Here is a 56972-nt window from a genome sequence, read left to right on the forward strand (position 1 = left end):
GGAGCAGACGGCGACGACGACGGAGATGAACCGCAACGTCTCCGAGGCCGCCACCGGCTCGGGCGAGATCGCCGCCAGCATCACCGGCGTGGCGACCGCCGCCCAGGTCACCACCGAGGGCGTCGGCCAGTCGCAGCAGGCCGTGGGCGAGCTCGCCCGCATGTCGAGCGAGCTGCAGGCCCTGGTGGGGCGCTTCCGCTACTGAGGTGGGCCGCTCCCTCCGCGTGTCGACCACGTGGAGCACGCGTACGGGTGCCGGCCCAGGCGAACGAGCCCGGGCCGGCACCCGTTCGCCGTGCCCGGGACGTATCCGCGGCCGCCGCGCGTACCTCACCCGGGTGGACGCCGACGGCCGGCGTCCCGCGCCGGAGGAGGCACGCCATGGCGGACCAGCAGACCCTGAGGACCTCGAGCACCCCGTCGTCGGCGAAGGCGTGGTTCGCCGCCGTCACGGCCGCGCTCATCGCCCTCTGCTCCTCGCTCGCGACCGCGCTCGGCGGTACGGACGCCGGCTGGGACAGCATCACCGCCGGCCAGTGGCTCACCGCCGTGATCGCGGCGCTCACAGCGCTGGGCATCACCGGCGGCGGCACCTGGCAGATCGCCAACAAGCCCCACTGAGGTCGCCGGGGCCGCGGGCGCCGCTAGCCTGGCGGGGGTGCTCGCACCCGCCGGGCCTCTAGCTCAACCGGCAGAGCAGCGGACTTTTAATCCGCGGGTTGTGGGTTCGATCCCCACGGGGCCCACCCCTGCTGACCTGCGGCGATGCCGTACGAGCGGTCGGATCGACCTTCATCTGGGCCTCCTGAGGGCTGCTCTGATAACCGACTGCTAACGGGGCCGTGCTGGACGCACGACGGGGGACGAGCCCGGCGACCGCTTCCGCGGCCGCGTGGGCGACGGCCGGGAGCACACTCGTGTAGGTGTCGGCGGTGATCGACACGGAGCTGTGGCCGAGCTGCTCGCTGACGACCTTGAGCGGTACGCCGGCCTGCAGCGCGAGGCTCGCGGCCGTGTGCCGCAGGTCGTGTAGCCGGATCGGCGGCAGTTCGGCGCGTCGGACGATGCGCTGGAAGCTGTCGGTCACGAGGTCGGGGTGCACCTGGGCGCCGTCCTCGCGCGTGAAGACGAGGCCGGTCTCTTGCCAGGCGGGGCCCCACGAATGGCGCTCGCGGTCCTGCTGGTGCCGCCACCGGCGCAAGGTGTCGGTGGTGAAGCTGTCCAGCGGCACCGTGCGTGACCCGCTGTCCGTCTTGGGCTCCCCGACCTGCGTCGCCCAGCCGAGCTGCACCACCTGCTGCGACACGCGCAGCGCCGCCGCCTCGAGGTCGATGTCCTGCCAGCGGAGGCCCACGGCTTCGCCGCGGCGCAGCCCGCGGAAGGCGACCAGGTGGAACAGGGGGTAGAGCCGCTCGTGCTGGGCTTCATCGAGGAACGCGCCGGCTTGCTCTGCGGTCCAGACCGCGACGGTCGGTCGCCAGCCGGTCCGCTGCCACTCCGCCACGCGGTCAGCTGTCCACACGACGGCTCGGGGACGTCGTCCGGACGCGAGCTCGACGTGTGCGGCCGGGTTGGCGACCAGCAGGCGGCGGCGGACAGCCGAGTTGAGGGCGGACATGAGCGTGGCGTGCACGCGGCGCACCCTGGCGTCACTCAGTGGCCGGGCGTGGTCCGGGTCAGTGCGAACCTCGAGGAGGCGCTGCAGTTCGAGGTCGTCGCGCTCGGGATCAGTGCCGAGCCGCCGCATCGCTGAGTAGAGGCGTTCGACGTGAGGGGCACGCAGGTCGAGGAGGCGCAGGTGGCCGAGGCCGGGCCGGAGGTAGAGGTGGACGTGCTCCGTGTACGAGCGTCGGGTCGAGGCGCGCAGGCTCCCCTTGCCGGCTAGCCATTGGTCGAGGTAGTCGCCGACGCGCATGCGCGACGGCTCGCTAGCGACTCCACCTTGCAGGTCCGCAAGCGCCCGGTTGAGCGCGGCTCGTGCCTCCCGTTCCGTGGCGAACCCTCCTCGGACTCGCTGCCGGCGACGCCCGTCGGCCGCGCGAGGCAGGTCCAGGACGAAGTACCAGGACCCGTGACGCTTGCCGCAGTTGATGCGCCGGCCGGCAGCATCGCGCAGGGTGCCGCAGGGGCAGCGCTTGTGGGTGTGACCTCGCACGCGCTCAGCCTGCCGCGCGCTGGCCCAGGCCGAGGAGCTCGAGCAGGGGCGCTGTCGGGATGCGGATGAGCCGGCCGAGGCGGAAGACAGGGGTGGGCCACTGCCCGACCCGGATCAGCTCGTAGGCGGCGGTGCGGCTCAGCCCGAGGAGCCGGGCGGCGGTGGGGACGTCGACGACGGCTGGTAGGTCGTCGAGCTCCTGGCGGTTCACAGCGCACTTCCGCGAGGCGTCGGCGGTCGGGGCATGTCAGTCCTCCAGGGAGACGTGGACGTGGTCGTAGTGCCCGCCGGTGGGTTCGCTGGCGTCGTAGACCCCGCCGCCGGAGTAGGCGCGCCAGCCCTCGTCGTCGCGGCTGCTGGACCAGATGCGCCCCTGCCAGATGACGTAGCTGACGTGCAGGGCCTCCGCGTTGGCCTCGAACCAATGAGCCAGCAACCATCCTCGGGCCGTGTCGGCGGGCCCGGGGAAGTCGCCCAGACGTCCGAAGGTGACGTCGCAGCCCTTGCCGCGGGGGTGGTCGCTGGTGGGGTTCCAGGCGTGGGCGTCCCAGCAGCTCGTGGGCAGCTGCCCGAAGGCGTGGTCGACTTGCCCGAGCATCCATGCGGTGGCTCCGGTGACGCAGCCGCCCGTGCCCGTCGGGTCGGGGAGGGCGCAGCCGGTCGACGGACCTTCGTACGGCACCGCGGGAGCCGGCACGTCAGTCGGGTAGGGCCGGGAGGCTGTCGGAGACACCGCACCTGTCGCCTCGGTGGAGCTCATCGCGCCCCCGACCAGGATGACCAGGCCCAGGGGGGCTGCCGCTGCCCAAGCGCCGGTCCTCATGCCGCGGCCTGGGGGCGCCGGAACGGGAGGGGGTGTTGCCGGCACTGGACCGGACGGTCCGGCATGTGGACCACCTCCCCTTCACCTGAGTTGATGAACTGAGACGTAGCATAAGCGGCCGTGACGACAGGTCAAGGTCGCTGTGCACCAGCGCGTCGTACGCCCTCACGAGCGGGCACCGCTTCGATAGCGTGGCGCCTCGACGTGCCCGGCGGGACCGGGCGTGGGGGGCGAGAGGGGACGCGCGCATGCCGGAGGGTGGCTCCCCTGCGCGCAGGAGCTTGGCCGAGAAGATCGACCACCTGTTCGCCACGGTTCGATCACCGCGCGGCACGGAGTACACCTTCGAGGAGGTCGCCGGTGCCCTCCGTGACGCCGGCGGTCCGACTATCTCCGCGACCTACGTCTGGCAGCTGCGCAAGGGACTGCGGGACAACCCGACGAAGCGGCACCTCGAGGCGCTGGCTGGGTTCTTCGGCGTGCCCCCGAGCTACTTCTTCGACGACGAGGCCGCAGAGCGCATCGAGGCGGAGCTCGAGCTCCTGTCTGCGCTGCGAGACCAGTCCGTCCGTGCTGTCGCGCTCCGCGCCGTCGGGCTGTCCCCGAGCAGCCTCGAGACCATCCAGGCGGTCATCGACAACGCCCGCCGGCTCGAGGGCCTCCCGGAGCGGCCGGAGGACCCACAGCCCTGAGTGGAGTGCGACGAGCCGGTTGCATAGTGTCGTGACGAGCGTCGACGGCCTGACGACCTGGCCGTCCTCGTCCGGTCGGGAGGGGCTGTGAGTCTGCGAGCGGTGCGCCGGCGGTGCGAGCGCCTGCTCGACGCCCTCGAACTGCCCGCGGACGCGGACCTCGAGCAGCTGGTGCAGCGACTGGCCGAGGTCCGAGGTCGCAGGCTGGTCCTGCAAGCCAGGCCGATGCTGGACGGACCGTGCGGCATCTGGGTGGCCATGCCTGAGGCCGACTACGTGTTCTACGAGGAGCAGACGAACGCGCTGCACCGCGAGCACATCGTCCTGCACGAGCTGGGGCACGTGGCCGCGGACCACGCCCCGCCCGGCCGCATCCCGGTCGACGTCGCGCTGGCGCTCATGCCGAGCCTCGACCCGGCGCTCGTCCGTCGGATGCTCGGTCGTACCAGCTACAGCAGCGAGGAAGAGCGAGAGGCCGAGCTGTTCGCCTCCGTCTTCCGGGAGCGTCGGTCGGTAGCCCTGCCAGCGGGCAAGACGAGCCAGAGCGACGTCGTCCACCGCGTGGGGGCGACGCTGAGGGGTCGTGAACTGCCATGAGAGACGGTGTCCTGACGGGCCTCGTCGTGGGCATGGCGATCGTCCTCGCCTTCCTCGGCCGGACAGCGTGGCAGACCCGCAACCAGGCCCTACGGGCGATGTGGCTGTCCTTCTCCTGCCTCACGGCGACCCTGGTGCTCTACCACCCGGACTTCTACGGCTGGCTCGACTCCGCCAGCGGCGTCCCGAACGTGCGCGAGCCGCTTGGACGGACGACCATCCTGCTGGCGGGCTACTTCTCTCAGGTGATGCTCGTGCTGCTCGTGCGCGAGCGGGGGCAGCGCCCCGGGTCCGTGCGACGCCGGCAGGCGGCGCTGGTCTGCTCCGTCGCGGTCCTGCTGGGCGCCTTCGTGGCGGGCCCTCAGCCGGAGGTCGAAAACTTCACCGCGGCCATCGGCACGGGACCCGCTGGACTCTTGTACATGGGCGCCTTCTCGGCGTTCATGACCTACGCGCTGGTCGACGTCATCCTGCTCTGCCGGCGCTACGCGCAGGAGGCTGAGCCGCTGCTCGCCCTCGGTCTCCGGCTGATCGCCGCCGGCTGCGTGCTCGGCGCGACCTATGTGGCGCTCAAGATGGCGTACGTGCTTGCGCGGGCGCTCGGGCTGCAGCCGTACGCCGTCCTCGAGGGGGCCGTCGCACACGTGCTCAGCCTCACGGGCCTCGTCCTCGTCGTCCTGGGTGCGACGCTCCCGTACTTCGGCCCGGCCGTCAGCGCCGACCGCGCCGTCGCCCGTCTGACGGCGTACGCACACACCCGCCGCCTGTACCGCCTCTGGTACGAGCTGCAGTCCCGGGTCCCGGACATCGCGCTCGAGCCGGCTCTCAGCGCGCTAGGTGATGCAGCACGCCTCACCGACCCGGAGTTCCGCCTGTACCGCAGGGTCATCGAGATCAACGACGCGCTGCTCGTGCTGCGCCGTCCTGAGCACGCGGAGTGGCTCCCGGATCCGCTTCGCAGCGGCAGTGCCGACGAGCAGCCCGACGACCTCTCGCACCCGTCGACGAGCGACGTGCTGGAGGAAGCGCGCAAGCTTGAGGCTGCTGCGCCGAGCCTCCTTCGCGCGCTGCGCGGCCGCAGCGTCGGTACCCCGACGACCGTGAGGATGCCTCGCAGTGGTTGACCTTGCACCTGTAGAGAGGAGAGGTCGCCGCGAGCGTGTCGCCGTCGTTGTCGGCGAGCTGACCTCGCCCCCCTACCTCGCCTTCGGCTTGCTGCTCCTGGTCACGGTTCGCAATGCTGAGTCCTGGCAGCAGGCGCTGACGTGGGGTGCGGTGGCGGCGCTGTTCGCTTCTCTCCTGCCGCTCGTGGTGCTCCTGCACCGGGTCCGACGTGGGGTTGTCGCCGACCGCGACGTGCGGCGCCGGGAGCAGCGGCCGGCGCTGCTGGTCATGGCGACGGTGTCGGTGCTCGTCGGAGTCGGGCTGCTCGTCGCCCTAGACGCTCCACGCGAACTCCTCGCGCTTCTCGGTGCCATGACCGCGGGCCTGCTCGTGGCCCTGGGAATCTCGATGGTCTGGAAGATCAGCATCCACGTCGCGGTAGCTGCCGGCACCGTCGCGATCCTCGCTCTGCTGTACGGTCCCCTGCTGCTGTTGGGGCTCCTCGTCGTCGTGCTCGTTGCCTGGTCCCGTCTGGTGCTCACCCACCACACGCGTGCACAGGTCATCGTGGGAGCCCTCGTCGGCCTCCTCGTCGCCGGGGGTGTGTACCCCGCCTTGTTGGGAGGCGCAACCAGCTGACGAAGACGGCTCATGCGGCGGCACCGGAGCAAGTCACGACATTGTGGGCAACGAAGATTGGAAGCGCGAGGGCAAGCTCTCGACGCAGGAGAGAGCGCGGCAGCACCGCCACCTACGAAACCGCGACCTGCGGCGCAACTCGTCCTCGACGAAGGGACAGCGGTTGGCTGCCGTGGAGGCTCATGGCGAGCGGCGTCCCCGGGCGCTAGGTCGGGGCTACCGGACGCGTTTACGTCGCTAGAGATTGGCGGCTGCAGTCGTTGATAGCGCTCGAACCTGCGCGAGCAGGTGGGTGCAGGTGAGCCCGGCCATGGGTGAGCTTTGGGCGCGGTTAACGGCTACGAGCTCGAATCGGTCAGGCCCTTGTTGCTGTCGCCGGTGCGGGTGGCCTCGTAGACTTCGGGCTTCCTCGCCAAGACCTCCCCAGCGCGCCGCGTGCCTGACCCTGCCGAACCGCGTCGGCGACGTCTTGGGGGTGCTCGTGCGCGACGCCAGCAAGGACGCCGAGCGCACAACGAGCAGGCCGCTACGCCAGACGGGTAGTCCCTCCAGTCAGGGGACCCAGACCGGCGCACAACGCCCCGTCCGCTGAGTAGCCTCAGTTCACGAGACCATCGGGGAGCGGGGGTGCGTTGCAGCTCAAGATGACGAAGCCGGTGGTCGCCTACGCGCTACTCGGCGCAGCGTTTGGCGCGTTCGCAGGGTCCTTCATCGACGTCTTCGAGGGTGAGGGCTCGCGCGTCGACTGGTTCGTGGTGGCCCTGTACCCGGTGCTTCTGCTCACGGGCGTCTTGGCGGGGCTGCTCAAGTACCGGGCCAACAAGCGCAAGCGGCGGCGTGGCGAAGGCTCCTAGACCCCGGCTCTGGGGCAACCACACCTGGCGGTGGTTCACCGCCGTCGTCGCCTGCCTGCTAATCGCGCTCGGCGCGGCCGGCTGGATCAGTGGAGATGGCCGCTGGGACGGCACGGTCTGCCTGTTCCTTGCGCTCGTCATCCTGCGTGAACTACACGTGACGCGCCCCTGAGCCAAGCGCAGCAACACGCCAGCAGGGTCACCCGCTTGCGGCTCCAGCCGAACCTCTGTCAGCACTGCCTGCTGCCGGGTGGCGGAGGTGTCTTCGCTCGCGACTACGAAGCCCGCCAGCGTCCCGTCGCTCGGGGGACTTCGTCGGACATTGAGGCTCGCCGCCGACCAACCGCAGGCTCAAGTTGATGGCGGCACGAAGGCCGATCGGCTGCTTCACTGCCACCGCAGGGCGCTGCTGGAGCTAAGCCGCGAGGAGGTTGGCTCGTCGCCGAAGGAGACGTTGCAGTTGCTGGGGCGCCGCACTCGACCTTGACCCAGCGCGAGGGGCTCCAACCGCCGCGGGCGCGTCAAGCATGATGACCTGCCAGCACCTCGCGCGGGAGGACCGTCGTGGCTCGTTTGTCCGTCTGAAGGCCTGCGGCTACGACATGGCCGTCGAGGCCCGGTCGTGTTGCGCGCGCCGGCGGCCGCGGTGGGTGCGGCCGACGCGTGGGAGGCCGGAGCTCGCGCGGTGCCCCGGCCGGCCCCCTCAGCGCAAGCTCTGTCAGCCGCCGGTTGACCACGGGTGGAGCCAGAACCGGGCGAGCGTAGCCGCCCTCAGCGGCAGGAGAGTGACAGGCTCGCTTTATGCATGCGGCGCCTGTTGACCCTCGCGACACCTGCTGGGAGGTCGACTCGCCAGCCTTCCGTGTCTACTTCTGGCAGCAGCCGACCCCGGTTTCCCAGGCTTCGGCGCCGGAGCTTGCCGGGTGGTCGTTGGAGGAGTGGCGCCTCACTGGACCTCGTGACGTGAACGAGGTGATCGCGTGGGCCGAGCTGCACCGTGGTGACCGGTCGTACACCCTGCATGTCGAAGTAGACGAACAAGGAGGTCTGGGCCTCGTCACGCTGGCCGGCACGGATCCTACGAGTAGCTAGGCGCCCTGACGGCGGCAGAAGGGACCGCCCAGCGGCCCCGGGACTGGCCTCGTTCGCGGCGCGATGGGTGGGTCAGCAATCGAACCTGTAGCTTGGGCATCTGTACCCGCAGCTGCTGCTGGTGGGGTGGTTGTGGCCCAGCGCGTCCGGTTCCGGGAACGTGAAGCTTGGGCATCCGTAGCCGCAGCTGCTGCTGGTGGGGTGGTTGTGGCCCAGCGCGCCCGATTCCCAACGAGCGAAGTTGGCGTAAGGGTCTTCGGCGACGTCGTGAGGGAAGCAAGGGTCGCCGCCGTGCCATCGGCCGCAGAAGCCGCAGTGCTGCAGATCGTCGACCGGTTCCGAACGCCTCCAGCTCGAAGATGCCGCCGCCGTCCAATGGGCATTGCCGCAGGTTGGGCAGCGGCACGGCACGTCTGCGTCCGGGCCCCCGGCTCTCGAGGTGAAGTCGCCCATGCCCAACGATATGTCGGATGAGCTTGGACGCGCCAGGACCTGCTGTGACGAGTCACTAGCCATGCGGTGTGGGACGCCTCAGGTTCGACGGCGCTGACCCGGCGGGCGCGTGACTCCACATTCGAGCGGCCGGCCCCGCGGCAGGACCGGGCAAGTAGCCGCCGTCACCACGGCATGAGGGTGCGTCGTCCGCCCGCTGCGTCAGCGGCCTGACGCTCAGGTGCCGAAGCATGGCCGGATCTCAGCCGCAGCGCTCAGCCGGCTCGGGACGCCGGGGGGACCGAAACCGGCCCACCACCGTTCGCGCACCCAAGTCTGGGCACCATGGCAGTCATGTCACCGTCGGCACTCCGCAGCGTGTCCGAACTCCGACCCTGCGGCGACCGGCACCTCGCCGACTACCTCGATCCCACCGGCGGCCGGGCGTATTGGACGTACGACCAGCCGAGCGAGCCTGACACGTTGACGCCGCTCGACTGCTTGGCGCCGACGCTCCTGTCTCTACGCCTGACCTTCGACAACGTCGTCCCGCTCTTCCAGCCCGCTGGGCCGCACGCCGAGCTGCGCCGGTGTATGCAGGCGGTGCTCGGTCTCCCGCCGGTCAGTTTTCTCGAACTCGACCTCGCTGACCCCGCCAGGCCATGGGCGACGGTGCGTCGAGCGATGATCGCCTCGGAGCACGTGCCTTGGTGGACTGCTGTGTCAGTTAGCAAGGTGCTGCATCGAAAGCGCCCCGACCTCGTGCCCGTCTACGACAGTCAGGTCTTCGCGTTCTACTTCGGTTGCCCGCACAGCGGGCGGGGGGCGCCCGGACGGTTCTGGCCCCGGCTTCAGTCGGATCTTAGGGAACAGTGGGCTCTCGTCGATGCGTGGCGGCACCGTCACCAGCCGCCCGAAGGCCCGCGGCTCACCCTCCTACGTGTCGCAGACATCGTTATCTGGGAGCACCAGGTGACGGGCTGCTCGGCGGCTTAGGACGACCCCAGGGCGAAGGTGCCGCGATCGGTCCGCGGCATGATCGGACGTTCAGGCACTCGCACGCGCCGGCCACGTGGGACGCCTGGTGACGCCAACTGGCCCCAGCGCCGTCGGCTAACGGTCCGATCACGTTGATCAGTCGCTGGTGTCGACCTTGGTTCGACGCCAGAGGAAGGCGCCTGACTCGCTGACCTTGTAGCCGAGCGGGCGCAGGACCTTGCCTGCCTTCTCCTCGCCGATGGCTGCCACGACGGCTTTGCCGAGGGAGTCCTTGGTTCCGGACGGTTGGGTCTTGGCAAGCCTCGGGAGGTAGTCAATCCCGAGGTCAATCGATGCGTTAGAGGCCGGACCGTCGTCCGTCGCGAACAGCGGGATAAGGAGCTTCTCGAACAGGAGCTTGCGGGCCGGCTCAGACTCGATGCCTGCGTTTTCCCACGCCTGCATGAGGTGCCTGCGCCGGGTGCTGTTGCTCGTGCCATTGTTGTCGACTCGAGCCGCGAGGATGCGGGCGACATCGATGTCCGGCACGAGCCTCGCGCCTGCTGTCCCGGCGGCGCGAAGGATGTCCTTGGTGGGTGCCGGCCGGTCGGGGTCGTCGAGCAGGCCGTGGAGGACCTCGATGCGTTCCTTGACCGGGTACCGGGCCACAGCCTTGCTGATCGCGCTGAGCAGGCGGTCGCTAGGGGTTACCTCCTGAAGGGCGATGTCGGTGGCCGTCAGGAGCGCTGCAGCGTCGGGCTCGGCCAGGGCGATCCAGGCAGCGACGGTGTCGTCGAGCGCGTGCCCGTGCTCCCCGCGCAGGTCGTTGATGGCGTCGGCGTTGGGCAGCGCGGGCAGGGCGTCGCTCGTCTCGGTGAGCATGCGTCCGAGCAGCCGCAGGCGGGTGGCGTGGGGCTCGGCGAGCCAGGAGCTGTCGTGAAGCGCCTGGACGAGGTCCGCCCGCGCGTCCGCAGCAGCCGGTCCGGCGGGGACGCCAGGGCGCGGGAAGCCCCGCAGGGCGTCCTCGACGGTACTGACGACGTACTGCACCACCGGGTCGTCGAACTCCGCGACGGTCAGGTCGGCGCGGAGTGTCGAGGCGAGGTCCTGCGTCTCCTGCGCGGCGAGCACCGAAGGGTCTAAGGCTCCTGCGAGCAGCAGGGGCTCCGCAGCCGCAAGCAGCCGACGTCGCTCGTTCGCGGTGTCGTCGTCCTCGACGGGAGTGCCGAGGCTTTGCCGGACGACGTTGTCCATGCCGGGGCGCTGCGCGGACGTCCGCTGGTCGAGCAGCGCGACGACGGCAGTAGCGGCGGCGCGCGCCGTGGCAGAAGGGGCCGGCGACTCGGTGCTCGTGGCGTAGTGCCAGAGCTGGTTGACCAGGCGCTGGACGGCGTCGTCGGTCTCAACCGTGGCGGCCGCGGTCGGGCTGACGGCAGCCAGCCATGCCTGCCATGCCCTGAGGGGCCGCATGGAGCAGGCGGAGATGAGTAGGGCTGCCAGGGCCGGATCGTCGACCGGGGCGAGCCCCGCCACGCAGGACTCGACGAGTTCGCGCAGCGCGCGGCGGTTGCTCTTGAGCAGTGCCCGCATGAGCGTCTGAGCCGGACCGCCGGTAGCGCCGTCGAGCTGGTCGAGCAGCGCTGCCAGCGCGGCCTTCAGGGGGTCGTCGAGCCCGGGCTCGTCGTTGGTGCCGCCGGACGCTGGCGGGGCCGGTGCGGGGCGGCCAGGGGTGGCGGCACGGGCGGCGGGCGGCTCGGGAGGCGCAAGTCGTCCCCGCAGGACGCTGGCCATGCGGCTCTCGGCGGCGTCGAACAGCCGCGCCGCCTGATGCGGCTGCATGGCGAGCAGCACTTTGGCCGTGGCGGCTGCGGCGTCGCCGTCCTCGGCGAGCAGGTGGGCGACCAGGATATCGGCCGTCGTGGCTGGGTCGACGGCGATGGCCGCGTCGGAGTCGCCCAGGACCATCATCGCGATGTCGGGGTCGTCGGCGTTCTCGGCTGCGTAGCGGAGGACGATCTCGCGGAGCCGTCCGGCGGTCGGCCTGTCGCTGTGCAGTCCGAGGCGCCAGGCGCCGTGCAGGCCGCCTTCCGCCACGAGGTCCGGCCGGTCGTTGAGCGGGGCGGCAATGGCGTCGGCGAGCGCGTCGGCGCGGCTGGCGACGTCGAGCTCCGGGATCGCGGCCAGCGCGAGCAGCGACAGCGCGACGTTCTGCGCCTGCAGGCCGACGCCTCCGAGGGACTGCCCGATGAGTAGCGTCACCGCGGCGCCGCGGCCCTGCTCGTCGAGGGCCCGTACGGCGGTCCTGAGCGACTCGATCGACGCGTTCTCCGCGTCCTCCTCCAGCCGCTCGGCGAGCTGGCCGTCCAGGCCGACGGCGCTGCCGGTGCTCTGCATGAACAGCAGGTCCCTGCCCGGCCCGGGGACGGACCTGGTCCGGGACAGGTAGTCGAGGAACTGCCTGCCGTGCTGCTCCGAGACGTCCTGCGGAGCGTCGTCACCCGCGGCGTCGGCCCCCGTCGCGTGCTCGTCGTCCTGCTCGTCCTCGTCGTCCCGTTCGGCGCGGTCCTCGTCGGACAGCAGGGTGGCGACGGGCAGCTCGCGGTGGGCGAAACCTCGGGCGATGGCCCGGGCCTGCGGGGTGGCGTGCGGGTGGTCGTTCCACACCTGGTCCTCGGTCTCGCCCTTGTGGAGGCGCAAGACGTACTCGGGCAGCCGGGCGTCCAGGACGAGGTCGCGGGCGAACAGCGGAAACTCGACCCGCAGGCACACCATTCGGGCGATCTCGTCAGAGCGCAGCGCCATGTCGCCGTGGAGCCGGCCGTCCTTCTGCCGGGCCTCGGCCAGCCGGTAGGTCAGCACGAACGCGTTGAGGAGGCTCTTGACCCGCCGGGGGCTGCGGACGTGCGACGGCACAAGGATGGAGACGGTGAGATCGAGCCTGTCGCCGAGCTCCTTCCACACCCCCGGCCGGTCCTTGACCAGCTCGACGGCGTAGCGGGTGATGCTCGCCTGCAGGAGCGGCGGGACGAGGATCTGGTACTGGAAGACCTTGTCGAGGTAGGCACTGCCGGAGCTGTAGTACGGGTTCACCGGGTCGGCCGGAGTCGCCTGCTTGAGCTCCTTGTTCAGCGCCTCCTCGACGGCCTGCCGGTCGGCGGCGATGACGAACACGCACCGGTCGGCGCCAAGGAAGGTGCGGACCGCGTCGAGCGTGCCGACGACATCGCTGGGAGCGCACCGGTCGAGCTCGTCGACGAAGACGACGATCCTGTCCTTACCCGCGTCCTTCACGAGCTCCTTGAACAGGTCCTCGAACTGCTCGCTGCTTTCGGCCTTGTCAGTCTTGTGCTCGACCCCAAGGGACTTGCCCGCGAGCACGATGAGCGCGGACAGCAGGGCGGCGGGAGTGAACGAGGCGACGACGACCTGCTTCACGAGCGGTTGGAAATCCTCCCACCATCCGCCCTGCTGAAAGCCGGCGGCCGCTGCCGCGATGAGCAGAAGGCCGGTGAAGATCACGAACAGCAGCCCGACGTAGATGCCCGCGAGCCGTAGGAGCGCCGTGCGCGGGACGTCGAAGGTGGTCGTGGTCGTCCCGGCGTACAGGTCGGCGTGGTACTTCGACTTCTCGACCTTGAGGTCGGTGGCGACGGCGCTGATGAAGTCGCGCCTGAGCGGGTTCTCGGCGTATTTGAAGGCGTCGAAGCGGGCGTAGCCGAGCTTCTTGTCGGCCTCCACGTACTGCCGGAGCAGGTTGCCGATGCCGCTCTTCCCGGACCCCCACGGGCCGTAAAGCGCGATGTTCGAACGTTCGGGAACGGTCGCCGCGAGCTGGGCGAGCTGCTGAGCGATCTGCTTGTGGCCGAGCTCGTCCGGCTGCGTGACGAGCGGGTCGCGCTTCTTGGTGTCGGCCGCGACCTCTCGGTCCGGGATGAGCTCGCCGGGCACGGCCAGCACGGGGGTGTCGGGCATGGTCACGCGCTGCCTCCTCCGGCGTAGGTGCCGCTGCGCACGTTAGGGCTTGGGGACGACACTTTGTCGGTGTTGGGCGGAACCCTCTCGCTCGGCGAGCGGCGTGTGGAGGACTGGCACACGACGCCGACGTCCCAGGCTCGGCGCCCACCGGCCGCGGTGATGGCGCCTGACACGCACGGCAGACCAGCCACTTCCACCTGACGCGGCGGTAGCCGGACTTCCGCTCATCGGCAGATGAGTGCAGCGAAGGGTCAGGCGGGCGTGAACTCGTCGGCCTCGGGCCACTTCTCGAGGAGCAGGACGCGCGATCGCTGTGCATGGCGTAAGCCACCCGTCCTTCCCAGAGGCCTGTACGAGGACTGCGTCGCCATGCAATGAGCAGGCCGGGATGAACTTGGCCCTGGCCGCGCATCTTGACCCAGACGTGTCGCAGGGCGGGCCTCTCGGTACCCGACGTGGTTGTGGCGGCGCGAACCATCCCAGCCCTGATCGAGGTCGACGTCGGCAACTGCCGCTCGGGAATCATGCCGCCAGCCACGCGAGCAGGATGACATAAGGGCTCGAACAAGCGTTCGACGACTGCTGGCGCGGGGAAGGGATTCAGGGCATCCTGTCTGCTGTGTCTGGCCGACCTGGGCGAGAGGTGTCGCGGGCGCCGTACCCTGCGCCGGCTCGGTGCGCTTCGAAGACCGCAGAGCCGCGTCAGGCGGCGGGTTGTCTAGCCTTGGACCTGGCCGCGGGCTGGTGGGCGCTTGAACGCCGGGCAGTGGGCAGTGGGCAGACTCCCGTCGATGCTCTCCTCGTCGGTCCGGCGGGCGTCGTGCTGATTACTCGCCGGGCTGCGGTAGGCGTACGGGTGGGGCTGACCGGCGAGCCCGAGGCATCAGGGGTACCGCTCGCAGCCGAGCGCGACCTGGCGAACTGGCTCACGCAGCAGGTGGTCGACGAGGCGAGGATGCGCCTTGGCGTCGAGTGGGAGCTCTGCGGGTTCCCGGTCCTGCTGCTCGAGGGAGTCGCTGACTTCCCGCCGTGGCGGCCCGACCTGTCTCCACCGGCCTCGCTGCTCCTGCCCGCTCAGCTCTCGTGGTTCCTGGCCAGCCTTCGGCCCGGCCTTCATGACCTGGCAGTACGAGACCTGCTCATGGCCGTCGAGGGAGCTTGCCCGCCCCTGTGATCGACTAAGTGCAGATCAGCGTGGAGCGCGACGCCGGCTGGGCGTGACGAGCACCGCCGGGTGCGCGCTGCCCGCCGGGGTCGGCGGGCGGACAGGCGACGCTGGGCGGCTCAGTTCGAGCCTAGCGAGCGGCGTTCCGAGCGCGAGCCCTTCCTGAGCCTCGAGCTTCGCCGCCGACGTCAGCGCGCGGCAGGCCTGGTTGAGGCCGACGAGGAAGGGTCGCGCGTGCGCATCCGCGGAGGAGACGCTGCACCAGAGCCGGTGCGGAGACCTGCGTGCCTGCCCGTCGTTCGGCGAGGAGTAGAACCGGCCAGCCTCCGCCGCCGATCGTGCGGCCGATCGCGCCGCCTGCAGGAGCACGAGCAGCTGGCGCGCCGCGGGCTGGGCAGTGGGGTCGTCGACCTGCCTGCTTGAGTGCCGGAGCTGTGTCGCGAGTTCGGTGCTGAGGGCCTGGACGCGAAGGTCCCGTGGTCCAAGGGTCGCCAGGCGATCGGTGAGCACTGCTTGCAGGCCGCGGGCGACCTGTGCCTGCGCCGAGTGAGGCAGTGCGTCCGCGACGAGGGGGAGTGCGAGGGCAGCCACCCGGACCGTGGCCCTGAGGTCGAGTGCGCTGAAATCGGGGCCGACCCGGTCGAGAACCGCCGCGAGCCGGCTGAGCCCTTCGGGAACGTCCTTGAGTGCGCGGAGCAGGGTGACGTGCGGGGGAGCGGTGGACCGTTCTCTGAGTCCTGCACGCTCCGGCAGGCCGTCCGTCTGGTCGGCGAGCTCGAGAGCCGCCACGCGCAGCAGGCGATGGGGTGCGCCGCAGCGGAGCGACCGTTCAGCGCTGACCAGCTGCGGCGGTAGGCGTACCGCGAGGTCCTCGTCGAGGACTCCGATCGTCCGTGCGAGGGCTGCGACGTCCCGCAGGACGCGCCACGCTCCGCTGGCCGGCAGTCGCCGCACGCCGTCCAGGTGGAGCTCGAGCTCGGCGGATGCTCGGGCGCACCGCGACCAGGCGTCTTCCGCGGCGAACAGCTCGCTGGGCGGGCGAGCGGGTACCGCGCCCCGTGGCAGCGAGCACAGCGCGTCGTGCACGACGTGGGCCGGGTTGCTCACGACGTGCTGAGCGGTGAGACGGGCGACCGACTGCCGGCGGACCCCGATGGCGGCCGCGGCGAGCTCGCGTGTCGCACCGACGAGGGCGTCCCTGGCCATGAGGTGGTGTGCCGCCTCTCCGACACGCAGCGGTCGGCGCGGAGGCGTCGCGCCGGCGACCAGCAGGTCGTTGACCGCGGCCGCGAGCCGACCGGTCGTCTCCTCGTACGTCATGGCTGCGCCGGCTCGAGCTCGCGGACGGCACTGACCAGCTCGCGCGCTGCGTGGGCATAGCGCGCACTCTCGCTGAGCGACCGCGCATGCAACGCAGCGTCGCGACAGCGCTCGTAGAGGTCCTCGACGCGTACGGCGAGCGGCAGGTCCACCGGAGTCGTAGTCGGCGCGAGTGGCAGCGCCTCGGGGTCCGTCAGCGCGTCGGCGGCTGCGGACAGCGCCACGGCCGCCAGCAGGGGCACGGCGCTTCCGTGGTCCTCGAGCAAGGCCAGGAGCTCACTCGCCTCGGGTCTGCGCTTGTCCACAGCTCACTCCTGCGACTCGTCCCCAGTTGCTGTTGACCTCGACGCTATCAACTGATGTACGGTCCGTCACGACCTGCCGCCAACTGAGATGTAGAGGTTCGCGATGGCTCCTGCAGTGCCGGCTCACGACGGGCCCGCGGCGCTGGTCGTGCGATGTGTTGGCGGATCGGGGGCTACGACGCTGACCACCGCGCTGGTCCGTGTCGGCGTCCTGGCCGTCGAGAGAGAGGTCCACCACGGCGCCGCCCGTGACGTCGTGCTGGTCACGCGCTCGACCGCGGCAGGACTGCACCGTGCGGTCCTGCGGACGCAGGCGCTCCTGCGAGAGCCCGCTGTGCGCGTGCACCTGGCGGTCGTCGCCGACGGCGTCGGCCCGATGCCGCTGGCAGCTCGGGCTCGTCTGCGGAGCCTGCGGCCCCACATGGCCAGCGTCACGACCGTGCCCTACGTCGCGCGCTGGCGCTACGTCGACGAGGACACCAACAGGCCGCTGCCCGCGGACTACGAACGGGCTCTGCACCGCATCGCGGCGGCCCTCGACCACCCCCGCGACTCACCCGGCGCGGCCCGTTCCTCCGGGTCCGGCGCCCAACCCGCACGAGAGGACGTCCCGGCATGAAGTCCCGCCTGCTCGCTGCTGTACCCAACCCCGCGCCGCAGGCGCCCCCCGGTCTCGGCGACGCCGCCGACACGCTCCTCGGGTGGATGAAGTGGGGCGGGCTCGTCGCCGGCGTCGCCGGCCTCATCATCTGCGCCATCATGATGATGGTCGGGCGCCGCAACCGTTCGTCCACGGCGGCCGACGGCGCTGCGGGCATCCCCTGGGTGCTGGCCGGGCTCACCGTCATCGCCTTCTCCGCCGGCCTCGTCGGCGCCGTCGCCGGCTGACCTGAACATGGCCACCAACTCGACAGCCAAGCGCCGGGCGCTGGCCCTGAGCGGGGTCGTCGCACTCGTCGCGGGCGCCAGTCTCGTCCTGCAGCGCGGCGACGCGCAGCAGCGGAGTGGCAATCCCTCGCCTCGGACGTCGGCTAGTGCTGCAGCGCCTGCGCCGTCCGCAGCTGACGTGGCATGGGTCGACTACCTGGGCGTGCAGCTGCCCGTGTCGCGGATGGCAGGACCCGCCATCCTGCAGCGCGGACGCGCCGCCGGGTTCGCTCCGACTGACCTCGGCGCGGCGCTGGCCGCCGTGCACTTGCTGGTCCGCGCGTCACCGAGCCCTGGGCCGGCCGTGTTCGGACCGACCCTCGTGGAGCAGGTGGTGGGCCCGGACAGCCAGGCGCTTGTCAAGTCCGTCGAGCGCGACTACGCGACCGTCCTGCAGCAGTCGGCGTTGCCCGCTGGCGCCGCGGTCCAGGGCGGCCGGCTCGAGCTCCTGGGCTACCGCATCGCCGGCGGCTCGTCAGGCGTTCGCCAGGTCACGCTCGTCGAGCGGGCTCCTGACGCCAACGGCGTGGGGCAGACGTACGAGGTCGCGGTCGACGTCCAGTGGGTCGACGGCGACTGGCGCCTCGTCGCCCCCCGGGACGGCAGGTGGGAAAACGCCTTCACATGGCTGGACGTCGCCCCTCAGCCGTACCTCGTCTTCGGCGGTGCCTGATGCCGTGCATCCCCACGATCCCGGCGACGTGCGCCGTCGCCGACGACCTCATCGGCGCTGCTGCGGGCGCCGCGGCCGGCGCCGCCGGTGACGCCGCCGCCGACACCCTCGGCAACTCCTTCGCCGACGCGATGCGCGAGGGCGCGGCGTGGGTCATCCGCACCACGATCGGCTGGTGGATCGACGTCCCTGCCGTGGACCTCACCGAGACACCGGTCGACGACATCCGCGGCTACCTGTGGTGGCTGGCCCTCGCTGTCGCCGCCGCCGGGGTCGCCTGGCAGGGCCTGCGCATGGCGATCAGCCGCAAGCCCGACCCTCTCGTCGACATCGGCCGCGGCCTCGTGACGCTGGCCCTGTGGGCCGGCATCGGCGTGGCCGGGCCGGCAGCCGCCCTGCGTGCCGGCGACGCCTTCTCGTCCTGGGTCCTCGAGGAGGCCTCGCGCGGCCAGGTCGCAGACCGGCTCGTCCGGCTCGCCGGGCTCGGCGGCGTCGACTCCGCCGGCGCCGTCATCCTCTTCGGGCTGGTCATGATGGTCGCCGGGATCGTGCAGGCCGTCATCATGGTCTTCCGCGAGGGCGCTGTGGTGATCCTCGCCGGCGTCGTGGTCCTGGCCGCGGCCGGCAACTTCACCGCCTACGGGCGTCCCTGGCTGATGAAGGTCCTCACCTGGATGGTGGCCCTCATCGCCTACAAGCCGGTCGCCGCACTCGTCTACGCCACCGCGCTGACCCTCGCTGGCGAGGGTGAGGACCCGCGCACCGTCGTCGTCGGCCTCACGATGATGGCGCTGAGCATCGTCGCGCTCCCCGCTCTCATGAAGTTCTTCACCTGGGCGGGTGGCACCGCGAGCGGCATCGGCGGTGCGGCGGCCCTGGTCGGTATCACCGCGGCCGGGATCCAGACCGCGGCCGCCATCAAGGGCGGCATGGTCGGGGGCGCTGCGGGCGCCCAAGCCGCGCAGCTGCGGCAGGACCTCGGCCCCGCTGCGGGCCCCGCAGGCTCCACAGGCGCTGGCCCGAGCGGTGCCGGTGGCTACTCCGGCCCGGCCATGGTCGTCGCGGCCCCTCCCGCTGCTTCAGCCACTACCGCGGCAAGCAGCGGCCCGGAGTCAGCGTCCGCTCGCACCGCCGCCGCCAGTCGTGGTGCCGCTCGTTCGACCGAGAAGGGGCACCAGCAGTGAGCGCGAGCAGCCTGCAGTCCTCGATCCCCGTGCGCACGTACGGCGGCTGGCGCCGCACCCGCGGCATCGGCCTCTTCGGCCTCGGCGCCGGCACCAGCGTCGTCGTCATGGGATGCGTCGTCGTGCCGCTCATCGCCGTCGGCTTCTCCCTGTCCGCCGGACTCGCGACCGCCGCACCAGCGCTCGTCGTCGCGGGCCTCACCCTCGCGCGCTGGGACGGCGTCCCCCTCGCGCACGTCGTCCAACGCCGCCTGCACTGGTGGTGGGCATCCGCACGCGGCTGGACCACGCTGCGCGCCAGCACCGTCGTCGACCACTCGGGCGCCTGGACACTACCAGGCCCGCTCGCCGCGACCCGCCTCCTCGAGGTCGAGGACGGACGCGGCGGCACCTTCGGCGTCGTGCACGACCAGCGGGCGGGCCACCTGACGGCGACGCTGCGGTGCGCCGCGACGTCCACGTGGCTCGTCGACGGCTCCGACGCCGACGGATGGGTGTCGAACTGGCACGCCTGGCTCGCCTCCCGCGGGTTCGACCCACTCGTCGCTTGGGTCGGCGTCACCGTCGAGACCGCTCCCGAGCCCGGCTCCACCCTCGTCGGAAACGTGCACCGCCGCCTCGAGCCCAGCGCGCCGCCCGACGTGCGCCGGCTCATGGACGAGCTGGTCTCCCGCTCCCCGGCGGCCGCCGCCGACGTCGACACCCGCGTCTCGGTGACCTTTGACCCGGCCCGTGCCGCTGAGCGGCTGCCCGACCTCGCCGACCAGGCCGCCGAGGTGTCCCGCGCCCTCAACGGCATGGAGTCCGCCCTCGGCGAGTGCGGCGTCTCGGTCCTCGGCCGCGCCAGGGCCCACGAGCTCGCCGGCGTCCTGCGCACCGCCTACGACCCGCGCAGCCGCGGCGAGGTGAACCGCATCGTCGAGGACACCGCCGACCCGCAGACCCTGCTGCAGTGGACCGAGGCCGGCCCGGTGGCCGCCGACGAGGGCTGGGACACCTACCGGCACGACTCCGGGCTGTCGGTGTCCTGGGCCTGGCACGAGGCGCCGCGCCAGCAGGTCACCTCCGACGTCATGACCCGACTGCTCGCACCGGGACGACACCCGAAGCGGGTCACGATGCTCTACCGGCCGCTGCCCGCCGGTCAGGCCGCGCGACTGCTCGAGGACCAGGTCAACGCCGCCGCGTTCCGCGAGGCGTACCGGCGCACCCAGGGCCGCGACGCCACCGCCCGGGACCAAGCCGACCGCGACCAGGCCGTCGCCGCGGCCCGTGAGGAGGCGATGGGCGCCGGGGTCGTCCTCATGAGCCTGTACGTCACCGTCACGGTCACCGACCCCGACGAGCTTCCCGCCGCGGTCGCCGACGTCGAGGCCCGCGCCGACCAGTCCAAGATCCGGCTGCGCCGCCTGTACGGCTCGCAGGCCGCCGGCTTCGCCGCCACCCTCCCGGCCGGCGTGCACCCCCAGCACCTCGCCGACCGCGGCCTCCGCTGATCTCCGGGAGCCACTCATGCGTACCCGCACACCGCTCATCGCCCCACCTTGGGGCTGGCGCCGCGCTGGTGGCGGCCGGCTCGCCCACGTCTCCCGCGCCCCCGAGTACCAGGCCACCACGGTGCAGGCCTGCGGGCTCTACCCGTTCGTCGCCGGCTCCGGCTCACCGTCGGTCGGGGTGCCGTTCGGTCGGCACATGATGTGGGGCGAGGTCGTGTGCCTCGACCCCTTCGCCTGGCTCGACACCGGTCTGGTCACCAACCGCGGTCTGACGCTGCTCGGGCAGCCCGGCACCGGCAAGAGCTCCGCGCTGAAGCGGCTGTCGCGCGGGCTCATGGCGTACGGGGTGGTGCCGCTGTTCCTCGGCGACCTCAAGCCCGACTACTCCTCGGTAGTCCGCAGCGCGGGCGGGCAGGTCATCCGGGTCGGGCGTGGCTTGGACCGGCTGAACCCGCTGGACTCCGGGCCGCTCGGGCGCGCCCTCGCCCGGACGAGCGGGCAGAGCGCGCAGCGCCTGCGCGCGGAGGTCCGCGGCCGACGGCTGTCCGCGACCCTCGCGCTGTGCACGCTGGTGCGCCGGAACAGCCCGATGAGCAACGGCGAGGAGATCGTCCTCGGCGCCGCGGTGGACCTGCTCGCGGACCGGCTGCCGGCGGTGCAGGACCCGACGATCCCCGACGTGCTCGCCCTGGTCCGCGAGGCGCCGGACCGGCTGCGGGCCGCGGCCGAGGTGGAGACGCTCGCGGAGTACCGGGCCGAGACCAAGCCGCTGCGCCAGACCCTCGGCCTGCTGTGCGAGGGCTCGCTCAAGGGCGTGTTCGACGGACCGACGTCGCGGCCCATCGACCTCGACGCCCCCGCGGTGAGCGTGGACATCAGCCAGGTCGCCGCCTCCGGGGACACCCTGGTGGCCGCGGCGATGCTCTCGACCTGGTCGTACGGCTTCGCCATGATCGACGCCTCCGCCGCCCTCGCCGAAGCGGGACTCGCCCCGCGCCGGCGGTACTTCGCGGTAATGGACGAGCTGTGGCGGGCGCTGCGCGGCGCCCCCGGACTCGTCGACCACGCCGACGCCCTTACCCGCGTCTACCGCGGCAAGGACGTCGCGCACGCCATGGCCACCCACGGCATGCAGGACCTCGACGCCCTGCCCAGCGAGGAGGACCGGGCTAAGGCCCGAGGCTTCGTCGAGCGCAACGCCATCACCGTGCTCGCCGGGCTACCGCCGCGCGAGCTCGACGACGTCACCCGCGTCGTCCCGCTGTCCGCTCAGGAGAAGCGCATGGTCGCCTCCTGGTCCGCCCCGGAGTCCTGGCAGCCAGGCGCCCGCCACCCCGGCCGCGGGAAGTACCTCATCAAGACCGGTCAGCGCGTGGGCATCCCCGTCGAGCTTGAGTACGTCGCCGACGAGGCCCACCTCTACAACACCGACGCGCCACGGCCCGTCGGGGACGTCTCGTGACCCGGCCGCTGGAGCCCCGCGTCGGGATGCTCCCGCCGGGCACCGGCCTGCCGTTCACGCTACTCGGGCTCGCCTGGGGCGGCGTCGGGCTGCTCGGGCTCCTGTACGGCGCCGGGGCGACAGCGTCTTGGCTCACCGGCCACGGCTGGCACGTCCCGCCCCTCCGGGCCGCGGCTGTCGACCGGTTGCTCGAGGGCGGTCCGGCGACGCTGTGGCCGCAGGTCCCGGTCGGCCTGGTCTGGTCGCTCGCGGCGATCGCCGTGCTCGCCGTGGGTGCTCCCGTCCTCGTCGCCGCGGCGCGCCTGCAACGGGGTCAGCGCGAGCGGAGCCTCGAGCGCTCGCTCAGCGGCGGCGGACGGCTCGTCGCGATGACGCCTCATGGTGTCGCCGAGCGCGCCCCTCGGCTGCGCGTTTCTCTGCAGGCCACGCCCGTCCGGCGCATTGCCCCACGGGACGCGGGGGTGCCGCTGGGCCGGCTCGGGCGTCGTGGCCCGGAGCTGCGTGCCTCCTGGGAGGACGTCCAGCTGGCGGTGATGGCCCCGCGCGCGGGCAAGACAACCTCCCTCGCGGTCCCGGCGGTGCTCGACGCCCCGGGCGCGGTAGTGGCGACGAGCAACAAGGCCGACCTCTGGGCCGCCACCGCCGCGCTGCGCGCGCAGGACACCGACGAGCCCGTGTGGGTCTTCGATCCACAGGGCATCGCCGCGACGCCCCGGACGTGGTGGTGGAACCCGCTGCGCGGGCTCGACACCGTCGAGGAGGCGTCCCGCCTCGCCGGGCACTTCATCCAGGAGGTCCGGGGAGACAAGAACGGCCGCGACTTCTGGACCTCCGCTGCACACGATCTGCTCACCGGCCTGCTCCTGGCCGCCGCGGCGGGACGACGCCCGCTCGACGAGGTGTACGAGTGGCTCAACGACCCCGTCATCCCCACGCCGGCGATGCTGCTGCGCGAGGCCGGCCACCCGGCCGCCGCCGCCTCCCTCGCCGGGCGGCAGAACGGCGCTCCGGAGACTCGCGACGGCATCTACGAGACCGCCCGGACCGCCGCGCAGTGCCTCCGCGACCCGCGGATCATGGCCTGGGTCAGCCCAGACCAGGCCGCGCGCGTCCGTCTCGACGAGTTCGACACCGCGCGTTTCGCGTCCTCGCGGCAGACGCTCTACCTGCTGAGCAAGGACGGCGCCGGCGCAGCAGCTCCGCTGGTCGCTGCCCTCACGGACCGCGTCATGCGCGACGCCGTGCGCGTCGCCGAACGCCGCGGGGGCCGCCTCGACCCCCCGATGGTCGTCGTCCTCGATGAGGCCGCGAACGTCTGCCGGATCAGCGACCTGCCCGACTTGTACTCCCACCTCGGCAGCCGCGGCGTCGTCCCCCTGACCATCCTGCAGTCCTACCGCCAAGGCGTACGGATCTGGGGCGAGCCCGGTATGGACGCACTGTGGTCCGCAGCCACTGTCAAGCTGATCGGGGCCGGCATAGACGACGCCAAGCTCGCCGAGGATCTTTCCCGCCTCGTCGGCGAGCACGACGTCTCCGTGCGCTCCTACTCCTACGGCTCGCGCCAGCGTAGCGACACCACAAGCCTTAGGCGCGAGCGCATCCTGCCCGCGGACAAAGTGCGCGCTCTGCCGCGTGGCACCGCACTGCTGCTCGCTACTGGCAACCCTCCCGCTCTGCTGCGCCTCACGCCCCACTACGCCAGCACTCGAGCGGACGCTGTCGCGACAGCCGTACGAGCCGCCGACGGGCTCTTGGCCGAGCGGATGAGCCAGCTCCCGAACAACAGGCAGGAGCCATGACTGTGACGCAGGGGACGGGATGAACGGCGGTGCAGCAGGGAGCCCGACGTACGAGGCGGACGAGGTACTCGCACGCCTACGCCGCCTCGAGCTGCGCCTCGACGAGCTGGATGCGCTGGCCGCCGACTACGCGAGGCAGGTTCCCGCCGGTCAGGCCTACGACGACGTACAGGCTTGGGTCGCCGACTTCTTCGCCCACCACTTTGTCCGACCTCTCGGAGGGGAGTGGCGATGGTGCCTCCGCTGGCAGGAGCACCCCGAGGCGCTCAGCCGCCTCACCGCACTCTGGCGCACGTGGGAGGTCCTGCGACGCGACGCCGACCTCGGCATGGCCACCTGGTACCGCGACTACCTCGACCCGCAGCTGGCCACCCTGCTGAGCAGTCGCGGGCCCTTCTCGCTCTGCTCAGAGGAGCGGCACGCCCTTCCTGGTCCGCTCCTCACGTACTGACGGCAACGTGTGCCCCCGAGCGTGCGACCCGACCGCTCGCATGCGGGACCCCTCGTGAGTCGGATCTGCTGCGAGTCGCGCAGTGGCCGGCGGTGCTCCAGGGACCGTCCTGCTGCATTGGGCAACAACCCGAGGGCGCGCGAGATGCAGCGGGGATCAGCCCCGGCGGCCTGACCGGCAGAAGGTCCGGCTTGGGACAGCACTGCTGCGAGCAGCGCGTCCTGCTCTAGAACCCACCGTTGATGGCGCGCAAGGGCGATCAGCCGCGGAACGCCCTGGATCGTGTGGCGCGCATCGGCGTGGGCGATGCGGCTGATCTCGGCGCGCTTCGTCCCGCCATGCTCCAGACGGAAGGCGACGATTCGGTCTGGCGCGCGGGCCCTCAGCGGTCGTCAGCTGACGATCTCGCTGTCGTCCTCCTCGCCTCGAACCTGGCCCTTCAGCGCCGAGGGCGTATCTAGCCAGGCCTGTACGGCCTGGGAGACGAGGTGCGCGTTGACGACGTGCCCGCCGTCGAACTCGTGGTAGTCCACGCGGTACCCGTGCTTGCGGAGCCGGGTCACGACTCTGCGCCCGCAGAGATCGATCGGCAGCACGGCGTCGCTGGTGCCGTGCGACACCCAGATCCTGGGCTGCCCCACGGGCTCCAACGCTGCGTAGTACCCGGGCGAGAACGCGAGAGCCTGCTCGACCAGATCCCCGTTGGCCAGGGACAGCGACAGCGCGTAGGAGCCGCCGTCGGAGAAGCCACCGAACGCCACCCGCCGCACGTCGTACGCGGACATGACCTCGTCGAGGCGGGCGTCGAGCGCCCGCACGTCTGGCCCGGTCCGCCCTTGCGCGAGGTCCCAGGTGGCGCGCCGCGAGCTTGGCAGCAGGACGAGGAGTCCATGCTCGGCGGCCACCGGCCTCAGCAGGGCTAGGCCGTCAGACGCTCGCGCGTTCGCGCCATGGAAGAACACCAGCAGCTCGCGCGGCGCCGGCTGCTGCGGCACCACCAGCAGGGAGCCACCGAACAGCGGACGCAGCCCCGGCGGCCAGGCCTGGCCCGTTCTCGCTGTGGGAGCCCTGCTGTGCAGGCGCGCGTCACTGCCGTCCATCCCGCGGCTCTACCCACGACCGCGTTCTCCGGCACCTAGCGACCGCCTCCGGTCGGCTGCCCGCTCGCCGACCTGCCAGGCCCCGACGCGGGCCGGACCCTCTTGCCGGGGTGGCAAACGGGCTGGGATGTGCCGGCGCGCAGGCGCGAAGCTCCGGACGAGGCCGGGCGACCAGCGGCGCGGCCGGCGGCGTACCGACCGCCGCGGGGAAGGAGATCGCGATGAGCACTCGCCTGCCTGATGGGCCGATGGAGGACTGGATCGGGCAGCACATCCGCCGCGCCCACGAGCAGGGCGCGTTCGACGACCTCCCCGGCGCGGGCAAGCCGATCCCCGACCTCGACAAGTCCTGGTCGGCGGACGAGTGGGTCGTGCGCTGGGCCAAGCGCGAAGGCGCGGACCTCACCCTTGCGCTGCCCCCGGCTCTGGCCCTGCGCAAGGAGCGCCAAGAGCTGCCCGACGTGCTGGCCTCGCGGAAGTCCGAGCAGGCGGTCCGTGACTCCGTCGACGCCTTCAACGAGCGACTGCGCCAGGCGTACCGGCGGCCGCAGGAAGGCCCGCCACTCACCGTGGCTCCCGTCGACGTCGAGCAAGCGGTCCAGCGATGGAGGACCACCCGTCCCGCCGCCCCACCTGACCCCACGCCGGCTCCCGCACCCGCAGACCAGCGAAACCGGCGTCGGTGGCCCCCCGCCTCTGGTGGCGCTGACGCCGACCCTCACAGGTCAGGCCTCGTCCCACAACCGACCGTCTGTGCGACTGGCCCCGGCACGGGCCTCGACTGTGCCGTAAACGTCATCGAGGCCGGGTAACTATACGTAAGTTCCGCTACAGAGGTCTGCTACACACGTGCCCGCTTGGGGTCGGGGTCGAGCAGCTGCCGGCCGTAAGTGTGCCAAGAACGTTGGTGTGGGAGACGGTGCCCCACCGTGTCCGAGGCCAACGCTGCCCAGGCGCGCCTGCGCCGCGCGCCTGCTCGTTCTACGCCTGCTCGGGTCCGTCCCAGCGCAGGTAGAGCATGCTGGCGTCGTCGCGCAGCCGAGTGGTCTGGTGAGTCAGGGCGGAGCGGACGAGGCGGCGCAGCACCTCCTGCGGGGGACGGCCGGAGACGTGCTCGCGCTCGAGGAGGTCGCGCAGCCGGTCCTCGCCGAAGTACTCCCCGCCGGGGCCGCGGGCGTCGACGACGCCGTCGGTGTAGAAGAGCAGCCCGTCGCCGGGCTCGAGGGCGACCTCTATGATCTCGCCGATGACCGGGGCGACGGCGCCCAGGCCCAGCGGCGCGCCCTGCTGGACCTGCACCTCCGGCAGCGTCGTGCCGTGGCGCACGTGCAGCGGCTGGGGGTGCCCGCACGCGGTCCACGTGAGCCGACCGGTGCTGACGTTGAGCCGGGCCAACAGCGCGGTGGCGAACGCCGGGTCGCCGGGGTACTGCCGCACGGCCTCGTCGATGCCGGTGGCGAGCTGGTGCAGCCCCTCGCACTCGCGGCGCCCGTTGCGGTACGCCCCGACGACCAGCGATGCGAGGACGGCGCTGCCCAGGCCGTGCCCGACGGCGTCGAAGACCGCCAGGTCGAGGTAGCCGAGGTTGAGCGCGTAGTCGAAGCAGTCTCCGCCGACCTCGTACGCCGGCTCGAGCAGCCCCGCGATCGTCGTCCCGGCGACGGAGAATGACAGCGGCGGAAGCAGGGACCACTGCATCTCCGCGGCCAGGTCCAGGTCCTTGCGCCGGCGCAGCAGGTGGGTCAGGTCGGTGTAGCGGGACGAGGCCAGCAGCAGGTGCGCCGCGGCGTAGCCGAGCTCGACGCAGTAGTACTCGACGTCCTCGTCCCACTCAGGCAGCGTCATGGACAGCACCCCGAGCCGGTCCGCCCGCTCGACGACCGGAACCCACACGTGCCACCCGTCCTCGCGCCGCGAGGCGAGCCGGGTGCTGGACAGGAACGCGCGTCCGGCCATCGTCCCGTCGAGGGCGGCGGGTTCGGGGCGTTCGCCGTGCGGGAGCTCGTCGGGGTGCGGGATGAGCGTGGCGTGCTCGTAGTCGATGAGGTAGATCAGCACGTCGGACCCGCCGAGCTCGGCGACTGCGAGGGACAGCGTGTCGACCAGGGCCTCCGGGTCCGCGGTCTGCGCGGCGCGCAGCAGCCGCCCGATTGGCCGGTCCAACGGATCGATGCTCGCCACGCGTCCTCCTTGCTCGCGGATCGGACGGTAGCGCCCCACGAATGCCGGCCGCCCCACGACCAAGGACACCACTCCGGCTCAGCGCCTGCGGCCCGGCCACCCGATGCTGCGCCACGAGCTGACCGACGTAGGTCTCGAGCTCTGGGTGTCGCCGGTGCGGTCGTCTGCGTGCGGGTTCGCTGCTGACTGGGCCGTCGCTCGTGGCTGCTCGGCCCTGGCGATCACGTCGGAGGGAGGTGGGTGTCGAGGCCGATGAGGGCGAGGACCTGTTGGGCGACGGTGCCGGGGCTGCTGGCTAGGTGGACGTCGACGCCGGCGAGGCGCGCCTGGTCGAGGCGGCGTAGGACAGCGTGCAGGGCGGCGCTGGAGAGCAGCGTGACGTGCTCGAGGTCCACGGTCAGGGGCGGTGCGCCCGAGGTGACCGAGAGCGCCAGCTCGGCGTCGAGCTCGAGGACGTTTTCGGCGTCGACCGGTCCGCGGACGGTGAGGATGGACCGGTCGGTCCGGTGCTCGGTGTAGACGTCGAAGAGCTCCTCGACAGCCCGCGGTCGCTGCGCCTGGGCGCTGTGCGGGGACTTCCACGGCCGGAACCGCACCGTGACGGTCGTCCCCGCCGGTGAGGGGTCGACCTCGACGCGGTCGCTGAGGTCCTCGACGATCGCCAGGCCGAGCCCGCGGCCGGGGCAGGGGCCCGCCCGGAGGCGCCACCGGCCCCGATCGGCGACCCGAAGCGTCAGCCACCCGAGCTCGTCGAGCGCGGCGTCGAGAAGGACCTGGCCGGCGGCACCGTCCTCCACTCTGTCGTTGTAGGCGTGCTCGATGACGTTCTCGCACAGCTCGGTGACGATCTGGTCGAGCTGCTGCAGGGCGAGGGGGGCTGCTCGCTCCGTCCCCAGCCATCGACGCAGGCCCGAGCGCAGCTGGGGGACGTCGGCCTGCGTGCTCGAGGCCTCGAGGTGCAGGTCCGACAGGGGAGCGGTGGGTTGCAGGGCGAGGAGCGTGATGTCGTCGGTCGACCCGGTCAAACGGGTTAGCCGCTCCAGGGTCTGGGTGGTGACGCGGTCCGCTGCGGACGGCAGGGTGAACACCGGCATAAACCGGTCCGCCGCGGCTGTGGCGGCGGCGCGGGCTAGCTCGACCGTGCCGGCGGTCGCGGGCACCCCGGGGCGTTCGACGATCCCGTCGGTGTAGAGCAGCACCAGCTCTTCCGGTCCGAGCGTGCCGGTTTGGACGGTCCGGCCCGCGGTGTGCCCGGCGGCGTACCCGGTGTGGTGCCCGAGGGGTGGTGCGCCGCTGGGGTCGAGGAATCGGCTGCTCCCGTCGAGGTCGACGACGAGCGGGGGCGGGTGCCCGGCCGCGCACCAGGTGAACGAGCGGGCATCGGGCTGCAGGTCGAGCACGCAGATCGTCGCCGAGCGCCCTTCGGGGACGACCTCGACGAACCGGTCGAGCGTGCGGACCACCTCGCCCGGCCCGGCCCCGGCGTGCAGCCGCTCGAGCGCGACGGCCCGCAGCTGGGACATCACCGCCGAAGCCGCGACCCCGTGCCCGACCACGTCTCCGACCACCGCGGCGACCGAGCCGCCCGGCCGGGGCAGGACGTCGAACCAGTCCCCACCCGCGGCCTGCTCCGCGCCGCCGACCACGTAGCTGGCCGCGACCTCCACCGCGGGCAGCACCGGCAGCCGGGCCGGCAGCAGCGCCCGCTGCACCTCCTCGATCACATCCGTGGCCCGCCGGTATCGACGGGACAGCTCGGCCGCGGCGGCGGCCTGCTCGCGCTCGGCGCGGACCGCGTCGGTGACGTCCGTACCAAAGGCGATGGTGCCGGCGATCGCGCCGGAGGCGTCCCGTAGCGGCAGGAACTCGATGTCGCTGAAAACCTCCCGCTGGGACCCACCGGGCGTCACGACTCCGAAGCGCACCGCGCGGGCGACGAGTCGTTCACCGGCGTAGACGCGGTCGAGCATCTCGATGAGCCCCTGGCCCTCCGCCCCGGTGAGGTAGTGGGCGATCCGCTGCCCGACGCCGTGCTGGCCCCCGTAGAGCGCCACGACCGCCTCGGTCTCCCCGACGTTCACGTGCTGCGGGCCGCGGAAGACCTGCAGGTAGAGAGGCAGCTGGCGCAATGCCGCAGCCCGCCACCGCCGGTCCCCCCACACCGCCTCGTCGTCACCGAAGTCGACGTCCTCGATGTCGACGTCCTCGATGTCGACGTCCTCGATGTCGACGTCCTCGATGTCGACGTCCTCGATGTCGACGTCCTCGATGTCGACGTCGGCGACGTCGACATCGAGGTGCTCGGGCTCGTCGCCGCGCTCGCTGTCCTCCCTGCGCCCGCTGTCCTCCCTGTCCTCGCTGTCCTCGCTGTTCTCGCTGTCGGTCCTGCCACCTACGTCGTCCGGACTCACCGCGCCCGGCCCCCGGCAGCGCTGTGGGACGGCGCTAGGGTCGCAGCGGCCGGACCGCATCGCGCGGCTCGCCCGAGCGGCGCCGCACACGGCTGAACCGGTATCCGGGCATCCGGGACGCCTGCCAGGGCGGTGCCGCTGGCCGAGCGATGGCACGGGTCGGGCATGGTTCACGCGCTACCCCCGGTCCGGCACGTCACTCCCGACCAGGGGCCGTTGTACCTGCTGCTCCTGGTTGGAGGCGATGGGCACCCCCGCGGCTCGTCGACCCGACGGGCGCGGGTCGTACCTCGACCCGGTGATACAGGCGGGGCCCGCCCCGGAACCCGCTCACGGGGGAACGGGAGCCCCGAGGCCGGCATGAACAGCGTCGCACCCGATGCCACGCGGAGAGCGGGAGGCGGCGCGGCTGTAGCGCTTCGGCCCAGGCGAGCCACCACCAGAAGCAACGGATGGGTGCGACATGAGATTGCCGATGCGGCTAGCTGCGACGACTCGCTGCAGGAAACTGACGTCCATCCTGTTGGCCCTTGTCGTCGTCGCGGGCATGGCCGCCGCGGTAAGCACTGAGCGGACTGCCCAGGCCACGGAGGCCCCTGGGGGAGGGATACTTTCCTCAAATGCACCCGTTAGGGTGTTTGACTCACGCGCGAACGGACCGGCGCTTGGAGCGGGGCAAGCCGTGCCTGCGCGATTCGCCGGAATGCAGGGCATTCCTGCGGATGCTTCCGTAGTGCTATCGTAAGCCCGTCGGCTAATGCGAGTATTCACCTGTACCCTTGAGGTGCAGGAAGGCCGATCGGCAACACAAGCAGCTATCGGCTGCCTCGGCGCGTCAAATAGCGATCGACGCCTACCGCTGCAAAGAGTGCAAGGGCTAGGGCTGCCCAGATTATGCGAGCCGCAACTGTCTCGGCGCGAACCGCGAGTAGTCCGCCGATAGCAACCGCAACCAGGGCGGGCAGTACCTGCCACCTGCGCATCTCCTATCCTTCTCCTTCTCTTGCCACCGAGGTTAGCCGCAGAACGTACTGCGGCACCCGCCCACGCTCGCAGCCTCGCGGTAATCACGCAAGTTCCGGGCGGGGTACTGGTTGCGTTTCGGGTCCCTGGCCGGCCAAGCGAGGCAGGGCGCGTTGGAGCGCTGCAAGTGCTTAGGCAGTTGCCGACTCGCAGTTGCAGCGTCTTGAGTGAGTCTCCTCACCGCCGGGCTCAAAGTTCCGCGCAGCCACTTTGTCAGCAGGGGCGGTCACAGAGGCGCGGGGTCGTCATCTGACCGGTCACTCGGCGAGACGACGAAGGAGCACGCCTCCGCCTCCCACTAGGGACGCCAGCAGCATCGTTCCGAGGACGACCAACAGCGCTCGGCCAGGTGGAACGGGCGGTGGGTACTTGTCAGACACAGGGCGCCTCCCAGTCGGCGTTTGCACAAGATTGTTGGTCCAACACCCCCATCACCGCAGCCGCCTAGTCGGCAGCGTTGTGCCGCAGTGCCGCGGCGGGACCATCGGCCAACTCACGAGGTATCTGAGAGGTGGCCCGATGCCGGACGGCGATCGGTCACGCAGTCGAGCCCGGTACGTGCTTGACACCTCGTGACGACCAGCGAGGACCACCAGCAGGACTCGTAGGGCGAAGCCCTCAGTAGGTGGGCTCGTCCGTCGACATGAGTGGCGTGGATCGGACAGGGGTCGTCGCGCGTCGCCTCGGAGCGGTCGTCGCCCTGCTGCCCGAGGGCCGTCTGCTGCCCGAGGAGGTGTGGAGGCGGCGCCACGCGGCGATCGTGCGCCTCGCCCTCGTGCAGGCGGTGCTGCTCGCGGTCGCCGCGCTCGTGCTCGAGGAGCGGTCGGTCGTGCCGGGGTCGGGGGCCGCAGGAGCCGCGTCGGGCCTGGGCTGGCTCCACGCCCTGCATGTCCTGGCCGCGCCGCTGCTCGTCGCGCTGCCGCTGCCGCTGGCGCGGGCCGAGCACCTGGGGCGCAAGCTGCGCGGCGGGGCAGCGGCGACGAGCCTGTTCACCGCGTCGGCGGTGCTGGTGCACCTGGCCTCGGGTACGACCGAGGCGCACTTCCACTTCTTCGTCATGGTCGGCGTCGTCGCGCTGTACCAGGACTGGGTGCCCTTCGGGGTCGGGCTGGCCATCACGGTCGGGCACCACGGCGCGCTCGGCAGCCTGCACCCCCGCGAGGTGTACGGCACCGAGGCCGCGGTGCGCGACCCGTGGCTCTGGGCGCTCGTGCACGGCGGCTTCGTGCTCGCCGCGAGCGCGGCGCACCTGGCCTCGTGGCGGCTCAACGAGCAGCAGGGCCTGCGCGACCCGCTGACGGGCCTGGCGAACCGCACCATGCTCGGCGAGGTCCTGGCGCACCGGCTCCGGCGCCCCGGACCGGTGAGCGTGCTGTTCATCGACCTCGACGACTTCAAGGACGTCAACGACTCGCGCGGGCACGCAGCGGGCGACTTGCTGCTGCGGGCCGTCGCGGACCGCCTGCGCGGCTGCGCGCGCGGCAGCGACGTCGTCGCCCGCCTCGGCGGGGACGAGTTCGCTGTCGTCGTGGGGGCCGACCCCGCGACCGCCCGGTGGGTGGGCGAGCGGGTGCTGCGCGCGCTCGGGGACCCTGTGCACGTCGACGGGCGCCAGCTCTACGTGGGGGCCAGCGTGGGGGTGGCCGACACGGCGACGAGCGGCGAGCGCTCGGCGGAGGTGCTGCTGCGCAACGCCGACCTCGCGATGTACCTGGCCAAGGCGGCCGGCAAGCACCGCCTCGCCGCGTTCGCCGACGGGATGGACAGGGCGGTGCGCGAGAAGGCGGACCTCACGGCCGACCTGGCGCGTGCGCTGGCGGAGGGCCAGCTGGCGGTGCACTACCAGCCGACGGTCCTGCTCGGGGATGGGACCGCCACCGGGTTCGAGGCCCTGCTGCGCTGGCACCACCCCGAGCGCGGGCTCGTCCCGCCGGACGAGTTCGTCCCGCTCGCCGAGGAGACGGCCCACATCCACGCCATCGGGGCCTGGGTGCTGCGCACCGCGGTCCGCCAGGCCGCTCGATGGTCCGTGGCGGCGGGCCGGCCGGTGGGGATGGCGGTCAACCTCTCGCCGCGGCAGCTGGGCGACGACGAGGTGCTCACGGTCGTCGCGGGGGCTTTGGCCGAGACGGGGCTGGCCCCGCAGCAGCTGACGCTCGAGGTCACCGAGGGCGTCCTCGTGCGCGATGTCGACGCCGCAGCGGAGCGCCTCGCCGGGCTGCGCGCGATGGGTGTGCGCATCGCCATCGACGACTTCGGCACCGGCTACGCGGGCCTGTCCTACCTGCGCCGGCTGCCTGTCGACACCGTGAAGATCGACCGCTCCTTCGTCAGCGGCCTCGCCGCGGGCGGCGACGCCGCGGCTCTCGTCTCCTCCATCGTCGAGCTGGCCCGCGGGCTCGGTCTCGACGTCGTCGCCGAGGGGGTGGAGACCGAGGCCCAGGCGAGCGTGCTGCGCGACCTCCGCTGCCACCGGGCGCAGGGGTTCCTGTACGCCCGCCCCCTGCCGGTCGCCGACGTCGAGCGCAGCGGACTCGTCCCTGGACTCGCGAGGCCGAGCGAACACGCGGGGGCAGCGACCACGTCGAACTGCCCGGAAGGCGCTCACGTGAGCTGAGGGCTGAGGTGACCGCGCCGTGGGGCCGCTCGTTCGCCCCGACGGGCCGTTCCGCCACTCAGGCCGCTCGGCGACACCTACCCGAGCAGGGCGATCGCTGCACGCCTGCAGGATCCCTAGAGGTGTCGCACGAGCGCGAGCACCCGTTCGGTGGGGGCCCCGGCGTCGACGGCAGCCCAACCGCGCAGGTGCGCCCATCCGTCACCGAACAGCACCAGCACTTCCCCCTCGCGATCCTGCGCCTCCTGCAGGCCGCCCACGACCACCTGACCTCGCGCCGCACCAGGTAGGAGTGCCGCGCTGGGAGCTCTCAAGGCCTGCGCCCCGGCGTGCCGATGACGAGCAGCCTCTGCCTGACAGGCGGGGTAGGTATCGGCCCCACCGGTCAGTTGAGCTGGCGGGAGCGCGGGGACCGCGGCGCTGCTGATCACGTCATCGGGTACCGCGACCGCCCAGAGCCTGCGAGCGATGCCCTGCAGGTCCTGCGGGTCAGTGATGGCCTCGTGACGAAGGAACTCCGCCCACGCGCCGTCCGCGGTGTCGGCGAGGTAGTTGGCTGGCCCGCTTCCGTGCGAGTGCCAGCGGGCTGCCGGTTGAGCGGAGCCCTCCCACAAGAAGGGGAAGCGGGGATCTGCGTGTCGGAACAGGATCGTCATGGCGCAGGGTCAGGAAGCGCCGGCGGCGGCGCCGGCGAGGGCAGCGGCGAGGTCCCGTACCCGCGCTGCCGCCGGTCCGTCAGGGTCCCAGCCGCCCCCGAGAGCTTCCCACGGGGACTGTCCGTCGAGCTGTGGCCGAGGACGCAGGAACCACCGACGGATGCCGTAGTCGTTGTACGCCCCGCTCAGATCCGCGACGATCAACGCCAAGACGTGCAGCCGGTCCGCGACGTCCTGAGGAGTGCTCCGGGTTCCGGACGCGTAGCGACGCACGCTGCTGGTGCTGATGCCCAGAAGCAGGTTCAGGAGGTCCTCGCCAAGAGTCTCGAGCAGACTCGGCCACTCCCCGGCGGGCATCGGCGAGTGCTCGCTCTGCTCGAGCGCACGCTGCAGGTTGTAACGCCACGAGTCGGCGCCGGTCTTCACCTGCGTCGCCAGCAGTGCAGTGCTCACCCCGTGCTCGGCCAGGCCGCGGAAGACCTGCTCGAGCAGGTGGGCGTCGAGACGACGGGTGTCGCTGTCCTTCGGCAGAAAACCCATCACGGCGCTGCGGGCAACCAGCCGGACAGCTGCCTGCGCATCGGCGGCATCAGCGCCAAGGGCGTCACTGACGGACTCTATTCGGACCTCCATCATGCTCCAAACGCTACCCGAAGGCGGTCCGCAGTGCGAGTTGTCAACTGTCCCGTCCGCCTCAACTGCTGACATACGCGCGGATCGCGCTGAGCGAGGTGCTCGATGACCGCCCCGTCGGTCCGGCACGCGCACTCGCCATCGCCTGCCTGCCTGCCTGCCGCCACAGTGCGTGCAGCTCAGGTCAGGCAGCAGAGGTGCGAGCCGAGCGTGTCCCGGGCTCAGCTGCGCCTCGCGTCGGCGCCTGGCGCGGTCAGGTCCGGGACGGCGGCGCAGGCGCGGATGCAAGTCAGCCGGCGGTAGCGGTAGCGGTGGCGGTGGCGGTGGCGGTGGCGGTGCGTCGGACCAGTAGGGCTGGTCACCGCGTCGCGCGGCCGACTCAGGAGGCGCAGGTAGGGCCGACTCGCAGACTCGGAGATCGCTGCTCCGTGTCGGTCTCGGACCGGACACGACAGAGCAGCGCGTCCTCGTCGTCGTGCAGGGCATCGACCTGGTCTTGCAAGGCGCGGCGGTGCTGCTCGAAGCACTCGTACTGGCTGCAGTCCACGAGGATCTGAGCGGCTTCGTACGCGTGCCGTCGGTCGCAGGCGTACAACCAGCGGACCCGCCCCGGCACAGCCGTCGGCACGGCCGCTTGAGCCACGACCGCATCGAGGGCCATGACGTACACCTCTAGCGCCAGCACTGCTTGTGTGCTGCACCGTGCTCGGTGCCGTGGGTCCTGGGAGTCTTCGGCACAGCGCGCAAGCACGGCTTGGACTCGCAGGCGTGCCCCTTCGAGCGGAAGTGCAGGCTTGCGCATGACGAACGTCATGGCCCCTTGCTCCAACCCATCCTCATATCACCTTCTGTACCCCGAACTGGGACAGAACGTGCACACTGACGGGTGCGTGACAGGGGGTGTGGCGCTCCCGCAGTCCCGGTGCGCCACGGCTCGGGCCTCGGCTCGACTCCAGCTGGCTGCCGGCTGCCCCAGCCGCTCCGGTCCGCGGCTTCGGTTGGGCTCAGGACGGGTCCAGCCCACGCCGGCAGGCCGTGGCTGGCTCCGGCGGCAACGTCACGCTTCGAGCACGGGTCCATCCGCGCTCCGGTGCAGCATCTCGACCCGCTCAGGCGTCGACCATGCGGACAGTCCTTCTTACGGCTGTCCTGCGTACGGCTTGCCTGCTCGCGGCTTGCCTGCTCGCGGTCTCCCTGCTCGCGGCCTCCTGCTCACCGCCTCGCCAACCCGAGCTGGTCACGACCCTGCAACGTCTGTGTTCTGGCGGTGGGCCCTGGGCAGGTCGAGGTCATGCGAACCTCGCGACGTTCCACCGGCGTGGTCTTGGTGTTCAGTGCCGCTCTACTGCTTGCCGCGTGCGCGGGGGATCCTGCAGTGGACGCTGAGGGCGAGTCCGCCGCCACCACGCCGGACGTGGCCGAGTACGACGACGACCGCGGGGTCCTGCTCCGTGGCGGGTACCTGGCCGAACCTCCAGCGGGCGCGCGGGCCTGGCCCGAGGGCAGTGATGTTGCTCTGCAGGGCCGACTGCTCAACGAAGCCGCGACTGACGACGCGATCCTGTCCGCGTCATCGCCGGTTGCGGCCAGCGTCGTGCTGCTCGATGCGGACGGGCAGGTGGTGGAGGCCTTGCCGCTGCCTGCCGGCCAGCCCGTTGACCTCAGTCCGGCCGGGCCGACGGTGCTGCTCCGCGGCATCACCGGACCCCTGACCGAGGGTGCTTCGGTGCGCCTCGATCTCGTTACCCGCGAGTCAGGCACCCTGCCCACCTCGGTCCAGGTGCTCATCGAGGACCCGGCTGTGGCGCTGCGATGAGACCTGCAGCCAGAGCGTGAGTTCGCCCGCCCGCTGGCTGCCCCCGTGGTGATCGGGGCTGGCGGCACACCGCGTCCGTTGTCCCGTGCTGACGTCAGCTCGGGTGCTGCGCTACTGCCGCGGACAAGAGCAGCAGACTCGGGGCTGGGTCAGCGGCTGCGCGCGCAGTGGAGCCGAGGGGTGTTCAGGCGCGGAGGGGTGCACACCGGCAGGCGGTCCGCGGGCTACGTCCCGACGTCAGCTCGATCCTGGGTGATCTGGAGTGGTGGTTGTGCAGGTGGTGGCCGTGCGAGGCGCTGCCGATGGTCGGCCGTAGAAGTAGCCCTGTGCGAGGTCGACGTCGAGCTCGCGCAGCAGCGAGGCGGTCGAGCGGTCCTCCACGCCCTCGGCGACGGTGGTTAGGCCTAGGTCGCGTCCTGCGGCGGCGACGCGTCCGAGAAGTCTGCGGGCGCGTCGGTCGCTGGCGATGCGGCTGACCAGGCTGCGGTCGAGCTTGAGCCCGGTTGCGGGGGTGTCGAGCAGGGCGAGCAGGTTCGCATAGCCGGTGCCGTAGTCATCGAGCAGGACGGTGATGCCGCGCTCGCGCAGCTGGCGCAGCTCACGGTCGCGGATCAGCGGTTTGCTCATGGCGGATTCGGTCACCTCGACGGCGAGGCAGCTGGAGGGCAGGTCGTGGCGGTCCAGGGCGGCTAGCACGCGGGCTGCGGCGCCGGGCGCGGTGAGCTCCCGCGCAGACAAGTTGACCGCGACATGCAGGGGGGCGCTGGCGGTCGCGCGCAGGCGGGGCAGAGCGTTCAGGGCGTGCTCGAGCACGGCTGCATCGAGGGCGCAGATGAGTTCGCCGGTCTCGAACGCCGGCAGGAAGCGCTCCGGTGTGAGGAGGCCGTGCTGGGGGTGCTGCCACCGGGCGAGCGCCTCGTGGCCGACGACCTGGTCGTCGTGCAGACGCACGATGGGCTGGAAGTGGGCGGTGAACTCGCCGCGGGTCAGGGCGCGGCGCAGGGCTCGCGGGTCGCGTGCCTCGGCGACCAGGCGGTCTTCGCTCGTACCGAGGGGGGCTAGGCCCTGCTGCTCGTCGCTGCGGCGCAGGTCCAGCAGCGCTGCTGCCTGCTCGGCGAGCGCGGTCAGCGTCTGCAGTTCAGTGGGGCCGTAGTGCCGGGGTGTGGTGTCGAGCACGCACAGCGCTCCTAGCGCCAGCCCGTCGCGGCCGATCACCGGTACGCCGGCATACGCGCGGATGCCCGGGGCTCCGATGACGCTGCTCAGTTCGCGATAGCGCGGGTGGCGGTGAGTGTCAGGCACGACCAGCGACTGCTCGACAGCGACGACGTCGCTGCAGATGGAGGCCGAGCGCGCGGCCGACGCCTGCAGCGGCCCGACGCTGGCCTTGTGCCACTGCCGGTCGCTGTCGACGAAGCTCAGGGCCGCCATGGGGGCGTGCAGCAGTGTCGCGGCGAGCTGGACCAGCCGGTCGTAGACGGGCTCTGGAGTGCTGTCGAGGATGGCGTAGGAGCGCAGCGAGGCGAGCCGCTCCAGCTCCTGCGGATGCAGCCGGACCGCGTCCATCGTCCGCGAAGCCCTGCCCGCGCTGAAGGTGTCTGATCCGCTGAGGGCGTGGTGCAGCGGCCAGCGGATCGAGCTCACGGTCGTTACCTCCAGCGAGGGCTTGCGGTGTAAGGGGGGGCTTGCGTTGTAACGGGGCTGGCTGCCGGTCCGGGCACCCATCGGCGCGTCACGCCGAACCCTGAGGCAAGATCATCGACAAGCATGATGGTCCGCGTCGATCAGGAGCCGTCCGCCGCGGCCCACTGGCGGCTGACAACGTTCGTACGGTGCCCGTGCGGCCGTTCACGTGAGGTAGCAGGGCTCTAGTAGCAGGGCTCTAGCGTGGCTGTGGCGCCGTGCGGCGCTGCGTTCGTTCCTGACGGGCCGCAGTGGCGGCGCGGGCCCTCGCAGCGCGTCCGGCGCTCGTCTCCGCTACGGTCCCAGCGTGGACGGGCTCGACGTGCGGGAGTCCCGGATCGCCGGCCTGACGGTGGTCGACCTGGTCGGCGTCCTCGACCTCTACAACGCGCCGGCAGTGCGTTCGCGCCTGCTGGGACTGCTCGCCGGGGGCTCGCCGAGGTGCGTGCTGGATCTCGACGGTCTCACGTTCATCGACACCGCTGGGCTCAGCGTCATCGTGGGTGTCGTCAAGCGGTGTCGGCGCGCCGGAGGCGACGTCGTACTGGTCGTCACCACACCGGCGGTACTGCGCCTGTTGCGGATCACGGGTCTGGACACGGTGACGGTCATCAGAGAGTCGGCAGCGGCCGCGGCGGCGGCGTTGCAGGAGTCGACGACTGGCCGTGCTGCTGAAGGATGGCCAGGCAGTGCGCGCTGGCCGCGGACGTGACACCAGCGCCAGCGTGTAGCAGCGGGTTTGATCGCGCTGGGCAGAGCGCCGTCGACAAGGGCCCAGCCGGTAGATGAGACGGCGTGCAGATGAGACACCGTGCAGATGAGACACCGTGCAGATGAGACGCCGTCGGATGAGGCGCCGTGCAGATGAGACACCGATGAGAGTCCGCTAAGCATCGGACCGGCAGCGGGTGCACCTGCCTAGCGTGTGCGGGATGTGGACCGGCAGGCTGCACCTCTCAGACCAGGCTCTTCCTGACGCTTCGGGGTCCTCCTCGTCCTCGTCGTCGTCGTCTGCGTTGAGCCGGGCACGCGAAGCGATGCAGCTGGTCGAACTCGCTCTGCGCGAGACCCGCCTCGGGGTTAACGGTGCTGTCAGTGACGTCGACTGGGTCTTGCACGGTGAACGGCTGCTGCTGCCGGCGAGAGCGAGAGCCCGCGAGCATGGCAATCTGCCGCAGAGCGTGCTCGAGGGGGGGCTGCTCGGTCACGCAATGCAGCGTGTGCCGTCGGCACGCGGGGGCGAAGGGTCCTGGAGCAGGCGCGCCCGAGGGCAGGGGCCGGCGCCTGCTGCGAGCCTCGAGCCGTCGCCGCAGGGATGGTCGTCCGTGCCGGAACCGCCTGCGGGGAGCCGCTCCGCCTCGTCCACGGCCGGAGGACTCTGCGCGATCCTGCTACCGCGGCTGCACAAGGATCAGGCGCGGGTCCGCGCCTTCCTCCTCGACGAGGACGAGGTTCCCCTCACGCTGGCGGCGGAGCGCCCGCGCCCACCGCGTCCACCGCGTCTGCGCCCTGGCCGGTGGCGGCGTCCAGCTGCGGCAACGCGTGACGGTGAACGAGCTCGGTCTCTGCTGGTCGACGCGCTTGCCCTGCGGACCCCTGCTCTGCGGGCACGCGGCACTGCGGGCTCCTGCGCATGGCTGCTTGAGGAGAGCCTGCCGGGTCGCCACGTGAGCGAGGCCGAGGCAGCTACGGTCGCAGGGCTGGTCGCGCAAGAACTCGTCGAGGCTTGGGGCACCCTGGCGCACGCACTGCGCGAGGCTCCTCCGCCCTCGCGCAGCCGGTCGAGGTCTGCCCGCGCGGAGTTCGATGCGCTGCTGCGCCTGCCCCACGTTGACCCGTCGGTACGCCGGATGGGGCGGCAGGTGGACGCGTTGGTGCGCACTGCGGGCTCGGTGGTCGTGGGCCCATGCCACGGAGATCCTGTGCTGGGGAACGTCCTGCGCTGCGACACGGGCGGGCTGGCACTGATCGACTGGGAGCTTGCCGGTTTCCGGCCGTTGGCAGCTGACTTGGCGAAGCTCGCCTTGACGTATCCGCGCAGTGACGACGCGCTCGCGCTCTTGGAGCGCGAAGCCGCCCGGGTATGCGGAGCCCGCTGGCGCGGACAGGTCGCCGCGGTGCTCGTGCACTGGTTGAGCCGGTGGCGTGCCACCGCCGCGGTGCATCAGCGCAGCGGGCGAGCCGTGCACCAGCAACGCTCGCTACGGCGCCGGCTCGCGCTGCTGCAGGCACTCGCTCGATGAAGCCGGCGCGCCCACGGGGAAGCAGCTCGAGCAGTACGAGTCGTCGGGGAGGCCGAGGTCGACGTGATTGCGCCGGCTCCGGGCCGGCCTTGGCGAAGCGTGTTGAGCGCTACTGGGCGGGGAGGGTGTCACGGCTTGCAGCCGACCATCCCAGCGGCCGCCCGCACGAGACGCTGTCCTGGCATGTGCGGCTCGCCCAGCCGCGAAGAGGCTTCCGTGCAAGGGCGGACTCCGTGCGCCGGCGTCGGCTCCGGTGGTGCGCGGTACTGCCGGTGGCCCTGCTGCTCGGCGCGCTGGTGTTGCGTAGCACGACGCAGGACACGTACGACTGGGTCGTCGACGAGGACGGTCCCGTTGAGTGGGCGACGGTGCTCGTCTACCTGGCGGCCGCGCTGCTGGCCGTGACGGCGGTGCGTCGCATGCATCGGGCCCAGCAGCGGTTCGCTGTCGTGGTGTGGTCGTTGTTGGGGGCGGCGTTCGTCGGTGTCGCTGTGGAGGAGGTCAGTTGGGGTCAGCGCGCCTTGGGTTTCGACGGCCCGCAAGCTCTGGTGCAGCGCAACCGCCAGCAGGAGGCGAACCTGCACAACCTGCTGCGCAGGCCCTACCTGCACGGGGCCTACATCGCGGTCGGCGTCTACGGAGCCGGCGTGGGGCGGTCTCTGCTGCGCAGGATCCCGTGGACGCGCAGCCGTTGTTGGTACCTCGCACCTGGGCCGCAGGCTGGTTGGTGCTTCGGTGTGCTCGCCGCGGTCTACCTCTACTACGAGCTCGGGGAACCGGTCGCGGAGTCGCTCATCGGCCCGCACGCCGATTCGCTGGCGTTGGGCCTGTCGCGGCTGCAGGAGGTAGGAGAACTGTGCCTCGCACTCGGGTTCCTGCTCTTCGCTCTCGCCGCCGCACGCGAGGCGCGCTGCCGGGCCCAACGTGACGCGCCGCGTCCGATGCCTGAGGCGAGTGGGCGACCTCGGGGGTAGCGGCGATCGCCACAGCAGGCGCGCCACCCCCGCCGCACCGAGAGTCACTCAAGCGCGTCACGACGACGGCGCTGGTACTCGGGCACGGCGTCTACGACACCGCCGCGGCGCCGGCGCTCGACATGGCGTGTTCCTCGACATGGCGCGTTCCTCGACATGGCGCGTTCCTCGACATGGCCTGTTCAAGGACTCGACGGGCCTTGAGGACCCTGCCCACTCGTACGGGCGCGGGCACCGCGGGCGCGGGCGCTGCGGGCGTGGGCGCTGCGTGACCAGTTCTTCGCCATCATGGGACGACGGTCAGCAGAGGTCGTACCAGAAGCCTCGGGTTGGTGATCGCCAGAGCTGCCCGATCGTGCACAATGTGTCCGCCCGGCTACGGGTGCGGTGCAACTAGGACAAGGACCGGCAGGGGTAGTAGTGACGAGCGCGGACGGGTTCGACAGCGCCACGCCGGCCGCGCAGGTCCCAGCGCAGTCTGCTGCAGTGCCACGTGCCACCTCACCGCACCGGGCCCGACGCCGTCGTGGCGGTCCGGGCCACAGCCCGGCGCTGGACCGCATAGCCGGCCTGGCAGCGCGCCTGCTGAGCAGTTCGTCGGCCCAGGTGTCACTGCTGACCGAGGTCCAGACTGTTGCTGGAGGGGCCGGCCTGCCGACTGGTGTCCTCGGCGCAGACACCCCGCTGTCCGAATCACTGTGCGCGGTGACCGCTGCCCTGGGCAGGCCGCTCGTCGTTGCCGACGCCGAGGCCGATGAGCGGGTGGCCGGCTTGCCGCCGGTCACCTCCGGGGCGGTGCGGTCCTACCTCGGTGTCCCACTGATCGCCGACGGCACGCCTCTGGGTGCGTTGTGCGTGTTCAACGCGCAGGTCCACTCGTGGTCCGAGTCGGACATCAACCTGCTCGAGCAGTTGGCGGCGTCGGCGGTCGCCGAGCTCGAACTCACGGCGCTTAACGTGGAGGCCGAGACCAGCCGGCTGCTGTGGGAGCTGGCGATCGAGGCCGGCGGTGTGGGGACCTTCGACTGGGACCTCGCCAGCGGCAAACTGAGCTGGGACGACCGCCTCGTCGAGATGTTCGGCTACCGCCGCGACGACTTCGACGAGAGCATCGAGGCGTTCAACGCCCGCGTACACCCCGCTGATCGGTCCCGGGTGAGCCAGGCGCTGCAGGAGGCGATCGACACCTGCGGAGTTCTCGAGGTCGAGTACCGCATCCTGCTGCCCGAAGACACGACCCGCTGGGTCGGAGCTCGGGGTCGAGCGTTGTGCGATGAGCAAGGCCGCAGCGTGCGCCTGCTCGGCGCCGCCTACGACATCACCGGCCAGCGCGAGGTCGAGGCCCGCCTCGGACGGGTGCTGGAGTCGATGTCGGCGGCCTTCTACTCCCTGAACCGGGACTGGCGCTTCACCTACGTCAACGCCGAGGCCGAGCGCCTATTGGGCCGACCCCGTGAGGAGCTGCTCGGCGGAGTGCTGTGGGAGCTGTTTCCCGCCGCCGTGGGCTCGGACTTCGAGACCAACTACCGCCGAGTGATGGCCACGAACGAGCCGGTCAGCTTCGACGCCTACTACCCGGCGCCGCTCAACGGCTGGTACGAGCTGCGGGTCTGGCCGAGCGAGGACGGGCTCAACGTCTACTTCCTAGAAGTCACTGCTCGTCGAGCCGCCCAGGAGCACGCCGAAGCAGCAGCACTGCGAGCCGGACTGCTCGCTGAGGTCTCCGAGGAGCTGTCCAGCCACCTCGAGCCGCAAGCAGCAGCCAAGCGCCTGGCCCGCCTGGTCGTTCCCACCCTCGCTGACTGGTGCGTGGTGAGCCTGGCCGAGGACTCCGCTCACGCCGACACCGCCCGGGGGCTGCAGGACGTCGCCACCTGGCACACCGAGCCGGACATGGCCGAGGTCCTCGAGCGCTGCTCCGAGCAGCGGCTGGGAGCTCTAGCGGCTGAGGTGGTGCTGGCTGAGGCAACCAGCGACCGGCCCGTGGCTGTGCTGTCCAACGCGGCAGCGACGATCGCCGCCGAAGTCCAGGACGCTGGGACTCGCCAGCTGCTCGAGAGGTTGGCGCCGGACGCGGTGGCGGTGCTGCCGCTCGGTGCCCGAGGTCGCACGGTGGGGGTGCTCAGCCTCTACAACGGCGCTGAACGAGGACCGCTCAGTTCCGCTGAGCAGCACACCGCACGAGAGGTCGCCGAACGCGCCGGCCTGGCGCTGGACAACGCCCGGCTCTACCGCCAGCAGCGCAGGCTCGCCGAGGAACTGCAGCGGGCCATGTTCACCGCTCCCCCCGAGCCGGACCACATGCAAGTCGTCGTCCGCTACCAGCCAGCGACAGAAGCCGCTCAAGTCGGCGGCGACTGGTACGACGCCTTCTTGCAGCCTGACGGCGCCACGGCCGTGGTGATCGGCGACGTCGTCGGCCACGATGTCGTCGCAGCAGCGGCGATGGGGCAGGTCCGCACGCTGCTGCGGGGCATCGCCGCCGACCGGGGCGAGAGCCCAGCTCAGATTCTCAGCCGGGTCGACCACGTCATGGAGACCCTGCAGGTCGGCACGACAGCAACTGCCGTGCTCGTCCGCTTCGAGCAGAGCGCCGACGAGCGCGAGCGGGGGATCACCCGGATGCGATGGTCCAACGCAGGCCACCCGCCGCCCATGATCATCAACCCGGACTCCACGGCCACCGTGCTGGCGGGAGTGGAAGCTGATCTGCTGTTGGGGATCGAGCCCCGCGCCCGACGCATCGACGCCGAAGTGATCCTTGACCGAGGCGCCACGCTCCTGCTCTACACCGACGGACTCGTCGAACGTCGAGGTCAGTCTCTCGAGGACGGGCTCAACCTGCTCAGGGACCGCCCGTCCAGCGTGAGAGGATCAGGGTCGCCGACCCTCGCAGTTGCCAGTGGCCACGAGGGCCCGGATCTGCTCCAAAGCGAGGTTCAAGCGGTGCTGTGCGACGGCGTAGTCGCGCATCGGGGGAGGGGCCAGCAGCAGCGTCCACGCCAGTGGGGCCGGGAAGCCGCAGGTACCTCTTCAGCCTGTGAGCCTGTGAGCCTGTGAGCCTGTGAGCCTGTGAGCCTGTGAGCCTGTGAGCCTGTGAGCCTGTGAGCCTGTGAGCCTGTGAGCCTGTGAGCCTGTGAGCCTGTGAGCCTGTGAGCCTGTGAGCCTGTGAGCCTGTGAGCCTGTGAGCCTGTGAGCCTGTGAGCCTGTGAGCCTGTGAGCCTGTGAGCCTGTGAGCCTGTGAGCCTGTGAGCCTGTGAGCCTGTGAGCCTGTGAGCCTGTGAGCCTGTGAGCCTGTGAGCCTGTGAGCCTGTGAGCCTGTGAGCCTGTGAGCCTGTGAGCCTGTGAGCCTGTGAGCCTGTGAGCCTGTGAGCCTGTGAGCCTGTGAGCCTGTGAGCCTGTGAGCCTGTGAGCCTGTGAGCCTGTGAGCCTGTGAGCCTGTGAGCCTGTGAGCCTGTGAGCCTGTGAGCCTGTGAGCCTGTGAGCCTGGGCACCCCGCCTCTGTAGGTCCAACGGCCCCTGCCGTTCAGGTGCTCCTGAGGGCAGTCTGCCGGAGAGTGCCATGACAGAGAGTCGAGAACCCCAAACTTTGAGTCATGACTTTGGATGTCGCCACTGCCACCTCGGTAACCGGGGCCGCGGTCCACACCTTCAGCTGGCCCAGCTGGCGGCGCGCCCGCCGGTCGGCGTTGGCCATGAGCCTCGCCTTGACGGCGACCCTCGCTCCTGTGGGCCCAGTCGCCGCTACGGCCATGGGTGGGCAGGCGACTGCTACTGGTGCCTTCCTCGAGGAGGAGTGGGGCGACGACGACACCTACGAGGACGAGCAGGCGTCGCGGTTCGACGGGACGTGGAAGGCTGACCACGACCAGGGCTCGCTGTACTGGATCACCAAGCACTACGGCGCGCATGATGCATGGGGCAAGTCCGCGCCCAACGGTGGCAAGGTCACCGGCCGCGGCGTGACCGTGGCGGTGATCGACACTGGCGTCGCCAAAGTCCCCGGCCTGGACCTGCCCGGCAAGGTCATCGACGGGCCGGACCTGTCCTACGACAGTCAACGCGCTGGCACCCGGTACGTCGACGGCTACGGGCACGGCACCCACATGGCGGCAATCATCGCCGGCCGCGACGCCTCGGTCCCGGTCGGCGGGGAGAACGACGCCAAGCACTTCGTCGGCGTGGCCCCCGACGCGCGGATCCTCAACGTCAAGGTCGGAGCGAGCGACGGCGGCGCCGACGTCAGCCAGGTCATCGCCGGTATCGACTGGGTCGTCGCGCACCGCAACGACAACGGCATGAACGTGCGCGTCATCAACCTCTCCTACGGCACCCTGTCCCAGCAGTCAGCGGCGGTCGACCCGCTGGCGCGCGCGGTGGAGAACGCCTGGAAGAAGGGCGTAGTCGTCGTCGCCTCGGCCGGCAACGACGGCGCCGCCGCCGCTCGCCTGGCGATGCCCGCTGAGGACCCGTACCTGATCGCCGTCGGCGCGGTCGACCACCGCGGCACCGAGGACCTCAAGGACGACCGGGTCGCCGGGTTCAGCAACGCCGGCAACAGCGCCCGCCGGCCCGACCTGCTCGCCCCCGGCAAGTCCGTCGTCTCGCTGCGGGTACCCGGTTCGGATGCTGACCGCCATCACCCCGCGGGCCGCGTCACCGGCGACGTCGCCGGCCGGTACTTCCGCGGCAGCGGCACATCTCAGGCAACCGCCGTGGTCTCCGGTGCGGCCGCTCTGCTGCTGCAGGCCCGCCCCACGATGACCCCGGACCAGGTCAAGGCGCTGCTGCGCGTCTCGGCGGACAAGCTCGTGAGCTACCCCAGCCCGGCCATGGGCTCCGGTGTGCTCGACATCAAGGGCGCCCTCGATACCTCGACCCCCAGCGTCAACACCGCCCGCCAGGTCTGGACAGCGTCCACCGGCCTCGGCACTCTCGAGGCGAGCCGTGGCGGGGACAATGTCGTCGACCCGAGCAACGGACGCTCGCTCACTGGTGAAGTCGACGCCCTGGGCGCTCCCTTCGACGCCGCCCGCTGGGTCGCGGCCTCCACCGCCGGCACCGCCTGGGTCGGCGGCACCTGGAACGGACGCACCTGGACCGGCAGCGCCTGGACCAGCACCGGCTGGGCGCCGGCCGGTTGGACCGGCACGTCCTGGTCCGGACAGGACTGGGCCACCCGCACCTACTCCAGCGACACCTTCCTCGCGCGCAGCTGGCGCGGAGAGCAGTTCCTCGCCCGCAGCTGGCGCGGCAGCACCTGGCTCGCCCGCAGCTGGCGCGGCTTCTAGAACAACATCGGCTGGTGACAAGCAGTGCCGGTGCCACTGGCTCCGGTGTTGCTTGTCTGCTGGGATGGCCCGGGCGGCAGAGCCTCGGACCGACTGACAAGCGCCGCGGGCGTTTCGGCCAGCGGCTGTAGCGCCCTGACTGTCAGAGGTACTTGCAAGGCTCGACGGGTGGACGCACAGCTGGCAGACCTGAACGCACGAGCGGCCGCCCTGGTCGACGCCTGGCTAATCGACGGCGACCACGAGGTGCTCGACCGGCTGCAGGCCGTTGTGCGGGTCAGGCGGGACTACCTGCAGCCGGCGCTGCTGCCGTTGCAGTCCGGCTGGGAGGGGCTGATCGCGCGCATCGAGCGTAACCAGGTCGCGAACCCGGAGCATGCCTACCCCGCCGTTTTCGCTGCACTAGCCGGCCCGCTGCTCGCCGGGCCTGGTTGTCGGTGACCCTGCGCTGATGGCATAGCACGACGACAACGAGCCGGGCCGACGCGCTGCGGGGTCGCTCAGGAGTTGGACGCGCTGCGGCGGCTGTACTAGGTCGACGTGCCCGGAAGTTCGGGGTGGCACTGCTCGCTGAGCCTGCGCGTCGCTGAGCCTGCGCGTCGCTGAGTCTGCGCGGCGGAGGAGGGCTAGCTCAGCGACAAGCAGTGGCCGCGATCGCGGGCGACGCGGACGACTTCGTCGACGGCATGAGCGTCGCCGGTGACGCTGTTGACGCCGGGTGGGGCACGTCGGGGGAGGGGAGGCACCCGTACCGGTCGGTCGCCGTGCGCCACGGGCTGAGCTCCGCGCGCTTCGCCCGCGCGTGGTGTGCCCGGCGCCGCGGCTCTCCAGCACCTGAAGCATCGGCGGTCGCGCGGCTGCGCCTTGAACAACGCCAACATGGAGGTCGTCGTGGCTGCGGAGGAGGCGAACATGTGAGTGCGGACTACCCCGACCTGCCGATCGAAGGCCGCGACCAGTGGCGCTCATGGCTGGCAGGGCACGGCACCGTCGCCCGCGGCGTGTGGGTGGTGACGTGGAAGAAGGGCTCAGGCGAGCCCCATGTCTCGTATGGCGACCTCGTTGAAGAAGCGCTTGCTGCTGGGTGGGTGGACTCGCGCCCCCGCGCCGTCGACGACCGGCGCTCCGCGCTGCTTGTCACCCCGCGCAAGCCCACGAGTCGATGATCCCGAGCCAATAAGCAGCGCATCGAGCGCTTGCTCGCCGCCGGCCTCATGCAGCCTCCCGGACTCGCAGTTGTCGAGGCCGCCAGAGCCTCCGGCACCTGGAACGCCCTCGACGACGTCGAGGACCTGCGCGAGCCCTCCGACCTGGCCGGCGCACTCGATGCCCAGCCTGCGGCCCGCGCCCACTGGGACGCCTTCCCCCGCTCCACCCGGCGAGGCATCCTCGAGTGGATCCTCACCGCGAAGACCGACGCGACCCGACTTCGCCGCATCGAGCAGACCAGGCGTCGCGCCCTGACGGCCGTCAAGCGGGACCCTGGTGGGGCGCTCCCGCCCGAGCCCGCATCCGAGTGGAACGCGTCACGAGACGCTAACCGGGCTCGCGGAACCGGACACCCGATCGTTCCTCGACTTGGTGGCAGCGCTACTGCCGTAATTGACCGAGAACCCCTTGCGCCCGCCCCTTCGCTGGGGCGAGGACCTGCGGCCTACCTGTCGGACCTCAACGGCGCCCCGTCGGCGAGAAGGCGCTCCTGCACGCGGCCGACCCGAACCGCCCCTCATCGCCCGCATCCGCCATGCCATTTTCTGGCGCTAGTCCCTGAACCCCCTTTAGTAGCGGTCACGGCTTGACTACCGGCCATGTCGGTCTCGCTCGGCGTGCTCACGCCCCGTGTCGCCACCAATCGAGCTCGTAGGTCTCCCGCGGCCGCATGGGAGCAATACGTATGCTGAGTTCTGCAATCTCTCCAGCCAGAACTAGCACGTCTCCCTCCTCTACGCGAGTAGCGGTCAATTTGCTCTTGTTCGGAGAGAGGCCTACCCAGGCTTGTGCCAGTACCTCTTGGCGCGCAGGCATGCGGTGCGCCCGGACCTGCTGCTGAGCGAGCCCGGTCGCTGCGTAGTGCTGTCTCACGCGCTCACGATAGATGCTCGCGAGGACCTCCGGTGGACCCGCCATCCCCCTCCGGGCAGTCATTATCAGAACTAGGGAAGCGTCTGCGATTTCTCCTTGCTCCAAGGTCAAGCTCCTCATGCGCCGCCCCCGCCAACGCGCTTCGAGTAGGGTCGGCACTCCGTACCTCGAGAACGGAGTCAGTGCAAGAGGAGGGATCCCGGCCGAGCGCAGCACCTCTTGAGGCAATCGCGGCTTCCAACCATCTGCGTCTCTGAGTGACTCCACGTCTTAGCTTACCCCTACTGAGCCAGGTCCAGGTGCAGGGGCCTGGAGATAGAGACCCCGAAGCCGATGGCAGTGGCAGTAACGATCACATAGACGGGCCCAAAGGTGTCCGCCTCGAAGTCGTACGAGTCATATATCTCGTACGTTCCAAAGAGAGATTCTCCACTGTCGATTTCGGCGTGGTAGTCGCCAGAGGCGATGACGAGGTAACTGAAGCTCCACGCGAACACCCTGAAGTCTGAGACTATTCCCACAATGACTTCGCACACACCAAAGTCGCAGGTCAAGCTCGCCGAGAAAGTTCCAGCGTCACCTCCAGAAGTGGCAGAGGCTTTGCCAGCGATGCGGCCACTCGGGTCGACAAGAGTGGTCGGCTTGTTGTTCACGTATACGTAGCGGCCAACATATGGGTCCGCAACCTGCGCTGGGTGCGGGTCGGTTTGGGTGAAGCGGCCGAGGTGGGTGTCGTATTGGCGGGCGCGGAGGTGGTAGGTGTCGGTGAAGGTGTCGTAGTACTCGCCGGTGTAGCGCAGGGGGTTGGTGGGGGCGCCGGCGGTCTGGGTGCTGCGGCGTAGGTCGCCGTAGGCCTCGTAGTTGTACTGGGCTTGGACGGTGCCGGTGGCGTTGGTGAGGGCGGTGACGGAGCCGAGGCCGTCGTAGTGGTAGTAGAAGGTGCCGGCGCCGGTGGTCATGGCGATGGTGTCCAGGCCTTGGGTGTAGCGGCGCTGGAGTGCGTTGCTGCCGTTGGTTTCGCGGGCGAGCTGGGGCAGCGGGTTGTTGAGGTCCCACTGGTACTTGGTGGTGTTGGCCGCGGCGGGTGCGGTGGTGCCGGTGCTGGTGGCGGCGGTGAGGCGGTTGCCGTCGCCGTCGTAGGTGTACCGCTGGGTGCTGCCGTTGGTGGCGCCGCCGGTGCTGGTGGCGGCGGTGAGCTTGTTGGCGTCGTTGTAGGCGTAGGTCATGCCGCACTGGCGGGTCAGGTTGCCGTTGTCGTCGTACTCGTAGTTGGCGCAGGGCCCGGAGGGGCCGTCCTTGGCGGTGAGCTGGTCGGCGGCGTTGTAGGTGTAGGTGGTGACCTCGTTGACGCCGCCGACGGGACGTTCCTTGGTGGTGCGGTTGCCGTTCTTGTCGTACCGGTACTTGAAGTAGGTGTCGGTGGTGGCGCCGCTGGTGTCGCAGGAGGTGGTGTAACAGGCCTGCAGCAGCATGTTCCACACGTTGTACTGGTAGGTGACGACCTCGTCCTGGCGGGTGATGCGGGTGGGGTTGCCGTTGGGGTCGTAGTCGTAGGCGGCGCTGGACAGCACGGTGGTGCCGCGCTTGTTGGTGAGGGTCTTGAGCTTGCCGGCGTTGTCGTAGGTGCGGGTCTCGGCGTGCCCGTTGCCAGTGGGCAGGGTGGTCGTCTTGAGCAGCCCGTCAGGGCGGGGTACTGGGTGACGTATGCGGGCCCATGGCCAGCGAGCGAGGCGGGGCGCGCTGCGGCGGCGCAGGTGCGTCGTCAGTTCGACGGCTCGCAACTGCAACTTCTCGAGTGAGCTCCGTGCCGCTGAGCGCCGAAGTCCCGCGCAACCACTTGCCAGCAGGCGAGCCAGCCGCCTTCAGCGCCCGCACGCGAGGCGAGGGACCAGCGCGACGGGCAAGGGGGGCCGACGTCATCGCGTCACAGTTCCACGACGGAAGAGGAGAGACATGACTGCAACCTGACATAAGGATTATTTTCGGCTTTCGGTAGAAGAGCTCGTGCGCTCGATTCGGGCGTGCGACTGCTGCTGATCGGCGTCGAGCGGTAGAGATCAAGACGCGACGCGAACGCCTGGTCTCGAACGTCGCACCCCGGCCATCCGCTTAGCGGCTCCTCAGTAACCCCTCTGGCCGTGGTTGCATACCATTACACGCCCCGTGCTTCTATCGGGCGTCCGCGGAACCAGGAAGCTTAGAGCCTTGCACCACTGACCTAGTCTGTGGTGTCAATGAGTAGATCGTTCACGTAGTCGGTCAGGGGCTTGAGCCTCCGACCATATTGGTTGAGCTGATCCGGCCAATAGGCGTGTAGCAACTACCGGGTCAACCACAGGTACACCTGGGTCAGGTCCCGCCCGGCCAGGGCCGCGGGCGAGCAGCATGTCGCCGAGCAGCTGCTCGCCGCGCGGGTCGAAGTAGGCGTCGGTCCGCGCACCCGGGTCGCGCGCCGAGGTCGAGAACCGCGCCTCCCGCGATTGAGAGCGGGCGTTGGTTGGACGCGGGATCGGGGTGTCGGGGGCGCAGCTGTGGGCTTGACGCACGTGTTCTGCTGGCTCGCCGTCATCGTCGTTGGGGCGACCGCCCCAGGTTCACCCGATCGTGCTGGCTCTTGGCGTGCCTGCTCGCAGGACCCTGGCCGTCGGTTGCAGAGGCCGGCGCAGTGGGCGGCGGCCCGACGACGGCACGGCCCAGTTGTTTGTGTCCGTCAGGCGCCAGGTGTCGTCTGACGATCGGAAGGAGGGTCGCCCAGAGGGCTGCGGCTGAGGGCTCCATGCCCCGTTCGTGGTGCGTCAGCGCGTTGCTGAACGCTTGGAGGGCCCGAGCGTCGGCCGTGGACCTCGTGTCTGGGTCGGGCCTCGCGCCCCGGAAGTGGAGGTTGTCGACGGCGTCGGTCAGAAGGCCGCCCCGAGTTCCTTCCACAGCACGAGCGAGAAGTTGCAGCAGGTCGTGCAGGGCTGCCAGGCCGTCCGGCTCGCGGAGCATGAAGGAGTGATGGTGCAGCTCTCGCTCAAGCCGGCGCAGCTGAGCGAAGAGCGCGACGGGCAGCTTGACGGACTGGCCCCGGCCAGCCGGTACGTGGACGTCCTCGCGCCGCGCGACAGCGTCCGCCGTGCGAGGGTTCGGGCCACGCCTGGCCCATCGTCGTTCGAGCCGCGGTAGGGCGAGGTCGGGGGCGAGTTTGCTGCCGCCGAACCACACCGGCTGCCCGCGGTCGTCGTGGTCGCCGGGCCAGGCGACGGCGTACCCGGTGCGCAGTGCGGGGTGCTGTCTGCTGTGGCGTTCGCGGATGAGCAGGCCTTGGTTGCGGAGCCGGTCCAGGAAGTCTTCGGTGCTGGTGGCGCCAGCGGCGGCGATGCGGACCTCTCGGCGCAGGGTGAGGCGGGGTGCCTCGCGTCGGGCGTGCCGGGCGGCCTTCTCGGTCTCGGCGCGGGTGGGCCGGCGCGGTGCGGTGCGATCGCGGGGTGCTGTGCGGACGAGGTGGTAGCGGTCCTCGAGGTCGCGGCACGCTCGCCCGACGCGGTAGTAGTCGTTGGACGGTCGGGCCGGGCGCCCGTCCTCGCGGGCGAGGGTGACCACCAGGTGGATGTGGTCCTCGGCGTGTCGTACGGCGACCCATCGGCACCCAATGATGTCCTCGGGTGAGGCGCCGGCGGCGGGGGGCACGAGACCGGTCCGGTCGAGGACTTCGCGGGCGACCGCGCCCCACTGCCCGTCGGACAGTCGGGGGTCGGTCGGTGCGACGCGCAGGGCGCAGTGCCAGACGGGGTTTGCCGGCGGGCGAGGGCAGGCCTGCAGCGGCTGCTCGAGCAGGTTAGCGAGCCGGCGGACGTCGTGCCGACCCTCACGTACGGCGGGCTCGAGCAGTTGCGGGTCGTCCCAGGCGCCGACGAGGTGCGGGTCGGTGTGCTCGTTAGCGCGCCCGGGGCCGTAGAGGTAGCGGAGCAGCCCGGCGACGTCGCTGCCACGGACGATCTTGCCGATCATGCCGCGGACGAAGTTCCCCGCTCGAGGCTGGCGAGCTGCCCCTGGGCCTGACTGCGCACGCGCTGGGCGGTCCGTACCGACAACTCATGCCCGCGGCCGCGCAGGTGCTCGGCCAGGGCGACAGCGGTCAGGTGGGGGGCGTGCTGCAGCAGCGCGACAGCATCGGCCACTCGATCAGGGTGCCGCTCCGGCCGTCGGCGGCCTCGCTCCTGAGCCTGCGGTGTGACGGCCGCTGGCTCCGGCAGGTCCGCGGGTTCGATCCCCTTGAGACCGTGGGTGGGCAAGGCCGCAGGAGGACTCGAGGCGGCGTGGTCGGCGGAGGGTGCAGCAACGTGGCTCGGATCAAGCGCTGCGAGGGCTTCCTGCCGCCAGGCAAGCCACGTCCTGAGCGGTGCGAGGAACCAGAGCACCGGGTGGCGGCGGGGCAGCGCAGGCTTCACGGAATGCGGGGCATGGGTGAGTCGGGCGTCCCTCCGGGCGTCGCTCACCGCGGACTCGAGGCAGACGACGAACATTGCCGGGGGTACGGCGTGCACGAGCACTCCGACCAGCCCGCGCGCTGCCGCGGCGTTGGCCAGGACCGACGCGGTGGAAAGGGTCAGGACCAGCGCACGCAGACCTGTAGCGCTCCGACCTTTGCGTGCTGCCATGGCGACCTTGAGGCTGAGCACGACGATCCCGAGGTCGAACGAGAGCGGCACGGCGGGGGCAAGCCAGGGAGAGAACCCGCCGACGGACAGGGCCAGGTCGCGCAGCGTCTCGTAGCTGGCGGCGAAGCCGATGACCGCCAGCAGACCCAAACCCCCGGCCACGACGCCACGCGTGATGCTGTCGCCAACCCGGCTCGGGCTGTGCGGACTGCCGAGACGGTCGCGGCGCTCGCAGATGTGCTGGCTGTTGGGAGCGGGCTCGGGCTGTGCGACGGTCACGAAGCCTCCCGCTCCTGCGCCCCGCTCTGGCTGTCCGGCGGAGCCTGTGCCCCTCGTCGCGGCTGCGGACGACGACGTTCGGCGCGGCTGGCGTCGGCCACGACGCCGGCGGCCGCCTCAAGCCTGCTGACCGCCTGGCTCGTGAGACGCACCGCTTGCGGCAGCCACTCGGGCGCCTGACCGAGGCTGTTCAGTTCGCGCACCGCCTGGTTGACGTTGGTCCCGAACTTGCGCACCTGAGTGCGCGCCGCCATGAGCTCCACGAGGGCCTCGCGGAGCGGCAGCGTCGACGGCGCGTGGACGCCTCGGGCGGCGGCGAGGGCTGCCTCGGCGACGTAGCCGGTGAGGGTCAGACCCGCGGCGCGCGCGGCCTCGGCGAGCAGGGCGTACTCGTCGTTCGAGAAGCGTGAGAACACCGAGCGCTCACGTCGCGGCTGGCGGTGGTCTCGGTCCCGCCCCGGTCCGCGGTTCCCGCGGTTCACCGTGCACCCCCAGGACCGCGCCCGGTCCGACGCCGCGCCCGGCGTCCTGCCCAGCGAGCCGCCGCGCCAGCGGTGAGCGGCGCCGCCGCGGCGGGCGTCTGCTTAGCAGACGCATATCTTGCTCCCGCCGTTCGAGCATGCCTGCAGGCCGCCGTTGCGGTGGTGGTGCCGCCGGTGCAGCGGAAGTAGCCCACAGCGGACGTGCCGGTCGCGGTGGTGCTCATCGTGCCTCCTCATCGTGGTCGTGGGGTCCGGGGTCCTGCTCCAGCAGCTCGACCGACCGGCGGGCGACGGTGGAGCGGGTGAGGGGTAGCCCGGCGGCCTCGAGCTCGGCGCGGGCGCGCCGCTGCAGCGCGACCCGGCGCCCACCGAGCTCGGCGAGGCGCTGCTCGAGCGCCGGCAGGTGGATGTCGTGGCGGGTGCCGGCACCACGGGCCGCGGCCTGCTCCGCTGTGTCCCACCAGGGCCCCGGGCAGGTCAGGCGCATCGGGCTCTTCGTAGCCGGGTCGGCGGCCACCGCGCGCAGCGCGGCCGCAGCGTGCTGCGCCGGCCAGCCGCCGTCGGTCACCGCGACGGCCAGCACCTCGGCCACCCGTCGTGCGGTCCAGCGGGTGGCCGGCTGGCCGAGCGCCCGGCGCAGCCGCTGGCACTCGGCCGCCAGCGCCTCGAGGTCCACGGCCACCCCGAGCGCGGCCAAGTCTGCGGCGGTCACGGCCGCGGCAGCGGGGTGGGTGTCGCCGTGACCCGTCCCGCCGCCGCCCCGCCGGTCGGCGGTCCGGTCGCAGGAGGCGGGAGGAGGAGGAACCTCCTGGGTCAAGGCTCCTGGGTCGGGCCGCAGGACTGCGGCCAGGATGGCCGCACGGGCCGGGCCAGGGGTGGCCGCACCGGTGCGGCCAGGGGTAGCCGCAGGACTGCGGCCAGGGGGAGTGGCTGCATCCGTGCGGCCACCCCTTCCAAGGGGCCGGGCGGCAGGCGACGTGCTCATGAGGTGGTAGCGGTTCGTTAGGTTCTGCCGGCCGCGCCGGCGCCGCTCGACGACCACGGCCCCGACCGCAACGAGCTCCTTCATCGCCCGGTCGACAGTGTCCTTGGAACGCTTGCGCAGCCGTTGAGCGAGCAGAGCCCGCCCGGGCATGCGCTGCCCAGAGGACTGCCCGTAGCGCAGCAGCACGCTGTAGAGCCGGTAGGCGCAGTCGCTGATGTCCGCGTCGATGACCCACTCGGGGACGATCGCGAAGTGCTGCTCGACGACGAGCGTGCCCTCGTCCTCGAAGTCGTCGATCCGGTCCTCAGCCATGCCGGGCCACCCCCGAGAACGGGGGCGACTGCAAACCGACTGCTAACGGAGCCGCGAGGACGACGACGCCAGCGCTGGTACGAGGTGGGACGGGTGGAGCGTGCAGCAGGCTCGGAAAGCGCACAGCCGAGCCTACGCGTCACCGTCCGGCACGGGGGGCTGCGCCCTTTTAATCCGCGGGTTGTGGGTTCGATCCCCACGGGGCCCACCGCCTCCGCGGGCCCCTACCGCCCCTCGGGCCCCGGGACCGGCTCGAGCCACGGGCCGCGCAGGTGCTCGTACACGACGCTGGTCCGCACGTCGGCGACCTCCGGCCGCTGGGTGAGGCGGTCGATGACGAAGGCGTACAGCGCCTCGTTGTCCGGCACCGCGACGTGGATGAGGAAGTCCTCGGAGCCGGAGACGACGAAGACGCCGAGCGTCTCGGGCAGGTGCGACACCCAGTCGCGGAAGGCGTCGATGGTCCGCCGGGACGGGGGCCGTACCCGCACGGCGATGAGGGCCTGCACCGGGCGGCCGATCGCGGCCAGGTCCACGTCGAGCACGGCGCCGCGGATCACGCCGCGCCGGCGGAGGCTGCGCGTGCGGTCCAGCGCGGTGGTGGGGGAGATGCCGACGGCGGCGGCGACGTCGCGGTTGGTGCGCCGTGCGTCCGACTGCAGGGCGCGCAGGATCGCCGTATCAATCGCGTCGAGACGCGCCATGACCGCTCCTCGTCCGTACGTCGTACGGGTCTGCTTGTGCCGTGCCGGGCGCCTGCCTAGCGTCCGCGCGTCAGATCGTACGAGCGGAGGACGCCGTGGAGCAGTCGCTGGTGGTCGGGTTCGCGCCCGAGGAGGTCGTGACGGACGAGCCGACGCGGTCCGCGCGGCTCAAGTGGGTCGTGGTCGTGGACGCGGCGCTGCCGCCCGGGCGGGCCACGAACGCGGTGGCGTGCATCGCCGCGACCACGGGGGCGGCCGTGGACGGGCTCGTCGCCCGCGGGGGCCCGGACGCCGCCGGCGACGTCCACCCCGGCCTGCCGTGGGCCGGCTGCTCCGTGCTGGCGGCGAGCGCCGAGCAGCTGGCGGACGTGCGGGCCCGCGCGGTGGCGGCCGAGGGAGTGCTGGTCGTGGACATGCCGGCCGCCGCCCAGGCGCACCGGGAGTACGACGACTACCTGGCCGAGCTGGCCGGGACCGCGCCCGAGGACCTGCGGGTCGGCGCGGTGAGCGTCGTGGGGCCGCGCAACCGGGTCGACAAGCTGGTCAAGCGGCTGGCCCTGCTGGCGTGACGCCGGCCTGCGCCGCGGCCCGGGCCCGCCGCGGCGCGCGCCGGGCCGCGCTCACCGCGGCCCGAGCATCTCCGGGAAGCCCAGGATCCGGTAGAACTCGCGACGTACCCGGTCCCCGACGCGGAAGACCTCCTCCGCGCCGTCCTGGGCCGGGTCGACGTACAC

The 56972-nt window shown here is 71.3% G+C and carries 48 protein-coding genes, 1 tRNA gene and 3 pseudogenes (1 of these 52 running past the window's edge); 31 read left to right on the forward strand and 21 right to left on the reverse strand.

What is annotated here, in order from left to right:
- The 3 genes and pseudogenes from D5H78_RS09885 to D5H78_RS09895 form a co-directional block, all read left to right on the forward strand.
- Nucleotides 1-205, forward strand: a pseudogene (locus D5H78_RS09885) (methyl-accepting chemotaxis protein); the annotation flags it as partial.
- A gap of 176 nt (nt 206-381) precedes the next feature.
- Complete coding sequence (locus D5H78_RS09890) at nt 382-621, forward strand: hypothetical protein (protein ID WP_119950330.1); 240 nt, start codon at nt 382-384, stop codon at nt 619-621.
- 52 nt (nt 622-673) lie between these two features.
- A tRNA-Lys gene (locus tag D5H78_RS09895) sits at nt 674-746 on the forward strand.
- 224 nt (nt 747-970) lie between these two features.
- On the opposite strand, the pseudogene D5H78_RS20540 reads toward D5H78_RS09895, so the two are convergent.
- Nucleotides 971-1522, reverse strand: a pseudogene (locus D5H78_RS20540) (site-specific integrase); the annotation flags it as partial.
- Here D5H78_RS20540 and D5H78_RS20010 point away from each other — a divergent pair.
- Nucleotides 1415-1753 (forward strand): hypothetical protein, encoded by a 339-nt coding sequence (locus D5H78_RS20010; protein ID WP_245941638.1) that lies wholly within the window; start codon nt 1415-1417, stop codon nt 1751-1753. The pseudogene D5H78_RS20540 and the gene D5H78_RS20010 sit on opposite strands and share 108 nt — an antisense overlap.
- 195 nt (nt 1754-1948) lie before the next feature.
- Here D5H78_RS20010 and D5H78_RS20545 read toward each other — a convergent pair.
- From D5H78_RS20545 to D5H78_RS20585, 3 genes and pseudogenes are all read right to left on the reverse strand, one after another.
- A pseudogene (locus tag D5H78_RS20545) lies at nt 1949-2155 on the reverse strand (Arm DNA-binding domain-containing protein); the annotation flags it as partial.
- Nucleotides 2156-2159: 4 nt separating this feature from the next.
- On the reverse strand, nt 2160-2366 hold the full coding sequence (locus tag D5H78_RS09910) for a helix-turn-helix transcriptional regulator (RefSeq protein WP_119950331.1): 207 nt from the start codon (nt 2364-2366) through the stop codon (nt 2160-2162).
- Between the two features lie 36 nt (nt 2367-2402).
- On the reverse strand, nt 2403-2978 hold the full coding sequence (locus D5H78_RS20585) for a VldE C-terminal domain-containing protein (RefSeq protein WP_119950332.1): 576 nt from the start codon (nt 2976-2978) through the stop codon (nt 2403-2405).
- Nucleotides 2979-3226: 248 nt separating this feature from the next.
- Here D5H78_RS20585 and D5H78_RS09920 point away from each other — a divergent pair, with 248 nt between their 5' ends.
- From D5H78_RS09920 to D5H78_RS09950, 6 genes are all read left to right on the forward strand, one after another.
- Nucleotides 3227-3670: a helix-turn-helix domain-containing protein gene (locus D5H78_RS09920; RefSeq protein WP_119950333.1), complete on the forward strand. Its 444-nt coding sequence runs from the start codon at nt 3227-3229 to the stop codon at nt 3668-3670.
- A gap of 87 nt (nt 3671-3757) precedes the next feature.
- A complete protein-coding gene (locus D5H78_RS09925) occupies nt 3758-4267 on the forward strand; it encodes a hypothetical protein (RefSeq protein ID WP_133412034.1) in 510 nt (169 codons plus the stop codon).
- Between the two features lie 32 nt (nt 4268-4299).
- Nucleotides 4300-5391: an MAB_1171c family putative transporter gene (locus D5H78_RS09930; RefSeq protein ID WP_133412035.1), complete on the forward strand. Its 1092-nt coding sequence runs from the start codon at nt 4300-4302 to the stop codon at nt 5389-5391.
- Complete coding sequence (locus D5H78_RS09935; RefSeq protein WP_119950336.1) at nt 5384-6010, forward strand: phosphatase PAP2 family protein; 627 nt, start codon at nt 5384-5386, stop codon at nt 6008-6010. The genes D5H78_RS09930 and D5H78_RS09935 overlap by 8 nt, the downstream gene beginning before the upstream one ends.
- Nucleotides 6011-6654: 644 nt before the next feature.
- Entirely contained in the window at nt 6655-6864 is a 210-nt protein-coding gene (locus tag D5H78_RS09940; RefSeq protein WP_133412036.1) for a hypothetical protein, read from the forward strand.
- Nucleotides 6865-8742: 1878 nt separating this feature from the next.
- Nucleotides 8743-9384: a DUF6308 family protein gene (locus D5H78_RS09950; RefSeq protein ID WP_119950339.1), complete on the forward strand. Its 642-nt coding sequence runs from the start codon at nt 8743-8745 to the stop codon at nt 9382-9384.
- Nucleotides 9385-9522: 138 nt separating this feature from the next.
- On the opposite strand, the gene D5H78_RS09955 is transcribed toward D5H78_RS09950, so the two are convergent.
- Nucleotides 9523-13338, reverse strand: a complete 3816-nt coding sequence (locus D5H78_RS09955) for a KAP family P-loop NTPase fold protein (protein WP_245941645.1) — start codon at nt 13336-13338, stop codon at nt 9523-9525.
- A gap of 859 nt (nt 13339-14197) precedes the next feature.
- Between D5H78_RS09955 and D5H78_RS09960 the strand changes: the two genes are divergently transcribed.
- On the forward strand, nt 14198-14515 hold the full coding sequence (locus D5H78_RS09960; protein ID WP_119950341.1) for a hypothetical protein: 318 nt from the start codon (nt 14198-14200) through the stop codon (nt 14513-14515).
- 15 nt (nt 14516-14530) lie between these two features.
- Here D5H78_RS09960 and D5H78_RS09965 read toward each other — a convergent pair whose 3' ends face one another.
- Nucleotides 14531-15826: a hypothetical protein gene (locus D5H78_RS09965; RefSeq protein ID WP_119950342.1), complete on the reverse strand. Its 1296-nt coding sequence runs from the start codon at nt 15824-15826 to the stop codon at nt 14531-14533.
- The gene (locus D5H78_RS09970; protein WP_119950343.1) at nt 15823-16131 is read right to left on the reverse strand and encodes a hypothetical protein; all 309 of its coding nucleotides are present in this window, start codon (nt 16129-16131) and stop codon (nt 15823-15825) included. Before D5H78_RS09970 ends, D5H78_RS09965 begins: the two co-directional genes overlap by 4 nt.
- 103 nt (nt 16132-16234) lie before the next feature.
- Here D5H78_RS09970 and D5H78_RS09975 point away from each other — a divergent pair, with 103 nt between their 5' ends.
- From D5H78_RS09975 to D5H78_RS10010, 8 genes are read left to right on the forward strand one after another with little or no spacing between them, the layout of a single operon-like run.
- Nucleotides 16235-16750 carry a hypothetical protein gene (locus D5H78_RS09975; protein ID WP_133412037.1) on the forward strand — a complete coding sequence of 172 codons (516 nt, stop codon included), beginning with the start codon at nt 16235-16237 and terminating at the stop codon, nt 16748-16750.
- A complete protein-coding gene (locus D5H78_RS09980) occupies nt 16747-17019 on the forward strand; it encodes a hypothetical protein (protein WP_119950345.1) in 273 nt (90 codons plus the stop codon). Before D5H78_RS09975 ends, D5H78_RS09980 begins: the two co-directional genes overlap by 4 nt.
- Nucleotides 17020-17026: 7 nt before the next feature.
- Nucleotides 17027-17731, forward strand: coding sequence for a DUF8175 domain-containg protein (locus D5H78_RS20590; protein WP_484444087.1), 705 nt, complete (start codon nt 17027-17029; stop codon nt 17729-17731).
- Nucleotides 17731-18915: a hypothetical protein gene (locus D5H78_RS09990; protein WP_119950347.1), complete on the forward strand. Its 1185-nt coding sequence runs from the start codon at nt 17731-17733 to the stop codon at nt 18913-18915. The genes D5H78_RS20590 and D5H78_RS09990 overlap by 1 nt, the downstream gene beginning before the upstream one ends.
- The gene (locus D5H78_RS09995) at nt 18912-20411 is read left to right on the forward strand and encodes an SCO6880 family protein (RefSeq protein WP_119950348.1); all 1500 of its coding nucleotides are present in this window, start codon (nt 18912-18914) and stop codon (nt 20409-20411) included. Before D5H78_RS09990 ends, D5H78_RS09995 begins: the two co-directional genes overlap by 4 nt.
- A gap of 16 nt (nt 20412-20427) precedes the next feature.
- Nucleotides 20428-21873 carry a hypothetical protein gene (locus tag D5H78_RS10000; RefSeq protein WP_119950349.1) on the forward strand — a complete coding sequence of 482 codons (1446 nt, stop codon included), beginning with the start codon at nt 20428-20430 and terminating at the stop codon, nt 21871-21873.
- On the forward strand, nt 21870-23675 hold the full coding sequence (locus D5H78_RS10005) for a type IV secretory system conjugative DNA transfer family protein (RefSeq protein WP_218566458.1): 1806 nt from the start codon (nt 21870-21872) through the stop codon (nt 23673-23675). Before D5H78_RS10000 ends, D5H78_RS10005 begins: the two co-directional genes overlap by 4 nt.
- 19 nt (nt 23676-23694) lie before the next feature.
- Nucleotides 23695-24126: a DUF4913 domain-containing protein gene (locus D5H78_RS10010; protein ID WP_119950350.1), complete on the forward strand. Its 432-nt coding sequence runs from the start codon at nt 23695-23697 to the stop codon at nt 24124-24126.
- 392 nt (nt 24127-24518) lie between these two features.
- On the opposite strand, the gene D5H78_RS10015 is transcribed toward D5H78_RS10010, so the two are convergent.
- Nucleotides 24519-25226 carry an alpha/beta hydrolase gene (locus D5H78_RS10015; protein ID WP_177891211.1) on the reverse strand — a complete coding sequence of 236 codons (708 nt, stop codon included), beginning with the start codon at nt 25224-25226 and terminating at the stop codon, nt 24519-24521.
- A 221-nt stretch (nt 25227-25447) separates the two neighbouring features.
- Between D5H78_RS10015 and D5H78_RS10020 the strand changes: the two genes are divergently transcribed.
- Nucleotides 25448-26038, forward strand: a complete 591-nt coding sequence (locus D5H78_RS10020; protein ID WP_218566459.1) for a DnaJ family domain-containing protein — start codon at nt 25448-25450, stop codon at nt 26036-26038.
- Between the two features lie 169 nt (nt 26039-26207).
- On the opposite strand, the gene D5H78_RS10025 is transcribed toward D5H78_RS10020, so the two are convergent.
- The gene (locus tag D5H78_RS10025; protein ID WP_119950351.1) at nt 26208-27389 is read right to left on the reverse strand and encodes a PP2C family protein-serine/threonine phosphatase; all 1182 of its coding nucleotides are present in this window, start codon (nt 27387-27389) and stop codon (nt 26208-26210) included.
- Between the two features lie 239 nt (nt 27390-27628).
- Nucleotides 27629-29818 (reverse strand): SpoIIE family protein phosphatase, encoded by a 2190-nt coding sequence (locus D5H78_RS10030; RefSeq protein WP_165865688.1) that lies wholly within the window; start codon nt 29816-29818, stop codon nt 27629-27631.
- 1675 nt (nt 29819-31493) lie between these two features.
- On the opposite strand from D5H78_RS10030, the gene D5H78_RS10035 reads away from it, so the two are divergent.
- Nucleotides 31494-33458, forward strand: a complete 1965-nt coding sequence (locus tag D5H78_RS10035) for a putative bifunctional diguanylate cyclase/phosphodiesterase (protein WP_218566460.1) — start codon at nt 31494-31496, stop codon at nt 33456-33458.
- Nucleotides 33459-33574: 116 nt separating this feature from the next.
- On the opposite strand, the gene D5H78_RS10040 is transcribed toward D5H78_RS10035, so the two are convergent.
- From D5H78_RS10040 to D5H78_RS10055, 3 genes are all read right to left on the reverse strand, one after another.
- Nucleotides 33575-34114 carry an RES family NAD+ phosphorylase gene (locus D5H78_RS10040; RefSeq protein WP_119950353.1) on the reverse strand — a complete coding sequence of 180 codons (540 nt, stop codon included), beginning with the start codon at nt 34112-34114 and terminating at the stop codon, nt 33575-33577.
- A gap of 9 nt (nt 34115-34123) precedes the next feature.
- Nucleotides 34124-34750, reverse strand: a complete 627-nt coding sequence (locus tag D5H78_RS10045) for a hypothetical protein (protein ID WP_119950354.1) — start codon at nt 34748-34750, stop codon at nt 34124-34126.
- Nucleotides 34751-35126: 376 nt separating this feature from the next.
- Nucleotides 35127-35408 (reverse strand): hypothetical protein, encoded by a 282-nt coding sequence (locus D5H78_RS10055; RefSeq protein WP_133412040.1) that lies wholly within the window; start codon nt 35406-35408, stop codon nt 35127-35129.
- A 714-nt stretch (nt 35409-36122) separates the two neighbouring features.
- On the opposite strand from D5H78_RS10055, the gene D5H78_RS10060 reads away from it, so the two are divergent.
- Nucleotides 36123-36563 carry a copper chaperone PCu(A)C gene (locus tag D5H78_RS10060; RefSeq protein WP_165865689.1) on the forward strand — a complete coding sequence of 147 codons (441 nt, stop codon included), beginning with the start codon at nt 36123-36125 and terminating at the stop codon, nt 36561-36563.
- A 237-nt stretch (nt 36564-36800) separates the two neighbouring features.
- On the opposite strand, the gene D5H78_RS10065 is transcribed toward D5H78_RS10060, so the two are convergent.
- Nucleotides 36801-38207, reverse strand: coding sequence for a sensor domain-containing phosphodiesterase (locus D5H78_RS10065; RefSeq protein ID WP_165865690.1), 1407 nt, complete (start codon nt 38205-38207; stop codon nt 36801-36803).
- Between the two features lie 346 nt (nt 38208-38553).
- Between D5H78_RS10065 and D5H78_RS10070 the strand changes: the two genes are divergently transcribed.
- The 8 genes from D5H78_RS10070 (at nt 38554) to D5H78_RS20460 (ending at nt 48553) form a co-directional block, all read left to right on the forward strand.
- Nucleotides 38554-38958 carry an STAS domain-containing protein gene (locus D5H78_RS10070; protein WP_165865691.1) on the forward strand — a complete coding sequence of 135 codons (405 nt, stop codon included), beginning with the start codon at nt 38554-38556 and terminating at the stop codon, nt 38956-38958.
- Nucleotides 38959-39457: 499 nt separating this feature from the next.
- Nucleotides 39458-40489 (forward strand): phosphotransferase family protein, encoded by a 1032-nt coding sequence (locus D5H78_RS10075; RefSeq protein WP_245941646.1) that lies wholly within the window; start codon nt 39458-39460, stop codon nt 40487-40489.
- Between the two features lie 272 nt (nt 40490-40761).
- Nucleotides 40762-41463, forward strand: coding sequence for a hypothetical protein (locus D5H78_RS10080; protein WP_133412041.1), 702 nt, complete (start codon nt 40762-40764; stop codon nt 41461-41463).
- 420 nt (nt 41464-41883) lie between these two features.
- On the forward strand, nt 41884-44523 hold the full coding sequence (locus D5H78_RS10085) for a SpoIIE family protein phosphatase (protein ID WP_133412042.1): 2640 nt from the start codon (nt 41884-41886) through the stop codon (nt 44521-44523).
- Between the two features lie 692 nt (nt 44524-45215).
- Nucleotides 45216-46754 carry a S8 family serine peptidase gene (locus D5H78_RS10095; protein ID WP_165865693.1) on the forward strand — a complete coding sequence of 513 codons (1539 nt, stop codon included), beginning with the start codon at nt 45216-45218 and terminating at the stop codon, nt 46752-46754.
- A 168-nt stretch (nt 46755-46922) separates the two neighbouring features.
- On the forward strand, nt 46923-47195 hold the full coding sequence (locus tag D5H78_RS10100; protein ID WP_119950363.1) for a hypothetical protein: 273 nt from the start codon (nt 46923-46925) through the stop codon (nt 47193-47195).
- Between the two features lie 203 nt (nt 47196-47398).
- Nucleotides 47399-47920, forward strand: a complete 522-nt coding sequence (locus tag D5H78_RS19760) for a YdeI/OmpD-associated family protein (protein WP_218566461.1) — start codon at nt 47399-47401, stop codon at nt 47918-47920.
- A 48-nt stretch (nt 47921-47968) separates the two neighbouring features.
- Entirely contained in the window at nt 47969-48553 is a 585-nt protein-coding gene (locus D5H78_RS20460) for a YdeI/OmpD-associated family protein (protein ID WP_342782448.1), read from the forward strand.
- Between the two features lie 564 nt (nt 48554-49117).
- Here the strand turns inward: D5H78_RS20460 and D5H78_RS20275 are convergent.
- The 6 genes from D5H78_RS20275 to D5H78_RS10135 form a co-directional block, all read right to left on the reverse strand.
- The gene (locus D5H78_RS20275) at nt 49118-50617 is read right to left on the reverse strand and encodes an RHS repeat domain-containing protein (protein WP_133412043.1); all 1500 of its coding nucleotides are present in this window, start codon (nt 50615-50617) and stop codon (nt 49118-49120) included.
- A gap of 784 nt (nt 50618-51401) precedes the next feature.
- Entirely contained in the window at nt 51402-52826 is a 1425-nt protein-coding gene (locus D5H78_RS10115) for a relaxase/mobilization nuclease domain-containing protein (RefSeq protein WP_119950365.1), read from the reverse strand.
- Entirely contained in the window at nt 52823-53755 is a 933-nt protein-coding gene (locus tag D5H78_RS10120; protein ID WP_119950366.1) for a DUF2637 domain-containing protein, read from the reverse strand. The genes D5H78_RS10115 and D5H78_RS10120 overlap by 4 nt, the downstream gene beginning before the upstream one ends.
- A complete protein-coding gene (locus tag D5H78_RS10125) occupies nt 53752-54237 on the reverse strand; it encodes a plasmid mobilization protein (RefSeq protein WP_119950367.1) in 486 nt (161 codons plus the stop codon). Before D5H78_RS10125 ends, D5H78_RS10120 begins: the two co-directional genes overlap by 4 nt.
- 220 nt (nt 54238-54457) lie before the next feature.
- Nucleotides 54458-55534, reverse strand: coding sequence for a hypothetical protein (locus D5H78_RS10130; RefSeq protein ID WP_119950368.1), 1077 nt, complete (start codon nt 55532-55534; stop codon nt 54458-54460).
- A 224-nt stretch (nt 55535-55758) separates the two neighbouring features.
- Nucleotides 55759-56238 carry an Lrp/AsnC family transcriptional regulator gene (locus D5H78_RS10135; RefSeq protein ID WP_119950369.1) on the reverse strand — a complete coding sequence of 160 codons (480 nt, stop codon included), beginning with the start codon at nt 56236-56238 and terminating at the stop codon, nt 55759-55761.
- Between the two features lie 95 nt (nt 56239-56333).
- On the opposite strand from D5H78_RS10135, the gene D5H78_RS10140 reads away from it, so the two are divergent.
- Complete coding sequence (locus D5H78_RS10140; RefSeq protein ID WP_177891213.1) at nt 56334-56807, forward strand: DUF2000 domain-containing protein; 474 nt, start codon at nt 56334-56336, stop codon at nt 56805-56807.
- Nucleotides 56808-56858: 51 nt separating this feature from the next.
- Here the strand turns inward: D5H78_RS10140 and D5H78_RS10145 are convergent, their stop codons facing one another.
- Nucleotides 56859-56972, reverse strand: partial view of an SDR family oxidoreductase gene (locus tag D5H78_RS10145; protein ID WP_119950370.1) — the final stretch only. Its footprint extends 780 nt past the window's final position; only the last 114 of its 894 coding nucleotides appear in the window; its start codon lies beyond the right edge, outside the window; the stop codon is at nt 56859-56861.

Origin of the sequence: Vallicoccus soli (genome assembly GCF_003594885.1) — a bacterium.
In the GTDB taxonomy this organism is placed as follows: domain Bacteria; phylum Actinomycetota; class Actinomycetes; order Motilibacterales; family Motilibacteraceae; genus Vallicoccus; species Vallicoccus soli.

What these genes read in the sequence shown, in the direction of transcription:
- D5H78_RS09890 (WP_119950330.1), top strand. Translation starts at nt 382, where the DNA reads ATGGCGGACCAGCAGACCCTGAGGACCTCGAGCACCCCGTCGTCGGCG.
- D5H78_RS20585 (WP_119950332.1), bottom strand. Translation starts at nt 2,978, where the DNA reads ATGAGGACCGGCGCTTGGGCAGCGGCAGCCCCCCTGGGCCTGGTCATC.
- D5H78_RS09920 (WP_119950333.1), top strand. Translation starts at nt 3,227, where the DNA reads ATGCCGGAGGGTGGCTCCCCTGCGCGCAGGAGCTTGGCCGAGAAGATC.
- D5H78_RS09930 (WP_133412035.1), top strand. Translation starts at nt 4,300, where the DNA reads ATGGCGATCGTCCTCGCCTTCCTCGGCCGGACAGCGTGGCAGACCCGC.
- D5H78_RS09940 (WP_133412036.1), top strand. Translation starts at nt 6,655, where the DNA reads ATGACGAAGCCGGTGGTCGCCTACGCGCTACTCGGCGCAGCGTTTGGC.
- D5H78_RS09950 (WP_119950339.1), top strand. Translation starts at nt 8,743, where the DNA reads ATGTCACCGTCGGCACTCCGCAGCGTGTCCGAACTCCGACCCTGCGGC.
- D5H78_RS09955 (WP_245941645.1), bottom strand. Translation starts at nt 13,338, where the DNA reads ATGCCCGACACCCCCGTGCTGGCCGTGCCCGGCGAGCTCATCCCGGAC.
- D5H78_RS09965 (WP_119950342.1), bottom strand. Translation starts at nt 15,826, where the DNA reads ATGACGTACGAGGAGACGACCGGTCGGCTCGCGGCCGCGGTCAACGAC.
- D5H78_RS09975 (WP_133412037.1), top strand. Translation starts at nt 16,235, where the DNA reads ATGGCTCCTGCAGTGCCGGCTCACGACGGGCCCGCGGCGCTGGTCGTG.
- D5H78_RS09980 (WP_119950345.1), top strand. Translation starts at nt 16,747, where the DNA reads ATGAAGTCCCGCCTGCTCGCTGCTGTACCCAACCCCGCGCCGCAGGCG.
- D5H78_RS20590 (WP_484444087.1), top strand. Translation starts at nt 17,027, where the DNA reads ATGGCCACCAACTCGACAGCCAAGCGCCGGGCGCTGGCCCTGAGCGGG.
- D5H78_RS09990 (WP_119950347.1), top strand. Translation starts at nt 17,731, where the DNA reads ATGCCGTGCATCCCCACGATCCCGGCGACGTGCGCCGTCGCCGACGAC.
- D5H78_RS10000 (WP_119950349.1), top strand. Translation starts at nt 20,428, where the DNA reads ATGCGTACCCGCACACCGCTCATCGCCCCACCTTGGGGCTGGCGCCGC.
- D5H78_RS10010 (WP_119950350.1), top strand. Translation starts at nt 23,695, where the DNA reads ATGAACGGCGGTGCAGCAGGGAGCCCGACGTACGAGGCGGACGAGGTA.
- D5H78_RS10015 (WP_177891211.1), bottom strand. Translation starts at nt 25,226, where the DNA reads ATGGACGGCAGTGACGCGCGCCTGCACAGCAGGGCTCCCACAGCGAGA.
- D5H78_RS10020 (WP_218566459.1), top strand. Translation starts at nt 25,448, where the DNA reads ATGAGCACTCGCCTGCCTGATGGGCCGATGGAGGACTGGATCGGGCAG.
- D5H78_RS10040 (WP_119950353.1), bottom strand. Translation starts at nt 34,114, where the DNA reads ATGACGATCCTGTTCCGACACGCAGATCCCCGCTTCCCCTTCTTGTGG.
- D5H78_RS10045 (WP_119950354.1), bottom strand. Translation starts at nt 34,750, where the DNA reads ATGATGGAGGTCCGAATAGAGTCCGTCAGTGACGCCCTTGGCGCTGAT.
- D5H78_RS10055 (WP_133412040.1), bottom strand. Translation starts at nt 35,408, where the DNA reads ATGGCCCTCGATGCGGTCGTGGCTCAAGCGGCCGTGCCGACGGCTGTG.
- D5H78_RS10075 (WP_245941646.1), top strand. Translation starts at nt 39,458, where the DNA reads ATGCAGCGTGTGCCGTCGGCACGCGGGGGCGAAGGGTCCTGGAGCAGG.
- D5H78_RS10095 (WP_165865693.1), top strand. Translation starts at nt 45,216, where the DNA reads ATGGGTGGGCAGGCGACTGCTACTGGTGCCTTCCTCGAGGAGGAGTGG.
- D5H78_RS20460 (WP_342782448.1), top strand. Translation starts at nt 47,969, where the DNA reads ATGCAGCCTCCCGGACTCGCAGTTGTCGAGGCCGCCAGAGCCTCCGGC.
- D5H78_RS10115 (WP_119950365.1), bottom strand. Translation starts at nt 52,826, where the DNA reads ATGATCGGCAAGATCGTCCGTGGCAGCGACGTCGCCGGGCTGCTCCGC.
- D5H78_RS10130 (WP_119950368.1), bottom strand. Translation starts at nt 55,534, where the DNA reads ATGGCTGAGGACCGGATCGACGACTTCGAGGACGAGGGCACGCTCGTC.
- D5H78_RS10135 (WP_119950369.1), bottom strand. Translation starts at nt 56,238, where the DNA reads ATGGCGCGTCTCGACGCGATTGATACGGCGATCCTGCGCGCCCTGCAG.